The sequence below is a fragment of the Stenotrophomonas oahuensis genome (genome assembly GCF_031834595.1).
Taxonomy (GTDB): domain Bacteria; phylum Pseudomonadota; class Gammaproteobacteria; order Xanthomonadales; family Xanthomonadaceae; genus Stenotrophomonas; species Stenotrophomonas oahuensis.
Genome location: NZ_CP115541.1, coordinates 112753 through 169433 on the forward strand (window position 1 = coordinate 112753; position 56681 = coordinate 169433).

At 63.3% G+C, this 56681-nt stretch carries 56 protein-coding genes and 1 tRNA gene (2 of these 57 only partly in view); 12 read left to right on the forward strand and 45 right to left on the reverse strand.

The genetic code is table 11. From position 1 onward, the window contains the following. The 19 genes from PDM29_RS00535 to PDM29_RS00625 all read right to left on the reverse strand — a co-directional run. Positions 1–1803 carry the 5' portion of a hypothetical protein gene (locus tag PDM29_RS00535; protein WP_311191974.1) on the reverse strand. Its footprint begins 1803 nt before the window's first position, so the window shows 1803 of its 3606 coding nt (coding positions 1–1803); its start codon is at positions 1801–1803; the stop codon falls past the left edge of the window. A gap of 3 nt (positions 1804–1806) precedes the next feature. After that, positions 1807–2223, reverse strand: coding sequence for a hypothetical protein (locus PDM29_RS00540; protein ID WP_311191975.1), 417 nt, complete (start codon positions 2221–2223; stop codon positions 1807–1809). Beyond that, positions 2220–5987: a Laminin subunit alpha-2 gene (locus PDM29_RS00545; RefSeq protein ID WP_311191976.1), complete on the reverse strand. Its 3768-nt coding sequence runs from the start codon at positions 5985–5987 to the stop codon at positions 2220–2222. The genes PDM29_RS00540 and PDM29_RS00545 overlap by 4 nt, the downstream gene beginning before the upstream one ends. Then, entirely contained in the window at positions 5987–6592 is a 606-nt protein-coding gene (locus tag PDM29_RS00550; RefSeq protein ID WP_311191977.1) for a hypothetical protein, read from the reverse strand. Before PDM29_RS00550 ends, PDM29_RS00545 begins: the two co-directional genes overlap by 1 nt. Positions 6593–6674: 82 nt before the next feature. Then, positions 6675–7478, reverse strand: a complete 804-nt coding sequence (locus PDM29_RS00555; RefSeq protein WP_311191978.1) for a phage tail tube protein — start codon at positions 7476–7478, stop codon at positions 6675–6677. A gap of 10 nt (positions 7479–7488) precedes the next feature. Beyond that, positions 7489–7980: a hypothetical protein gene (locus tag PDM29_RS00560; protein ID WP_311191979.1), complete on the reverse strand. Its 492-nt coding sequence runs from the start codon at positions 7978–7980 to the stop codon at positions 7489–7491. After that, positions 7973–8296 (reverse strand): hypothetical protein, encoded by a 324-nt coding sequence (locus PDM29_RS00565; protein WP_311191980.1) that lies wholly within the window; start codon positions 8294–8296, stop codon positions 7973–7975. Before PDM29_RS00565 ends, PDM29_RS00560 begins: the two co-directional genes overlap by 8 nt. Before the next feature lie 88 nt (positions 8297–8384). Beyond that, positions 8385–8873 (reverse strand): lysis system spanin subunit, encoded by a 489-nt coding sequence (locus PDM29_RS00570; RefSeq protein WP_311191981.1) that lies wholly within the window; start codon positions 8871–8873, stop codon positions 8385–8387. Next, positions 8870–9208, reverse strand: a complete 339-nt coding sequence (locus PDM29_RS00575) for a hypothetical protein (protein WP_311191982.1) — start codon at positions 9206–9208, stop codon at positions 8870–8872. Before PDM29_RS00575 ends, PDM29_RS00570 begins: the two co-directional genes overlap by 4 nt. Then, positions 9208–9639, reverse strand: coding sequence for a structural protein P5 (locus tag PDM29_RS00580; protein WP_311191983.1), 432 nt, complete (start codon positions 9637–9639; stop codon positions 9208–9210). Before PDM29_RS00580 ends, PDM29_RS00575 begins: the two co-directional genes overlap by 1 nt. A 78-nt stretch (positions 9640–9717) precedes the next feature. Beyond that, positions 9718–10083 carry a DUF2190 family protein gene (locus tag PDM29_RS00585; protein WP_311191984.1) on the reverse strand — a complete coding sequence of 122 codons (366 nt, stop codon included), beginning with the start codon at positions 10081–10083 and terminating at the stop codon, positions 9718–9720. A gap of 70 nt (positions 10084–10153) precedes the next feature. Further along, a complete protein-coding gene (locus tag PDM29_RS00590; RefSeq protein ID WP_311191985.1) occupies positions 10154–12274 on the reverse strand; it encodes a ClpP-like prohead protease/major capsid protein fusion protein in 2121 nt (706 codons plus the stop codon). A gap of 122 nt (positions 12275–12396) precedes the next feature. Next, on the reverse strand, positions 12397–14010 hold the full coding sequence (locus PDM29_RS00595; RefSeq protein ID WP_311191986.1) for a phage portal protein: 1614 nt from the start codon (positions 14008–14010) through the stop codon (positions 12397–12399). Further along, positions 13929–14204, reverse strand: a complete 276-nt coding sequence (locus PDM29_RS00600; protein ID WP_311191987.1) for a DUF6148 family protein — start codon at positions 14202–14204, stop codon at positions 13929–13931. Before PDM29_RS00600 ends, PDM29_RS00595 begins: the two co-directional genes overlap by 82 nt. 364 nt (positions 14205–14568) lie before the next feature. Further along, complete coding sequence (locus PDM29_RS00605; RefSeq protein WP_311191988.1) at positions 14569–16536, reverse strand: phage terminase large subunit family protein; 1968 nt, start codon at positions 16534–16536, stop codon at positions 14569–14571. After that, positions 16533–17174 (reverse strand): hypothetical protein, encoded by a 642-nt coding sequence (locus PDM29_RS00610; RefSeq protein ID WP_311191989.1) that lies wholly within the window; start codon positions 17172–17174, stop codon positions 16533–16535. The genes PDM29_RS00605 and PDM29_RS00610 overlap by 4 nt, the downstream gene beginning before the upstream one ends. A gap of 339 nt (positions 17175–17513) precedes the next feature. Next, positions 17514–19925, reverse strand: coding sequence for a DUF5906 domain-containing protein (locus tag PDM29_RS00615; protein ID WP_311191990.1), 2412 nt, complete (start codon positions 19923–19925; stop codon positions 17514–17516). A 181-nt stretch (positions 19926–20106) separates the two neighbouring features. Further along, on the reverse strand, positions 20107–20337 hold the full coding sequence (locus PDM29_RS00620; RefSeq protein WP_311191991.1) for a hypothetical protein: 231 nt from the start codon (positions 20335–20337) through the stop codon (positions 20107–20109). Position 20338: 1 nt separating this feature from the next. After that, complete coding sequence (locus PDM29_RS00625) at positions 20339–20866, reverse strand: hypothetical protein (protein ID WP_311191992.1); 528 nt, start codon at positions 20864–20866, stop codon at positions 20339–20341. A 71-nt stretch (positions 20867–20937) separates the two neighbouring features. Here PDM29_RS00625 and PDM29_RS00630 point away from each other — a divergent pair, with 71 nt between their 5' ends. The 5 genes from PDM29_RS00630 (at position 20938) to PDM29_RS00650 (ending at position 23410) form a co-directional block, all read left to right on the forward strand. Continuing rightward, positions 20938–21138: a hypothetical protein gene (locus tag PDM29_RS00630; RefSeq protein ID WP_311191993.1), complete on the forward strand. Its 201-nt coding sequence runs from the start codon at positions 20938–20940 to the stop codon at positions 21136–21138. 32 nt (positions 21139–21170) lie between these two features. Continuing rightward, positions 21171–21407, forward strand: coding sequence for a hypothetical protein (locus PDM29_RS00635; RefSeq protein WP_311191994.1), 237 nt, complete (start codon positions 21171–21173; stop codon positions 21405–21407). A 246-nt stretch (positions 21408–21653) separates the two neighbouring features. Continuing rightward, the gene (locus PDM29_RS00640) at positions 21654–22640 is read left to right on the forward strand and encodes an XRE family transcriptional regulator (RefSeq protein WP_311191995.1); all 987 of its coding nucleotides are present in this window, start codon (positions 21654–21656) and stop codon (positions 22638–22640) included. 156 nt (positions 22641–22796) lie between these two features. Next, the gene (locus tag PDM29_RS00645) at positions 22797–23189 is read left to right on the forward strand and encodes a hypothetical protein (RefSeq protein WP_311191996.1); all 393 of its coding nucleotides are present in this window, start codon (positions 22797–22799) and stop codon (positions 23187–23189) included. After that, on the forward strand, positions 23186–23410 hold the full coding sequence (locus tag PDM29_RS00650) for a hypothetical protein (protein ID WP_311191997.1): 225 nt from the start codon (positions 23186–23188) through the stop codon (positions 23408–23410). The genes PDM29_RS00645 and PDM29_RS00650 overlap by 4 nt, the downstream gene beginning before the upstream one ends. Before the next feature lie 33 nt (positions 23411–23443). Here the strand turns inward: PDM29_RS00650 and PDM29_RS00655 are convergent, their stop codons facing one another. Beyond that, on the reverse strand, positions 23444–23737 hold the full coding sequence (locus tag PDM29_RS00655) for a hypothetical protein (RefSeq protein ID WP_311191998.1): 294 nt from the start codon (positions 23735–23737) through the stop codon (positions 23444–23446). 609 nt (positions 23738–24346) lie between these two features. On the opposite strand from PDM29_RS00655, the gene PDM29_RS00660 reads away from it, so the two are divergent. Beyond that, on the forward strand, positions 24347–24598 hold the full coding sequence (locus PDM29_RS00660) for a hypothetical protein (RefSeq protein ID WP_311191999.1): 252 nt from the start codon (positions 24347–24349) through the stop codon (positions 24596–24598). 316 nt (positions 24599–24914) lie between these two features. On the opposite strand, the gene PDM29_RS00665 is transcribed toward PDM29_RS00660, so the two are convergent. From PDM29_RS00665 to PDM29_RS00680, 4 genes are all read right to left on the reverse strand, one after another. Continuing rightward, positions 24915–25142: a hypothetical protein gene (locus PDM29_RS00665; RefSeq protein WP_311192000.1), complete on the reverse strand. Its 228-nt coding sequence runs from the start codon at positions 25140–25142 to the stop codon at positions 24915–24917. A gap of 837 nt (positions 25143–25979) precedes the next feature. Continuing rightward, positions 25980–26201, reverse strand: a complete 222-nt coding sequence (locus PDM29_RS00670) for a hypothetical protein (RefSeq protein ID WP_311192001.1) — start codon at positions 26199–26201, stop codon at positions 25980–25982. Positions 26202–26342: 141 nt separating this feature from the next. Continuing rightward, a complete protein-coding gene (locus PDM29_RS00675; RefSeq protein WP_311192002.1) occupies positions 26343–26564 on the reverse strand; it encodes a hypothetical protein in 222 nt (73 codons plus the stop codon). An 879-nt stretch (positions 26565–27443) separates the two neighbouring features. Next, a complete protein-coding gene (locus PDM29_RS00680; protein ID WP_311192003.1) occupies positions 27444–27683 on the reverse strand; it encodes a hypothetical protein in 240 nt (79 codons plus the stop codon). Between the two features lie 390 nt (positions 27684–28073). On the opposite strand from PDM29_RS00680, the gene PDM29_RS00685 reads away from it, so the two are divergent. Beyond that, a complete protein-coding gene (locus tag PDM29_RS00685; protein WP_311192004.1) occupies positions 28074–29171 on the forward strand; it encodes a tyrosine-type recombinase/integrase in 1098 nt (365 codons plus the stop codon). A 689-nt stretch (positions 29172–29860) separates the two neighbouring features. Here PDM29_RS00685 and PDM29_RS00690 read toward each other — a convergent pair. Both PDM29_RS00690 and PDM29_RS00695 read right to left on the reverse strand, forming a co-directional pair. After that, positions 29861–30373, reverse strand: a complete 513-nt coding sequence (locus PDM29_RS00690; RefSeq protein ID WP_311192005.1) for a hypothetical protein — start codon at positions 30371–30373, stop codon at positions 29861–29863. A 153-nt stretch (positions 30374–30526) separates the two neighbouring features. Continuing rightward, complete coding sequence (locus tag PDM29_RS00695) at positions 30527–31000, reverse strand: hypothetical protein (protein ID WP_311192006.1); 474 nt, start codon at positions 30998–31000, stop codon at positions 30527–30529. 316 nt (positions 31001–31316) lie between these two features. Here PDM29_RS00695 and PDM29_RS00700 point away from each other — a divergent pair, with 316 nt between their 5' ends. Then, positions 31317–32435 (forward strand): hypothetical protein, encoded by a 1119-nt coding sequence (locus tag PDM29_RS00700; RefSeq protein WP_311192007.1) that lies wholly within the window; start codon positions 31317–31319, stop codon positions 32433–32435. Further along, positions 32432–33481 carry a hypothetical protein gene (locus tag PDM29_RS00705; protein WP_311192008.1) on the forward strand — a complete coding sequence of 350 codons (1050 nt, stop codon included), beginning with the start codon at positions 32432–32434 and terminating at the stop codon, positions 33479–33481. The genes PDM29_RS00700 and PDM29_RS00705 overlap by 4 nt, the downstream gene beginning before the upstream one ends. A 1-nt stretch (position 33482) precedes the next feature. Here the strand turns inward: PDM29_RS00705 and PDM29_RS00710 are convergent, their stop codons facing one another. The 10 genes from PDM29_RS00710 to thrS all read right to left on the reverse strand — a co-directional run bounded on the left by PDM29_RS00710 (position 33483) and on the right by thrS (position 42238). Next, the gene (locus PDM29_RS00710; RefSeq protein ID WP_311192009.1) at positions 33483–34421 is read right to left on the reverse strand and encodes a DNA cytosine methyltransferase; all 939 of its coding nucleotides are present in this window, start codon (positions 34419–34421) and stop codon (positions 33483–33485) included. Between the two features lie 190 nt (positions 34422–34611). Continuing rightward, a tRNA-Pro gene (locus PDM29_RS00715) sits at positions 34612–34688 on the reverse strand. Between the two features lie 67 nt (positions 34689–34755). Beyond that, positions 34756–35112: a MerR family transcriptional regulator gene (locus PDM29_RS00720; RefSeq protein ID WP_125361692.1), complete on the reverse strand. Its 357-nt coding sequence runs from the start codon at positions 35110–35112 to the stop codon at positions 34756–34758. After that, positions 35093–35392, reverse strand: coding sequence for an integration host factor subunit alpha (locus tag PDM29_RS00725; RefSeq protein WP_005410432.1), 300 nt, complete (start codon positions 35390–35392; stop codon positions 35093–35095). Before PDM29_RS00725 ends, PDM29_RS00720 begins: the two co-directional genes overlap by 20 nt. Before the next feature lie 26 nt (positions 35393–35418). Continuing rightward, positions 35419–37800, reverse strand: coding sequence for a phenylalanine--tRNA ligase subunit beta (gene pheT / locus PDM29_RS00730; protein ID WP_311192010.1), 2382 nt, complete (start codon positions 37798–37800; stop codon positions 35419–35421). Between the two features lie 10 nt (positions 37801–37810). Continuing rightward, positions 37811–38806, reverse strand: a complete 996-nt coding sequence (gene pheS, locus PDM29_RS00735; protein WP_125362203.1) for a phenylalanine--tRNA ligase subunit alpha — start codon at positions 38804–38806, stop codon at positions 37811–37813. Positions 38807–38960: 154 nt separating this feature from the next. Further along, positions 38961–39320 (reverse strand): 50S ribosomal protein L20, encoded by a 360-nt coding sequence (rplT, locus tag PDM29_RS00740; RefSeq protein ID WP_003484828.1) that lies wholly within the window; start codon positions 39318–39320, stop codon positions 38961–38963. 10 nt (positions 39321–39330) lie between these two features. After that, entirely contained in the window at positions 39331–39528 is a 198-nt protein-coding gene (gene rpmI, locus PDM29_RS00745; protein WP_024868243.1) for a 50S ribosomal protein L35, read from the reverse strand. Positions 39529–39745: 217 nt separating this feature from the next. Further along, a complete protein-coding gene (gene infC / locus PDM29_RS00750) occupies positions 39746–40285 on the reverse strand; it encodes a translation initiation factor IF-3 (protein ID WP_311193857.1) in 540 nt (179 codons plus the stop codon). A gap of 48 nt (positions 40286–40333) precedes the next feature. Further along, positions 40334–42238: a threonine--tRNA ligase gene (gene thrS / locus PDM29_RS00755; protein WP_311192011.1), complete on the reverse strand. Its 1905-nt coding sequence runs from the start codon at positions 42236–42238 to the stop codon at positions 40334–40336. A gap of 303 nt (positions 42239–42541) precedes the next feature. Here thrS and PDM29_RS00760 point away from each other — a divergent pair, with 303 nt between their 5' ends. Genes PDM29_RS00760 through PDM29_RS00770 form a run of 3 tightly spaced genes read left to right on the forward strand, consistent with a single transcriptional unit; the run spans position 42542 to position 44677 of the window. Further along, on the forward strand, positions 42542–42838 hold the full coding sequence (locus PDM29_RS00760; protein ID WP_311192012.1) for a hypothetical protein: 297 nt from the start codon (positions 42542–42544) through the stop codon (positions 42836–42838). Continuing rightward, complete coding sequence (locus PDM29_RS00765) at positions 42838–43101, forward strand: hypothetical protein (protein WP_282295068.1); 264 nt, start codon at positions 42838–42840, stop codon at positions 43099–43101. The genes PDM29_RS00760 and PDM29_RS00765 overlap by 1 nt, the downstream gene beginning before the upstream one ends. A 10-nt stretch (positions 43102–43111) precedes the next feature. Next, entirely contained in the window at positions 43112–44677 is a 1566-nt protein-coding gene (locus tag PDM29_RS00770) for a PepSY-associated TM helix domain-containing protein (RefSeq protein WP_311192013.1), read from the forward strand. A gap of 348 nt (positions 44678–45025) precedes the next feature. Here PDM29_RS00770 and PDM29_RS00775 read toward each other — a convergent pair whose 3' ends face one another. The 9 genes from PDM29_RS00775 to PDM29_RS00815 form a co-directional block, all read right to left on the reverse strand. After that, positions 45026–46195 carry a glycoside hydrolase family 18 protein gene (locus PDM29_RS00775; RefSeq protein WP_311192014.1) on the reverse strand — a complete coding sequence of 390 codons (1170 nt, stop codon included), beginning with the start codon at positions 46193–46195 and terminating at the stop codon, positions 45026–45028. Positions 46196–46515: 320 nt separating this feature from the next. Beyond that, on the reverse strand, positions 46516–48624 hold the full coding sequence (gene pnp / locus PDM29_RS00780) for a polyribonucleotide nucleotidyltransferase (protein WP_311192015.1): 2109 nt from the start codon (positions 48622–48624) through the stop codon (positions 46516–46518). 151 nt (positions 48625–48775) lie between these two features. Next, positions 48776–49036, reverse strand: coding sequence for a 30S ribosomal protein S15 (rpsO, locus tag PDM29_RS00785; RefSeq protein WP_005417886.1), 261 nt, complete (start codon positions 49034–49036; stop codon positions 48776–48778). 161 nt (positions 49037–49197) lie between these two features. Then, positions 49198–50106, reverse strand: a complete 909-nt coding sequence (gene truB, locus PDM29_RS00790) for a tRNA pseudouridine(55) synthase TruB (RefSeq protein ID WP_311192016.1) — start codon at positions 50104–50106, stop codon at positions 49198–49200. A gap of 45 nt (positions 50107–50151) precedes the next feature. Continuing rightward, complete coding sequence (gene rbfA, locus PDM29_RS00795) at positions 50152–50547, reverse strand: 30S ribosome-binding factor RbfA (protein WP_311192017.1); 396 nt, start codon at positions 50545–50547, stop codon at positions 50152–50154. 121 nt (positions 50548–50668) lie between these two features. Next, positions 50669–53302, reverse strand: coding sequence for a translation initiation factor IF-2 (gene infB, locus PDM29_RS00800; protein ID WP_311192018.1), 2634 nt, complete (start codon positions 53300–53302; stop codon positions 50669–50671). Positions 53303–53397: 95 nt separating this feature from the next. Continuing rightward, entirely contained in the window at positions 53398–54909 is a 1512-nt protein-coding gene (gene nusA, locus PDM29_RS00805; RefSeq protein WP_125362312.1) for a transcription termination factor NusA, read from the reverse strand. A gap of 7 nt (positions 54910–54916) precedes the next feature. Beyond that, positions 54917–55507 carry a ribosome maturation factor RimP gene (gene rimP, locus PDM29_RS00810; RefSeq protein WP_125362313.1) on the reverse strand — a complete coding sequence of 197 codons (591 nt, stop codon included), beginning with the start codon at positions 55505–55507 and terminating at the stop codon, positions 54917–54919. A 309-nt stretch (positions 55508–55816) separates the two neighbouring features. Next, positions 55817–56681, reverse strand: partial view of an autotransporter family protein gene (locus PDM29_RS00815; protein ID WP_311192019.1) — the final stretch only. It continues 2033 nt past the right edge of the window; 865 of the gene's 2898 nt are visible here — the last part of the coding sequence; its start codon lies beyond the right edge, outside the window — the gene reads right to left on this strand; its stop codon occupies positions 55817–55819.

The following is a 56681-nucleotide window of genomic DNA, read 5'->3' on the forward strand; positions in this document are numbered from 1 at the left end:
CCCATCAGCGCCCTTGTTGACCGAAATCAACCAGTCCAACCGGAGGCTACCGGCCGACACCGGTCCCTCCGGAATCTGGATTGGAACGACGCCGGACGCATCGGGCACAGGCTGCACGGTCAGAGCCAGCGCCTGCCCATAGTCATACTCACATGCGAGCTGGCTGTCCGCGTCAGGCAGCGACACCGGACGGATCATCACCTCGCCGGTGGCGTAGGTGATCGACCCTCGCACGGATGCCCCGATCAACAACCGGCCCGCACCGTCATCCGTGACCAGCACATCGTTGCCACCCACGCGCAGGGTGAACCGCGCCGTGCCCGGCACCACGCCGTCGTTGCCAAGCAGGAAGTGCAGCGCCGGTGGTTCAATGGCCGCATCACCGGCCCGGGCCTCAGCCAGCACCGGCGTGCCCCAGCTGGTGAGCACGCTGCTGTCCAGATCCGGCAGCGCGCCGGCCGTGAGCACCACCGCACCGGTCGCGTAGTTGATCGAACCACTACCCTGGCCCGGCTTTCCCACCAACTGGCCCTGCCCGTTGTCCTGCAGGCGGTTCCACTTACCCAAGGCGCGGTAATCCACAACCACCGTTCCCGGGGCCGGCAGGGGGGCGATCTGGAACAGCCAGTTGTAGCCCTGGTTGTTGCGGGTGACCTCCACCTGGTCGGAGAAGCCCTGCGCCACGATGGCACCCGCTGGCCGCGCAGTCACGCTGATGGCCGTGGAACCCACGTTGTTGGCGCTTACCATCGTGATGGAGCCGGCCTGGTAATCCACAGATCCCGACCAGGGCGAGGAACCGGTGGAGGCCAGTGCCCCCTTGCCGTCATCGGTCAGCTCGACACTGCCGGCCACAACCCTGACCGAGCCGAGCACCATGGGCGTGCCCAGGAAACGCGTAACGCCGACACCGGCCGAGAAGCCCGAGGAGAAGTTCAGGGTCAGCGCACCAGCGGCACCGGCCGGCACGTAGCTGATCGTCCCCAGACCTGCCAGCACGTCACTGACCGGCGTCTCGGCCGTCGAGGTGGGCACGATGGTCACGTATGGGGTGTCGACTTGGACCATCAGATCGCCCGGCTTGGCCGCCGTGGTCAGGCGCTTGACGCTGTGATAACTGGTAGCGTCAACCACGTTGGTTTCATAAATGCGGGTCGGCGGCTTGATGCTGGTCTGCCGAATGGCCTCCTGCCCGGGGAAATCAAACAACAGTGCGGTGACGGTCTCGATGATGATCACGTCACGATCAAACGCGCCCTGATCGTCATGGAAGGTGCTGGTGGTACGCGAGAGGACGCTCTTGACGCGGATGTACTGCTCGTTGGCCGTGTAGCCTGGCGCGCTGACAAACAGGCACAGGTTGTCGTTGATATCCGGGCTGGGCGCGTCCTTCATGCAGTAGAACTGCACAGACATTTGCCCGGCGTAATGGTTGCTCAGCAGCACGTAACGGGATTCGACGTTGCGGGTGATGTATCCCTCTACCCGGTTACGCGCGTCGCTGCGCACGTCGCTGTAGCTGCCGGTGGCAAACATGCTCACCTGCACCTTCGGGTCCGCCGGCGGATCCAGCAGCACGCCAATTACATCCTTGAGCACATCGGTGCCCGGGGTGTCCACGTGCACGAACATCTTGCGCAGGGTTGCGCGGCCGGTGGTGCGCTCTTCGTCGCCGATGTCAGGAAACAGGTTGTTCATCTGCCCGTCCATCACCTCGGCCTGGACCATCCGACCACCGCCATCGGGGTTGTCGGTCAGGCGCTGGGACTGGCGCATCTTGATATCTGTTGCGGAAATCGTCATGAGTTACACCGTCATCAATCGCAGGGTGATGGAGAAGTAGTCGCCGTCCAGCGCGGGCACGGCATAGTTGATGGGGACGGCTTCGAGCGCAGCGCCCTCCAAGCGCCGCCAGCGCACCTGGAACGTCCGTTCCCCGGTGTTGTGATCGGGCATCACCAGCTGAAGGGAACCAACCCGGGGCTGTTCCTCGCTGGCCTGCAGCTGGCGCAGCACATCCAACGTGATCGGGGCGATGTAGGTGTTGCCCTCGGTCTGGGTCTGCAGCGTGATCGGCCTGCCGGCCTGAAGCGCCGACTCCTGGACGATCCGCGCACCGGTCAGGCTGGTCTTCACCTGCTGCCCCACCCGCCACGCGGTGAATTCATCCGTCCACTGCAAGTCCGCCGGCAGCACGATCCCGGCCAACAAAATGCGACTCATCGGCGGCCTCCCGCGCGTACCGACACGCTCTTGCTGCGCGCCAGCTTGTCCATGACCATGGGCACGACCAGACCCGCAATGCGTTCAGCCTGCTCACGATCCGCCGCAGAGGCACTCGCAGCCACGCTCCGGGTGGGCGCGGACCATTCGATCCTCAGGACATCGCCTCCAGCGCTGCCACCACTGCCTTTGCTGACGCGCTTGGCGTCCGCCTCTGCCTGCAGCGCCGCCTCTTCCTGGGCAGCATCCAGCCGTGCCCGGCGCTCTTCCGCAGCGGCGCGGCGGCGCTCGGCGTGCTTCGCTTCGATCTGCTGTTCGATCTGGAGCACTTCCTCCAGCTCCCCCTCGCCCACCAGGTCGAAGCGCTGCGCCAACTGGCGGCGCTGCTTGGACAGTTCGTCCATACCCTGCAGCACTTCCGCTTGTTCCTGCTTGTAGGCTTCCAGCTCACGGCGCTGAGCGGCCAGACCGTTCCAGATGTTGGCGAACTGCTGCAGGCCGCGAGGACCGCCGATCTGGCTGAGCAGTTCACGGGTCTTCGCGGAGATCGTGCCCATGTTCATGGAGAAGCCGCTGGCAGCTGCGGATGCCTTCGTCAACGTACCGCTGGCACCGCCTGCCGCCGCCCCTACCGAGGCCACGCTGCTGGCCGCGTCTGCGGCAGCGGTCTGTACCTGCTCCATTGCCTGAGTCGCCTGGGCACCGCCCTGGGCGACAGCCTGGCCTGCGGCAGCGCCCGCTTCGCCCTGCCGCGACAGCTCCTGGTTGGTGGCATAGGTGGCACCCTGCACCGCCAGCTGGGCATCGACCTGGTCGCGTTTCCATTTATCGCTGTTAGCAACCGCCGCCCTTGCGGTGTTGGAGTAAGCAACGAACGCGCGGCGCACGTCTTCAATCGCGGCCTGACCCCGCGCCGCGCCATTGCGGATGGCCTCAAATGCGTCTTTGGCCGCGTCACGCGCCGCGTCCAGCGAGGCCTGGGACTGGATGCCCAACCGGCCGAACTCATCGTTCAGCGGGTTCATCGCGTTGGTGATTTCTCGGATGCGGGCATTCAGGGCTGCTGCCGAACGCTCAGCCTGGTCGAAACCAAGCTTTCCCTGCTGCCCGGCCGCCTGCAGCTGTGCGCCCAGCGCCTTGGCTTCATCCAGTGTGGCGACATTGCCAAGCGCGGCCTTGAACGCCGTCTCGATCTGGGCGCTGGTGGCAAGCGCGTTTTCTACGACCGTTGCGAACGCGGCATTGGCGTTCCGCCCAGCGGCGGTGAAACTCATGCCCATCCGCTCTGCGGATACGCCCAGCTTCGTCATCGCCGCCAGCAGGGTCTGTTCCAGCACCACGGTGGTGTTGGTGGCCGCCGATGGCAGCGAGGCGAACGCAGCCTGCGCTGCGGCCTGGAAGCGGGACAGCTCTTCGCCGCTGAGCTGCTGCAATGTGGCCATCAGGCCGTCGCGGACATTGCGGGCCGCCCCGGCTCCCTCTTCTGCGATGGAAGCCAGCGCCAGCGCAACGTCACCCAGCGCATTGGAATCAGTGTAGTTCAGGCTCTGGAAGAGCTTGCCAATCTCAGTGACGGCCAGCTTCGAGTCACGGCCGATGCCCTGGAGCTGGTCCACCACCAGCTGCGCGCCAGCACCGATACCGGCCTTGAGCGCGTCCCCTGCGACTTTCGAGCCAGCCGCGAGCGCCTGGAACCCCGAAGCGACTTCAGCGAGCCTCGCACGCACCTGTTCCAGCTGAGCCAGCTGCTCCTGAGTGGCAAGTCCCATCTCCTGCTGGGTGTACAGGTAGCCGAACTGGGCGCTCAGGTACTGCTTCAGACCCTCCAGACGGGTCTGATAGGACTGGCGCTCCTGCTCGCCCAGGGCGGCCACCTCCGCCATGGACTTCACCGACACCTGTCCGAACGAGGCCACCTCAACGGCCAGGGATTTGTAGGCGATGCCCTGGAGATACATCTGCTCGCGCATCTGACGCATGAACTCGCCGGCCTCTTTACTGGCCTGGCTGTTCTTACCCAGCTCCTCGCCCAGAGCCTCGCCCATGCTCTGCAGGCCCTTGGTCACCAGCTCGACGCCCAGCAGCGCCACGGTGATCGGCACAGCCGTCGGCAACCGGCGCAGGATGTTGCCCAGGGTCAGTGCACCCTTACCGGTGGCATCCATGGCCGCCGCGCTTGCGAGCTGCGCCTTCGTAGACGCAATCAGCGCGATGCGCCATGTGTTCATCTGCACAATCGCGCGGACAATGGCGAAGGTGGCAAACGCCTTGCCCAGGGTGATCAGGGCACTGCTGTGCTCGACCACCCAGGTGGTCGCAGTGCGGGCAGCACTCGCCATCGCCACGATGGCATCGGCCGTCTGCCGTGCCCAGCGAGTGAGGGTGCCATCTTTCGCCAGCCGGTCTGCCAGCTCCAGCATCTCCTGCAGCTGGCTCTTGAAGTACGTCAGTACGCCCTGGTCGGCGACCTCCTGCTTCCAGTCCTTGAAGCGTTCGGTCGCCGCCTTCCACAGGCCAGCGATGGTGCCCACCTTCGCCGCTGCCGCCGCGCCACCGTAGGATTCTGTCAGCAGCTCCAGAATGATGGTCTGGGCTTCAGCCACGCGGCCGGTGGCCTCCAGCTGGGTGATCAGCTGCTTCTGGCTGGCGGTCAGCGTGAACCCCTGTTTGCTCAGGGACTCCATTGCCTTGGAGGGTGTCTGCAGTGCCTTGCCCACCACCTCGGCCGACTGCTCCAGGCTGATGCCCAGACGCTGCGCCTGGTCGATGGTGATCTGCATCGCCTGCGGGAACTGCTCACCGACGATGTTGGTGTAGGACAGCATGCGCACTTGCGCTTTGGATATCTCGCCATCATCGAACAGCCCGCCCTGCAGCTGCCGGCGCATCTGGGCCAGTTGGTCGGCGGTGAACTCGCCTTGGCGACCCGTGGCGGCCAGGGCCGCCTCCAGCTGGCCCAACTCCTGCTCCGCATCGCTACCCTCGGTAACGATGCTGCGGATGCCATCAACGATCTTGCTGAACCCGATGAAGCCCAGCGCAGCAGCCGCCACGCCCTTGAGCTTGTCCATCACCGAGCTGGTGGCACCGGCGGCCGCCCCGAGCTCCACTGTGTCCCGCGTGGCCTGGTTGGCACGGTCGCGATAAGCCTTCAGTGATTCTGCCGCGGCAGTGCTGGAACGCGCCTGCGCCCGGAACTGTTCATCGCTGTCCTGGATCTGCTGGTTGCGGCGACGCGTCTCTGTGGCGGCCTGGGCCGACGCCTTGGCCTGTTCGGTGAACGCCTGCGCAGTCCGGGTTGCCTCGGTACGCAGGCGCTGCTGGCCGGCGGCCAACTGGGCAGTATCTACGCCCAGCTCCCGCAGTTCGCTATCGGCCTTGGCGACCGCCTCCCATTGCTTGTTGAGGGATGCCTGCAGCTTGTCGCCTTCCGCCCGGAGCGACTTCTGCTCCTGCAGCAGTTCGCGCGACGGCTGCGCCATCTCGCCGATCTGAAGGCTGAGCGAATAGGCGGCGCGCTGATTAGCGTCGTAGCGCTGCTCCAGCTCGCTCAGTGACTGCATCATCCCGTCAAAGGCATTGGCCTTGCCGGCGGTGGTGTTCAGTTCGACCAACCTGTCAACCAGCTTGGCCGTGTCTGCGCCTGCATCCTCCGTTGCGATGCCCATCTGCTCGAGGGCGACCCGCAGCTGATCGACGCCCTCGGTGCCACTGGTCTCAAGGACCAGCCGCAGTGCTTCCTCGAATGCCGCCGTGCCTGCCATCAACGCTTCCTCTTTCGTGCCAGCTCCAGCTGACGGATCAACTCGCTACTGCGGTACTGGTTCATCTCGCGGGCCAACTTGCTGGCGACGATCTCGTTCTCACCCATCACCATCTGGAAGGCGCTCGCGCCGCCCAGAATCCGCAGCTTGCGACGGCCATCGCGGCCGGATGGAGCCGTGGCGTCGCGGGAGAACTGCCGCACCACGATGCGGCGCTGGCCGCCAATGCGCGCGATGAATGCCGAGGTGTAGACCTTGCGCTTTCCCACCTGGATGCCGGCGGTCGCGCCCGGGGTCTTCCGGCCGCCCCACCGACCGTTGAATGCGATCAGAGAAAGCTTCTGAGTGGATGCCCTGAGCGACAGATACTCCGAGCCTTCAACCTTCCCCGACCGCACGCTGAAGCGCCCCTTCAGGTCACCGGCACGGACCGTGTAGACCTCTCGGATGGCCTTCTTCGCCGCTGGCTCGAAGCGACGACGCACCGACGCGATCGAGCGTGAGTCCGCCTTGGAAATGGCCGCCTTCGAGAGGCCATCCACTCGGGCGGCCAGCCGGGCCAACGCGCCGATATCGGTCTGTCCGAAGCTGTTGAACTTCGCCACTATCGGCCCCCGCTCACGTCAAAGCAGGACGGCACCACCATGGGTGCCGCCCGGAGCAGACCGCTGTCGGCCTGCGCGCCCATCAACCTGCCGTCTGCTCGTACAGGTCGAAGGTGTAAAGCGCGGCCTCTTCCGAGCGGAAGATGACAGGGCCGGTGAGCGTCACCTGGAGCGGTTCGTCGCTGAACCAGTCCACGTCGCCATCCACCGTCAGATCCACCTGCGGGATTCGGAGCAGGCCGTTCTCGCCGCTGATGCGGTCCTGCACGTCGCCCAGAAGCATGAACGACTTGTTGGGCACCGCGCCGCCGTTAATGGCGGTGTGCAGGTAGCTGTCGAACGAGTAGCTGACGGTCAGCGGATCCCCGTGCGCGATCTCCCCGTCACCCAGCGGGATGAGGATGCCCTGACGGTTATCGATCACGTAGTCCGTGCCAGCTTCCAGCTCCACGTTGCCCTTCTTGACCACCGGAGCTGGCGTAGCCAACACGAAGCGGTGCGGCAGCTTCACTGGGGCATCCTTGCTGTAGACCGTGACGGGCTGGTCAACCACGGATCCGGCTTCCACGGAGGCGGTGACCGCGCTGCCGTACAGCACACGCGCCAGAATGGCGGCCGGGACTTCGAGCGCGACGATGCTCACGCTGGTGGCACCGGGATTGGCGTCGGTATGGATGATCTGGTTGTAGCGATCATCGCGACGCTTGCTCTTGATCTCGGTCGTATCACCCGCTTCGTAGCTGAACGTGAGCGAGCTTTGCTCCAGCGGCTTGTTCTTGAACTTGTCGTCGGTGTCGGGGATGACGGCGATCCGGTTGGGACCGGCACCGAACTCATACAGGCGCAGATCGCCGGCAAACTTGCGAACCTTGGGCTGGGTAGCCATAGGGAATCTCCTAGGGGTTGGTCACGGGCTGGAACACTTCGGTCAGACCGGCCCGCGCGGTGATCTGAGCGACAACACTGGAATGGCCGGTGTCGTCGGTGACCTCGGCCAGTTGGGAATCCACAACCTCGAACGAGGTGAAGCCTTTGGGCAGTTCGCGGACGTCGAGCATCAGGACGCGCATCAGGTCCTTACGCGCACGGTGTACCAAGCGGGTTGGGCGGGCTTCGTCCTGATTGCGCGGCACGCTGAACTCGATCACCACCCCCACATCCGACGTAGCTTGGACGCGACTGGCAGACGCGCCGCTGATGCGGTCAACGATGATCGCGGTCGCAGCCGTGTCGATGTTCGCCGGCGCATCTTCATCGTCCAGGATGATCAACCCTTCACCGAGTTTGGTGTGGAAGCCCTCGCCCTTGATCATCCTGACGCGCGAAGCCAGGAACTCGACCAGTCGCCAGGTCTCCGGCTCAGCCAATGCAGCCACCTGGTCAGCCATTGCGCACCGTCCAGCGGCTCAGCGAGCCATCGTCTGAGACGATCTTGGAATTGGTGTAGGCAATACCGTCGATCTTCACCTTGCCGCCTTGAACCAGCACGAGACCGTCCCTGCACACGTAGGCAATTTCGACCCGGTTGGCGACGAACTGCCGCAACCCGCCGATGGTTTCCACATCTCTATCGACATAGACCTCGCAGGGAACAGCCGTGGAACTACCGGGTGCGGTGTACTCACCCACTTCCGCCATACCCGCACTGGCAAAGCCCGCATGCAGGGCGGCGTCCAGATCAGCCAGAAACTCGCGCTGGCTCATCGGCCTACCTCATCCGCACGGCGACCAGCCACCGAGAACGCCAGCGCCACGGCGAGGACCACGAAAGCCAGGACCTGAAGGAATACGGTCACGGCTCACCTCCGCACTGGCGGGCGTAGGCCTGCAGCGCCCTTACCTGGGCGTCACACTGATCGGCGGCTCCAATAATTCGGCCCGCACTTTCGTACCGGTCGTCGACTCGACCATCAGACTGGCTGGCGCTGGCGACGGCCTGGGACAGTGCGGCGGTGTGGACGGCGGCCTGCCAGCGGACGTGCAGCCGGCTATTGCCAGCACGCAACTCAGCGACCAGGCGGTCGGATTCGGTCTGGGCATTCGTCTTCTCCTTCTCGTAGCGGGCGGCCAGCGCGTTGGCGGCCTTGGCGTCGGCCCGCTCCTTCGCGACCACGGTGGTGAGCTGGCCGATCTCGGACTGCGCTGCTGACAGCTCGTCCTCGGCCGACTTCTGGCCGGCAGCAGCGGATGTGGCGCTTGCCTGCGCCTTCCAGACGCTGCCGCGCTGCCAGGCGATGACGCCGAGCAGCAGGACCAGGGCGATGGCAAGGGCGCGGATCATGCTGAAACTCCCTCGGCATCCGGAATCACTGCCCCTAGCCCGCGCAGCACAGACTCCAACTGGAGGATCCGCATGCGCAGCTTGCTGGCTTCTTCCTGCGCCCGAAGCCGCATATCGACCTCCTGCTGAAGGCGCTGATCTTGCGTGGTGAGACGGTTTTCCAGTGCCTCGACACGCTTGGACAGCCCTTCCACCAACTGCACATTGGCGTCCGTCTCGGTCCTTTCCTTCCGGCGCGAGAGCATCGCACCCCAGGTCTCGCGCACAATCCAGAAGGCCAGGAAGCTGCCAGCCAGCCACCACGGCGCACCTTCACCCACGTCCGGGCCAGCCATCAGTTCAGCGCCTCGTTCACACCCTGCTCGATCACGGAATCGGCCCAGAACAGTCCACCGTTCTCGTGCCGGGCAATCGCGCGGACCATGCGGAACAGGGTCACCGGGCGCGACAGAGACACGATCTCGGTAGCACCGACGCCAACCTCGTTGGCAACCTGGCGTACATATGCCGAGGTGTTGTTCTCAACCGGCGGTGCCCAGCGGTTAATCATGTCCCGGACGGTGCGCAAGCCATGCTTGCTCTGATACGTGAGCAGGGTCTTTGCCAGGGCGCGGAAGCCGGCCTCGGGCGTGTTGAACACACAGAAGCGCCGCTCCTCCGCCAGGGCGGCGGCGGAGCGGTCTTCGCCCTGCCACACCACGGCGGTGCGGTCGATGTTGCCCGGGTTGTTGTTGCGCACGCCACGCGGCGTATCGGCGCTGTTCATTGTGATCCCCTTGACCGTAGTGGAGTGCCGGCATCGCCCACGCCATCCCGGCGCATGTGGGCGATGCCGGCCAAGCTGTTACGCCCCGCCGGCGTCGCCGGCTTCCGCCGTTCCGGGGGTCAGGCGAACGTGGACGTTCAGATCACCGGCGTCAGCGGCGTTGACGGCAAATCCAATGTTGGCGACCTCGTCCGCCCCAGCCGCTGCCGAAATCGCCTGCCGTGCGGCGGTATCCCAGTTCACCGATGCGCCGACGGCGAAAACTGCCGCAGGAAGCTTGGGCAGCAGGAACACGCCTTCAACGTGAACGGCGATGAGATCGCCGACCTTGCCGTCAGTGACGGCGACACCGACGAGCTTGCCCTCGACCACCAGTTCGCCGCTCTTGGCGTCGCTGGTCAGGGTCAGGTCCAGCACGCGGCCGTCCTGATATGCGTTCTTCATGGTTGGTTCCTCAAATCAACTTGGATGGCGGCCATGCGGACCAGGTAAGGCCGCATGGCTGTTCGCGAGATCAGGCTTCTACCGGTTCCGGCTTACCCGGGTTCTTGTAGATGCCCCGGTAATCGGCAATGGCAGGAGCGGCGTCGAGACGAACCTTCCATGCAACGCCATCCATGTCGAAGCCCTGCTGCTGTTCGAGGTACGGCGTCTGATTGCCTTCGAGGTAGCCCACCACGATGCCGTCGACGTATGCCGGATTGGCGATGCCATACCACGCCTCGGCGCTCTTCTCATCGAGGCGACCGTGGTCCCACACCTCGAACGTGTTGCGCACGGTGTTCGGGTCCCTCTCCTTGCCACTGCCAACGGCGTACTCGGCGGTGCGGACTGCACGCGCACGCTCGCCCAGAGCCACCGGAGTAAGCAGACCCTTCATCGGCACCTGGATGAGGTTGTCGTCCTTATCCTTCTGGCGACGCATCTTCGCCTGCATCGCACCAACGCTGGCGGTGCTGATCAATGCGGCCTGCAGGAGGTTGTTGTGGTCCGCGTGGAACAGCGTCTTGCCGTCAGCCAGGACGGGATTGCCGTTGATCAAATCGAAAACGGCCTTGGCGAGCGTGCGGCGGGCGGCCTGACCCAGCTTGCGCGGCACATCACTGAAGATGCCCAGGTCATCGTTGATGATCGCCTGACGGGTGATGGTGAACAGCTTGCCGTAGGTGACGATCTTCATCGCCTGCGACTGCTCGCTGAAGGTGCCCTGCTTGTACTTACCACCCTCCGGCACGACGTCCAGATCCGAGAACGCGCCCAGCCCGACCAGGTTGGTGGGCTTGAAGTCAGGGACGCTCACAGCGCGGGTGAATTGGTCGAAGTTCTCCTCTGCCTCTTCGTAGCCCTTCAGAACCGCGCTGCGCGCAGCATCGCCCAGCAGCGCCGGGAAATCCGAGGTACTGTGCGTGAACGCCATCCCTACGATCTGCATCCGATCCATGCCGGTAGCACGGGCACCCGTGGCCTCGACACAGGCGCGAGCAATCTCGCTCATCGTCATGCCACGGTAGGGGTTGCCGTCAGCGGCCTGCACCAGGCCAGCGCGGGCCTGAATGGCATTGGACATGGCAGCGCGGGTCAGATCGCGCTGATCAGTGCCGGCGGTGATCTGCGCGCCACCGTTGAGCGGACCAGCGCTGGTGGCCAGCAGCGCCAGGATGTGGCGACCCACTGCGTCGGCGGTCACGTTGGTGTCGGCCTGCGCCATCACCCCCTCGACGTACTCGCGCACCTGGGCGTTGCCCAAGTGCGGGGTCGCCATCGCCTGGATCTGAGTATTCCGCTCACGCAGCGCGGCCATTGCAGCCTGCACAGGGTCGGCAGCGGCACCTACCGGTGCCGGGCTCACCGCAACGGGGGCGACCGGCGGCGTGGTGGTGGTGACGCCTGCCGGTGCCGGAGTCGAGCGGCCGGCATTGGCGAGGATGTGGCGGTACTGCTGGTTCATGGTGGGATCCTCGATATGGCCGATCACGGCCGACTGGCTGACCTCAGAAAGAGAGGCGAATACGGTGGGAGAAAGGGACGCGGCGATGTGGTGGCGCAGCTGGGCGACGACCGGCGATGCCGCGCCGTCGATGGACTGGAGGTAGCCACTGATGGCCACCGCCGATGCACCGGCGAGGCGAGCGCTGGCCCCGCCGTCGGCATCGATCACCACATCGGCCAATCCGGCATCGACCGCTTGCGGGCCGGAGTACCAGTGATCCACATCGTCGGTGAGCAGGCGCTCCATCTCTTCGCGCCGGCCGGAACGGGCTGCGTACGCCTCCAACATCGCGGTGGCGTGAGCATCGAGCGCATCAGCGTTCTGGCGGAAGGCGGTGGCACTTCCTGCGGCCATGGTGCGGGGCGCATGAACCATAACCAGGGAGCTGGCATACACCCGGCGCTCATCGCCCGCCTGCAAGATCAGAGACGCGATGGAAGCGGCCTGGCCTTCTACGGTCACGATTTTTCGGGCCGCATGAGACTTCAACGCATTGTGGATAGCCAGCCCATCGGCGACCACACCACCCACGCTGTTCAGCCTGACGTGAATGGTGGACGCGGTGATCTGCCCGATCTGTTCCACAAGCTCACTGGCCGATACCGATTCCTCGAACAGGAATCCGCCGATAGCGCCGTAGATCATTACGTCCGCCGTATCAGCCTCGGCCCGGACCTGATAAAGCGCCGGCCCCAGCTCAGCGTTGTTTCCTGCGTCAGCTCGGACGCAGCGTGCAATGGCAGCAGCCAACAGGCATGCGTGCATGGTTATTCGCTCCTGGAAAGATCGTGCTGCAGCGAGGCCACTACTCGGGCACGGGCTTCAGCGCTGGTGGTGGATGCCGGCGGCATCAGGTCGCGGTTCTGCTCCTGCCAGTCTTCGCGCTGGCGCAGGACCTCTACGGGATTGTTCCCGTACTGCAGGGTGTTCTGCTGCGGCGAGACCCAACCGCGATCTTCTGCCTCGCCTCGGGCGTAGGCTTCCTTCAGTGGGTCGATCCACGGCATGACCGGTCGCACGTAGGTTGATGCTGCCAGGTTGCGCAACGTCCAGCCGCGAGGCAGCTTCACACGGCCGGCCAGAACGCAGGCCTGGACGAAGCGCACGCGCTGGGGACGCACACTGAGCGCGATGAAGCGCTCAGCTAGCATCAAGTAGCTGCCCCATTTCTCCACCAGCTCCTGGCGCTGCGCCGAGTAGGTGCCGTTGTAGTCCAGCGAAAGGCTGGAGTAGCTGACGCCAATGCCGCCGGCGGCGGCCCGCAGCTGCTCCTTTCGCCACGTCGCGGCATTGGGGTTCGGCCGGTCGGTCCCAAGACTCTCAATCGACTCCCCGGGCAGCAGGTCATCATAAATTGCACCGGGAGCCAAGCGCAGCTCGCGCACCGGAACTCCGTCCTGAATCAGGGCGTTTCCACCCAAGTCACCGGAGTAGGCCTCACCCGATCCCTTCTTGATCTGGAAGGTCATGGAGGCGGCGACCTTGGCCGCGATGCGCTCGGACTCTTCGTAGTCCTTCACGTCCTCAAAGCGCGACATCGCGCTGGCGAAGACGCTCAACCCTCGCACCTGGTGCAGTCGTTTGACCAGGGCAATTCGGTGCATGAACTCGGCTGAAACACGCTTTGTCTCGGTGCGACTCCCAGTCGGGTCGCCCGGATGCCGCTTAAATACGTGGTAGGCAATCGGCTTGCCCCATCCATTACATTCGACCCCCTGGCTGATGTTCCGCGCCGGATCGTTGAAGTCCAACGGGACAAGATCAGCCTCCAGCATCTCAATGCTGTACGGCACGCCAGTGCCGTGCTCCAGATACTGCACCGGACCGATCAAGTCCTGGTAGAAGGCGTCTCCGTCGCGGAACCAGCTACGCGCCAGCAGCTGCTGGCACATGCCGTAGTCGTGAGTACCCGTGACTTCAGGGGCATCCCACCATTCGTCCCAAAGCTCATCCAGCTGCAGAGCAAGCTCGCGATTGATGGCTTGACCTGGCAGGCGAGGCGCGGACAAGACGTCGATACCGGAGCCGACAGTGTTCTGCACCAACACATTCAAGGCGTTATCGGCCAGATCCAGATCGCGCTCAAGGTGACGTGCCTGGTCGCGCAGCTGGCGAGCATCCATGCCCGCGATGGCATTACCGCTGCCCCAGTCGCGAGCAAGCTTGCGATTGCGCGACGGGCGGGTGACCTCATGTGCACGCGCCAGAACAGGCGCGAGCTGTGCACGTGCAGTTGCGAATGCGCGGTCGGCACCTAGTGCAGCCGCCAATCGCGTCTTCGCGGTAAGTGCGGACGACATCAGGTCGTACCGCCGAAATCGGCGTTCGCCCAGCGAGCACGCCGACCGCCGCTCGCCGCCCGCGTGACTGCCGCCTGCCACTCTTTTCGACCTACGCGAATCTCAGCCAGGTCTGCCCGCGTCAGCTGTCGCTCACCAAAACGATAGGTCTGTCCGAGCAGGACAGCCTTTTCGGCGGCAATGTAAGCATCCAGCATTTCTTGAGCAGTCTTCATGACTGCATAGGCTAGAGGGTGGCCTGTCCAACAATTCAACAAAGTCGAGGACAGGCACATCTCTAAGTTGCTGATTTCTCAACGCGCGGAAACTAATTTGTCTCCACATTCATTGAGTCGGCGGACACGTTCGCACCTTCCGGCTTTGGGAGGCCTCCTGGGAATAGTGCATGGAGCTTGGAACGCGACACGTCGAACTGTCTCATAACGTGTTTCACGGGAATCCCCTTCCTCAGTTCCGCGCGAATCAAGTCCACCGGATAGGTCTTCTGCACCGCAGGAAAGTACGGTTGTTCGCCCGCGAAGCACTGCATAACTGAGTCTACAAAGGGCTGGGCCATACGCTCACTGATGCCGATGTCCGCGAGCATCGCCGCCAGAATTCGCTCCCGAAGTTCGTCACGCGTTTCTCGCCGTTTTGCCATTACAGACCCCATCCGTCACGCCCGAAACCTGCGCTGCGCGGCCGCGCACCGGAGCCACCATGCGCCGGCCGCTGACCGCCTGTTCCACGGGAATCCATAGTGCCCTGTCCTTGCGCATCGCCATGACTGTTCTTGGCACCCGCGTGTGTTCCACGGGAATCCGCACCCGCGCTTGCAACTGCTGCTGCCAACTTTGCTTCCAATGCGTCCCAGTCGGACTTCGTAAATCGGTGCAGACGCACCTCCGCGTGATGCGCGGCGGCATAGGCGTACACCCATGTGTCGAGCGGTTCATTGCGCGTGACCCGCTTCTCGAACCGGTTCTTGACCGGGTTGTAGACCTCCGACACCAGCCCAGGGAAGAACTCTTGCGGCAACTCATCACTGAAGCGCACCAGTCGCGCCTCGGCCTGCCGCTCGGCGTCGGCGGCCAACCGGCTATAGAGGTAGTGCTTGGCCGCCACGGTGCCAACATGATGAATCGTAATGCCGCGCTTGTCGGTGCGCTCCTTCCACGTCACGTCCGCCAGCTTGCCCTTGGAGAGGATGGGTGCGTTGTTGGGCACCGCACCGAAGATGCACATCACGCGGGTGATCTTGCGCTGGCGCACATAGTTCTTAACCGCCTCGGTGCGGTGGCCACCGGCGTCGACAGCCGTAGCCGATGGGCGCAGCTGCACCCCATCCTCCCGTTCGATGGGACGGTTCAGCAGGTCCGTCAACGCCACCCACACATCTTCCTCGGCCGGGTCGCCAGCCAGCTCGACATAGTCCAGCGTCCAGGCGGTCATCCCCCGCCCCCAGCCCACCACGTGAACCGCAAGGCGATTGTCCTGGGTATCCACGCCCACAGTGATGGCCAGGACGCCGCGCGGCGCGTGGCGCAGCCGGTAGCCTTCGGCCCGGTCGGCGATCACGTTGTGCTTGACCGCCCGCATCTTGGGGTCTTCCCACGTCTCGGCCAGACGGTCGTTGACGAAGGTCTTCAGGGAGGCCGGATCGTTCTGCGCGTCCAGCCACTCGCGCACCAGGTCGATCCAGCGCGGCCCCAGGCCGAACTGGTAGTACAGGCAGTTGATGTGATAACCGCGAATGGGTGAGTCCGGGTTGGCAGGCACCCAGCGGCCAGCGGCGATCATGTCGGCCTTGTGGTGCTCTTCGATACATGCCCCGCACTCGCTACAGGCGTACCAGGCATGTTTGGCGTCGGGCGACCAGTGCAGCCCGCTCCACTGCAGGTGCTGGAAGTGGCCACAGTGCGGGCACGGCAGGTGGTAACGGCGTTGATCCGACTTTTCGTACAGCTTCGAGATCCGGCTCAGCCCGGTGATGCCGGGGGTGCTGATGTAGAGCCGCTTGTAGGTGGTCGGGAAGGACGAGGTGCGCCCGTCGAGCATCTTCACCGGGTCATCGCCGGTGAGCAGCACCTGCGGGGCTTCATCAATCTCATCCACCACCAGGTTCTTGACCGTGGTGGATTTGAGGCGCTGCGGACTGCCCATGTGCTCTACGTAGAGCTGGCCACCTGCGAAGTCCTTGAAGGTGCGCTGGTTGGAGCTGTCGCGGCTGGCGGTACTGCTGAGGGCTTTGCGCACCGCCTTGCACACCTCGATCATCGGGTTGAGCTTCTGGTTCACCCACTTGTTCATGGACGCCTCGCCCGGCAGCGCATACATGATCGGGGCCGGGGCGTAGTCCATCCAGTAGGCGATGGAATTGGTGGCGATCTGGCTCTTGCCGAACTGGATGGGGAACATGCAGGCCTGGTCGTGCACCGGACTGCGCGCAGACATGTTGTCCATCGGCTCGCGCAGCGGCGGATTGCGGTCGGTCACCCAGCGGCCGGCCTTGCTGCTGCCCTTGGTGGACAGGCGCATATGCTCATCGCACCACTGCGACACGGTCAGCGGGCGGCGCGGCTGCAGCGAGCGGGCGAGCACGGTGTGGATGCGGGCTTGGGCGGTCATTCGGCCACCGCCGATGCTGCGACGCGGAAGCCCCGGCTCATCTCTTCCAGGGCGTGACTGACCTCATTCCAGATCAGCTCCCGGCAGCGGGCCTCATCGCTGGTGGCGGCCAGCTGCGGTGCCAGCGTGTCGGCCATGCGCTCCAGTTCCACGCGAATCGCCGTGGCCGCCTCGGCCAGTTCGTGCTCGACCTGGGCGGCGTCGAGCAGTTTGCCCATGCTGACCTCGTAATCGCGGGCAGCGGCCTTGGCATCGATCTCGGCCTTGTCCGCCAGCGCCTTGGCCTTGCGCTTGGCATCGGGCGTTGCCGGAGCGGCGGGACCCTCCCCGCCCTCCCCGCTGTCGGCGCTGTCGGCGCTGTCGCCATCGGCATCCAGGTCATCGCCCTCTGCGTCAGCCCCTTCCCCCGCCCCCGCCAGCGAAGAACCCCGCGCCTGCGCATGGCGGGCGGCGACGGCGCTGTACGCTGGATCCTGGGTCTGGGCGTACAGCGCCAGGGAGGCGTCGCGCAGATAGCCCTTGCCGTCTTCGGCGCTGACCAGGCGGCCCTTCTTCTTCAGCTCCACGATGTAGGACGGCCGACAGCCAATCAGCACCGCCAGCTCCTTGCCCGTGACCTGTACGTCCTCAGAAGCCATCTACAGCCTCCCCTTCCATTTTTTTCAAAAGAGCAGTGACAGAAGAAAACGCGCGCGCGAGCGTGGGTGCGGGACGTGCGGGAAGGCGTGCGGTCATGAGAATCCGCGAATCGCTTGCGCCGCCTGCGTTGTGCGGGACGTGCGGGACGTGCGGGCACCTATACGCGCGGGCGCATGCATGAAGGCAGGCGGTCGTCGGGGCATCGCTACGCGCACGCCCGCGCAGGTGCGTTAGGGCAGTCCCGCACGTCCCGCACAGCCCTACTGCCACTAGGCCAAATGCCCGCACAGATGCCCGCACACCCTCCCGCACGTCCCGCACGTCACTAGGCGAGCGACTCATGCGCGCCCCCGGTAGTCGTTGAAGGCGTTGCGGAAGGCCACCAGTTCATCGCCCAGGAAGGCCTGCTCGCTGCGGTCGTCCTCCGGCTTGGTCGGGCCGAGCATCAAGAACCCGTGCGGGCCCAGGGTGTTCTGGCCCACGATGTAGCGCTTGCGTGCCCGGTCCGGGTGGAGGATCTGCCGCTTGCGCACCAGGGCGTTGACGAACTTGGGGTTGGGCGCGGGGCGCACGCCCTCCTTGTTGCACCAGACCTTGTAGAGCTCATACCACTCTTTGGACAGCGCCGGCCGGGGCTTCACGCCCGGGATGTCGTTGCCATAGAGCTCATCCAGGAACCGCTGCGGGCTGTCCTGGCTCAGACCGATCAGCTCGCGCTTGGCATCGGTCATCGGCGGATTGGTGCCGTTGGTGAACCCGGTCAGGTCCAGCCGCAACAGGTAGTCGTGCAAGGCGGCGGTGCCGCCGTTGCGGATCTCCTCCAACGCCTCTTCGTAGAACGCCTGTGTCAGCTTGTCCGGCGTCCAGATCACCGCGTGCCGGCGGTCGTCTTCTTCCAGCACGACCGGCATGGCCTCGTTGGACAGGAACACCAGGTTGGCGTGGTTGTCCTCTTCATAGGCCTGGATGTTCTTGGGGTTGATGCGGATCCGGTCGCCGGTGATCAGCGCCTTGAGCTTGTTCTTGAGGTGGTAGACCTCGGTGCGGGCGACCACTTCGTCGGCCAGCAGGAACAGCTTGCGGCTGGCCCAGTCGTTGAACTTGTCTTCCAGCGCGGCCTGATCCAGCACCCGCCCATAGTCCCCGAACAGTTTCATGTACTCATCGAAGAACATGTTCTTGCCGGTGCCCTGCGGGCCGTGGATGACGATGGTGCTCTTCATCTTGGCCCCGGGGTGCTGCAACGGGTACGCCAGCCATTTCAGGACCCAGTCGTAGAGGGCCTTCTGGTTGGATTCGTTGCCGCACATGTGCCAGAGCAGGTGCAGCAGCTTGGAGCACTCACCGGCCCTGGGTGTCGTCGGCCAGCCGGCGAACAGGTTGCAGGTCACCCCTTCCTTGGTGCCGGAGGGATCGAAGTCGACCTCGCGCACGCGCACGATGGATCGGCCCGGGTGCTCCATCCAGGCCCGGTGCAGCTCGCGGCGCACGCAGGCATGGCCCATGTCGGCTAGGGCCATGAGCATGTGTTCTTTGTGATCGAACACCGTGCCGCCCTGCCCGTACACCAGCGCGAACCGCTCCAGCAGTTCGTCCAGAGAATCAATGGGCTTGAGCTTGGCTTTGCCCCCGTCCCCGGTGGTGGTGAGCAAAGGCGCGTAGTTTTCGCTACGGGGACGCCACGAAAGCTCCGTGATGCGGGCCTCGACCTGGCTGCGCACGACGTGCAGGCCTTCGAGCACGTGCAGGTCGTTGAAGTCGCTGATCTTGCGACCGGTGTCGATGAAGCGCTCGCGCCGGTCTTCTTCGTCGGCGAAGCTGGGCAACAGCACCGCCCCGCCCACGTCCATCGCCGCCGCTTCCGCGCCGAGCAGGCCGGCGTTGGACGCACCGTGCGATTCGCCGCAGGTCGGACAGATCTCCGGGGCGTCGGCCAGCACCAGGCGCGACTTGCAGCGTCGGCACTTCTGCAGCACGTCATCATCACCGCAGACCAGCACCTTGGCGCTGCGATACCGCTTTGCCAAGGACGCAGCGACCGGCATCAGGTTGCCGGCATCGAACGCCACGGCTACCGGGTAGCCGGTTGCCATGTGCAGCGTCGAGGCCGTGGCATATCCTTCGGCTACCAGCAGGATCCACTGCGGTGTGCCACCGATCAGGTGGAAGTGGCCCTTCTTGGCCAGGCCCGGCGGCCAGAATTCTTTGGCCGGTTTGTTGCTGGCCTTGGCCTGCTTGGCACTGCGCAGCACCTGCAGGCCGTGCACGGAGCCGTTCGGGTCCAGCAGCGGCACCAGCGCAACACTGCTTCGACCGTACCGCAGCCCAAATGCCTGCACCGCCTTGTCGACCAGGTAGTCGGCCTCGCCCTCGGGCAGTGCCCTGTTCCAGGCCGCCGTCGCCCGCGCCGCCGCGCGCCGGTTCTGCTCCAGGCGCGCCGCTTCGGCCCTGCGGCGGTCCTCGGCCAGCCGGCGCTTGAGCGCCTCACGCTGCTCCTGGCTGAAAGCGCTGTCACGCTTGTGCAGTTCGACCTTCTGCGCGCCGTTGTCGTTGCCGTGCCAAACGCCGAAGGTGCCGACGATCAGCGTGTCGCCGCTGCTGGTGTTGAGTTCATGCAGCACGTACCAGCCCCGACGCTCGCGTGACCCTTCAATCCGGCAGCGCACCATGCGTCCGCTGGTGTCCAAGGTGTCGAGAATCAGGCCAGCTGCAGTGAGCTGACCGAGCACATCAGTGTAATTGGCAGACATTCAGTAAGTTCCAGACCCGCTGTGTACCCGAGCAGTGCGCGCTTGATCACCCGCAAAACGCATGACCCAGGAGGACCCATCGACCGGCGCTCGTTCAGGTTCGACGTTCAGCTTCGAAGGCGCGACCGAACTGAATCGACGCGACCGCGTTTCCATTGCTCCCCGGGGGGAAGGGGCGCGATCAGGGCTCGCCATCGCGCAAGACCTCCAGCTGCAGGGAAGGTTGCCTCTGCTCCACAGATTGCAGCGCCGCCCAGGTGCGCTCGCGTTCGGCCAGCGCGGCATCACCGACTGGACCAGGCTCAGACCCGGACAGCAGCTGCTCGATCCGTTCAATCTCACGGCGCGCTGCCGCACTGACGATGCGCTTGCCGTGTGCACGTGGTGCCCGGGGTGCGCGGTAGGTGACCATGTCATGCCCGCGCCCTGCTCTTCTTCAAAGCCTTGCGCAAGTTGCGCTCGATCCGGTGGCACATGGAACGCAGATCCTGCAATGCGTCGAGCATGCGGTCGGCTTCTTCCAGGGTGACCTTTTCGTCCTGCAGCACGTCAAGGGCCACGGCGGACAGCTGCCCGCAGAACTTGGACACATGCAGCAGCTTGTCGCGGATCGCGGCGATCTCATCGGCCACGGCATCCGGGGCCACCGGCACGTGGTCGATGGTCAGGTTGAACTGGGCGGCCAGGGACAGGATCCAGTCGGTGGCCACGGACGTACCCGCCGCCTGCTCCACCATCCAGTCGGTGAGCATCTCCATCATTTCCATCGAGAGCGATTCGCCCTCCAGGCCGCGCAGCTTCTTGCGCAGGGACTCACCCTTGATGGCGGCACCGCGTCGCTTGGTCAGGTAGGCGGCAGCAGCGTTGACGCTGCCGGGCATGCGCGAGACGGCGTTGTAGGCCGCGTCGCGCCAGTAGATGTCAGAACGGGCACAGGTCATGCGGCTATCCCCTGAGAGGTAAGGCGTTTCATCGTTCCCCTTGCACACCGCACTACCCCACGATGGCGGCTATGAGCGAACTCATTGGATTCGACCGCCAGATGCGCTTTACCGCGCTGCACGCCTACTCGATAGCCAATGGTGTGGGCGGGGTCGTTGCTGTTTTCTTCTGCCCGGCTAAGCCGGAAAAGGACACTAGCCATCGGTCGGTTGATGAAGGCCATTCGAATAGATTCCGGGGCGATCGAAGCCAACGCGCTCCGAAGTTGTAGTCTCATGGATGTGTGTCAGTTCCATGAGGACGATGAAAGTGATGAAGCTGTCCGACGATGTGACATGGTTCCCTCTCGACGGATTCGAGGTTGGAATCGAGTCAGGTGCCGGGGTCGTTGCACTCGGGCTCTACCAGGTGCAACTGGACGAGCAGCAGATACGGCTATGCGGATCCACGATGTCGCCGGAGCAGGCGCAGCGGATTGCCAATGCCCTACTGAACGCAGTCGCCGCGCTTCGCGAGCCTGTTGCCCCGTCCAAACATTAAGGTTTCTGATTCCCGCCAAGCGGCGCTGGACATCCACGTCAGGCCACCTCGACGTTAGTGACCCGTCCCGAGTCAGGATCTTCGTTGGAGTAATCTGGCTCCTGTACCTCAAGCAAGCGAAGCACCTGAGGCGTTTGAGGGATAGTTGCTTCCTCTGGCCATCCCTCAACTTCTTGTGCGGGCAGCCCCAACACAGTGGCCAAATGCGCGTCGCTGCTCAGGCCCAGGCGAGCACGCAGTGCTCGCTTGCTCATCCGGCTGTCGATCAACGCCCTGTTGGCTCGGCAAGCTTGCTGCCGGCCAGCAGCGAACTGCTCAGGCTTCATCGCCGCCAGCCTGAAGGCCGCGTCAGCACGGGGAGACTTTGTCCGTCCGGCCCGGATTTCTCTGACAGCATTTGGTGTGACGCCCATTCCGACCGCCAACAGATCAACTGTCGCGCCGGCGCGTAGTAACCCTTCGATGTGGGATTTCCAGTCCATGGACAGGCAAGCTACAGAATTCTGCAATTACCGTCAACAGCATTCTGTTACAGGGTTCTGTGACCATTCGTCCATGGAGACTATTGGCACCCGCGTTCGCCGAGAGCGCGAATCTCAAAATATGGATCGGCGTGAGCTGGCCGCCAAGAGCGGGGTCGGCTATAGCACCCTCTCGGAGCTGGAGCGCGGAGGCATGCAGACGACCACGAAGCTGCGGGTCATAGCAGACGCCTTGGGGGTCTCTCAGCAATGGCTGGAAACCGGGAAAGGGCAAAAAAATCCTACGGAACCAGCGTCAGTCTCAACAGTCTTAGAGACTGAGACCCCCGCCGGATATGTTCGCTTCGACTTGTTCGAAGGGGGTGCCGGGATGGGGGTGGGGTTGGTGAATCAGGACTTCCCTGAGGTCGTGCGCACCATCGAGATTGCAGAGTGGGAGGTCCGTAAGAAGCTCGGCTACCTGCCAGCACCTGGGCGCATCCAAATCATCACCGGACGCGGCCCATCCATGCGGCCCAAACTGGAAGATGGTGACATCGTATGGATCGACACGACATGTGATTACTTCGATGGCGACGACTACTATCTGATCAACATCGGCGGCGAAACGCAGATCAAAATGCTGCAACGGCGCGGCGATGGGATGTATGTCGTCAGCATCAACCCGGACTTCCCAACCTATCGCGCAGACGAAGGTGAGGTGTCCATTCTGGGTAAAGCCCTAATGCACGCGGGCCTCAGACGCTTCTAGGGCCGCATCTCCTCATCGTTCAGAAGCTGAACAGAGGACCGTGGGTTCATCAGCGAGAAACAAGTTACAGAATGCTGTTGACATCTGATTACAGGATTCTGTAGCTTACGCCCGTCGCCCCACTAACCGCCCATCCGGGCCGGGGCACGGAGACTCATGGCTTACCTCACCATCAGCGCTGTCGGCGTTCCGGTGGCAGACGCCCGCCCGAGCAACGGCACCGTCGTAGTTCGACTCGGCACGCCTGGCGAAGGCCTGCTGTCCCTTTCCGCGCAGGAAGCCTTCGCGCTGGCGCGCGGACTTATCTCTGCAGCCGTCTCGGTCAACTCCCCGGAAGGCGCGACCGTCGCCGCGGCGGCTGACATCAACGGAGGCGCGGTTGTCCTGTCCGTCGCCGGGGAACCAATCCTCAAGCTGCCCGTTGAGACGTGGACCCAGCTCTCCATTGAGGGCTCCGACGCAGCAATGGCATTGCAGGGCGACAGACTCAGGGCGCATTTGCGCTCACCGATCCTGCAGCTGGGCAACGCCGACTTGGTGGGGGCATGAACATGGCGAAGGCATTCGATCACAGCAGCCAGACGCATCTGCCGTACCCCAACACTTTCTGTCCGAACGTGGACGAGCTCGAGCGCCACATCATCGTGGTGTGGGGCGAACTCTGCGCGGCCTCCATCGCCAAGAGCTCGTGGATGCAGGAGCTGCTAACGGCACAGCTGCACGACCTCGGGGTGCTCAGGTATCGAACACAGAAGCGAGGTGCGGCATGAGCATCCGCGTGAGAGCCGGAAGCAACCCTGCTATCAAGGAGTGGCTCGCGGCAGCGTCCATCCGTGCATCTCTTCGCTCAACGCAAATCTCAGATCCTCATACGACATCGCACGGATCTGCCCGGGCATCCAGTGGTGCTTCTGCATCAAGTAGTAATAGATGGCTTCCATGCCTTCCAGCCCGTTCTTCCATCCCTGAGTCTGTCCAAGCTCGTCTCCGAACATCTCCAGGCAATAGTTCAAATCGCTCAGAGCCTGATGAAGCTGCCGACGCGCGGTATTGCGCTTGGCTCGATATGAATCAGGCTGGGAATTGTCTGTGCTCATGCTGCCCTCCCTACGGGCTTCCGTTTTCATGCCGTCAGCTTATCGCAAGGAGTGCGGGGGCAACGCCGTCTAGACCCACTACCCAAGCCAGAGCTCCGACTCCGCTCCCTCGGAGCTGGGGGGCAGCCAGAAGCACTTGGCATCGAATTGCCTGGCTAGCGCTTGCAGCCGTGGCGGCGTTTGTCGTCCCCCTGCGCCTGATGGAAATCGTCGCGGCGAACCAAGTGCGTCAGGCCGTCGAGACCAACGTCCTCATCCCTACTGCCAGGAAGTAACTCCATGCAAGCTTCCCGCCCTACTCCGGATGACATCCCCCTCTGTGGGCCCGGTCACCGACCGCAGATCGTCACCACCACGGGTGCACCACTGGGACACCAGCTGGGTGCCCCGTGTCCACCGCTGGTCCACTTTGAGTGCCATCAGTGCCAGCTGGCGACAGTCCCCAGCACCTCCCTGGCAATTGCCGAGCTGCGCTGGACCGATCCGGGCCTGCGCGACCGACTGATTTCGATTTCCCACCTTGCTCGGGCTCGCGCGAACGTCCTCGCCGGCATGCCTTCGCAGCACGCTGCCTGATTGGAGACCGTAATGGCAGCAGCATTAAAGCCCATGGAGCGCGCCGCCCTCATCGTGGCGCGGGGATCCAGCGACAGCAGCTTGAAGCGCACGCGCGGCGGCTTCTGCTCGACAAAGCAACCGTCGCGAGTCTTCAGCCGCAGGGTGATGAACTGGCTCTACGAGCGTGCGCTTCTCGATTTCGACGACCCAGACTGCCCTGGAAAAGCCACCCTCACTGCTCGTGGCGAAGCTGAGGCGGATGCGTTGGTCGCAAAAGGACTGAGCAAGGCGGGCCTGGCATGAATCCGTCTGCACTGCCAGTGGAAAAGACATTCGCCACCGGCTCCCACGGAACCACTCTGGTTCTGATGATCTGTGCAGGCTGGCTGTGGGCAGGACTGTACGCAAGCCCGCATAGCAGTTCACCAGTGGACGTTGCGGCATCGGCCCGGCTCTCTGCAAGGGTCGGCCGCAGAACGCTGACCGTGGGTGGCCACAACTTCGCCGTCTCTGACGCATCATTGCACACCATCCGCCGCTGGCTGGATCGGAACGGTGTGCGCGTGCGTGTAACAGCAGACGCAGCAGCGAGGAAAGCAGCATGACACGCTGCAAGTCGTCAGGGCTTACGCGGAAGTCCCTCAATGTGTCGCTCGGCTGCAGTCACGCCGAGCTGAAAGCCATCGCCCTTGCTGGTGATCATGCGTGCCTTGGGGATGGAAACAGCATGCCCATCCACTCGGAGGCTGTAGTCAAAGAGCCCGTCGCCGATTTCGATGACGGTAACGACGAACGTATGCCCGTTGATGAGGCCACGGACAGTTTTACGCGAAGAATTTGCAGGCATCGGACTAGCTGTCTGAATGGGCAGCCACACTTTACAGCTGAACCTGTTAAGCGAGAAGTTAAATCTCAGCAGGATTGTTTCTTAGGCATGAGTGGGCTGATGACGCAGGGCCGCTCCTCAGTGGCCGAGGGCCCGGCGTGCGAGGCAATCATTGGGGTCCAGCCGGCTAGCAATCTCTCTCGCTGCGTCCAGGGCCGCGCATCGAGCAGCCTGCTGGCTCGGGAAATCACCTTCGAGATGAATCCTTTCGAGAGCGCGTCGTTCACTCTGACAGTGGACCACGGCTGCTGCATACCACCGCCCTGGGCGATCCGGGCATTCGCCGACAAACGTTACCAACCGAAAAGAGCCTTCCCAATCTTCCATTCCACTTCTTCCAAGAAACGTATGGAAGAAGCTATAGAAGCGCTGTTTGCGACTACGTCAACGCTGTCTGCCACCACCACCACCTTCCCTAACGCGTTCAGCATCCGAAGGTGGGGCTGCTGCGTGCTAGCGAAAGCGGAGCACTCGTCCGGGCCGTACTTCTGCCAGAGCAGCCCTGCTTTCTATCAAATCCCGCGCCAACTGCTCTGCCGACTCCAATGCAGCTTGGCAGGAAGTCTCATCGGGCATAGGTCGCTCAGATCTTCCGATCCCCTCTACATCAACAGACAGCACGCGCCACTGATGAGCACCTCCGCGCCACAAGTGAACCGTGTACCCCCTCCCATCTACAGACAAGTCGACGCTGTGAAACGATTCTGGAGCAACAGCTACTGCCATCTTTCGCACTCCGACTGCACTCAATTCGATTCTGCTATGAGCGCATTGTGGCCGCAAGGCCGCAAGACCGCGTCAAGGCGCGATGCCCGAATCCAGCAACGTGTCAGCCCAGGCACGCGCCTCGCGTGCGCCGTCAGTAATCGCCTGGATGATGCTTTCGAAAGGTCCGAACTCTTTAGCTTGCGTTTTGCGTTCAGTTCCACTTGGCCACTTCAGAACGACGGTGGCGAGAAAGCCGCTAGCCACCGGATCCACGACCAGGTGCAATTCAACGTCCCTATGAATCATGCGCATTTTGCGCATCCTCGGCTCAGCACGCAGTCAAAAAAGTGCAGTTGTGCAGTTGCTTGGTTGCCGCTGCACAGCGCTAGGAAAACCGCCACCTCGCCAACAGCATCTGCAACGCCCTTTCACGAATTGCAGCGTCCGCGCCTACTAGCTGTCGATCTGCTCTACCGCGAAACCCACGCCGATATCCAGGGCCTGCTGCAGGGTAGACGCATCCGGCAGGTTCAAGACTTCGATAGCTGGTCGCCCGTCGATCTTGACGGCGTGCACGAATGCACGCCCTCCATTCGGCTGCCACGCTTCCACCGAGAAAGCGATGCCGAACAACGAGCAATCTATGTATTCCTTAAGTATGAAATGACCGCTCATCCCACTAATCCCGTGTGGCGCATATGCGGGATCGTGTTCCTGGCGCAGCGGACTGTCAATGCGGTGAACCGGTGTCAGGATCGCCACAGCCCCCGTCTAATGTTAACGATTCAGCTTTGGATCGGGCGGCTTCGCCCCGGCAGACGCAATGATCTCATTGGCAACAATCTCCCCTTGTTGAAGGGCCGCAAGGCAAGAGCCGGCATGGAAACCTATATGCCCGACAACTCCTACATTGTGGACCTGGACCTTCTGAAGCTTCCAACTCGTGTCGCTCTCTCGTACAAGCTCACACGTGTAGGAGTACCGACCAATGGAAAGCGTGACTCTTCGCAGACCCATATGTCGCTCCGCCGCTGCCTACAGGCCGAGTCTGCTCCCGTAAGCGAAACTGCTCAAGGGGGTGTTCTTCCGATCCCCATCCACTCGAGCGCGGTGCATGGGTCAAATGGAGCTAAGGGCTCCTACAGGCCGCCCCTGCAGAATCGCTGCGACGATACGCCAGCGGCCTCAAGGGTCACCTTTGATCCCGACACAGATGGCATCCATACGCTTGGCGCGCCGCACGGCCAACTGTCAGGCGCTGGCCGCGCCAGCGTTGAGGGAGCTGACGTAAGAGCCTCCAAGCCGCTCAGCTTCCCCTTCGGCCTCAACCATGCTCTTGCTCCGCGCGGCCACTTCAAGGGTTCGCAGGTGCGTGCTGTCCGACCGGAAAATATGCACGACGCCCCGCCAATACCAGCCGTAATGGACTGCGGATACAACTATTCCGTAGGAATTCAATTCTGTTCTGGAAGGCACTTAACTGACCCAGCGTCTTTGTCTTCGATAGTGCCAATACGTCGTCGCAACGTCACTCACGCATTCTCACGCCACCTGTTAGCTGGCCTCGCGGGCTCGCAGCTCGGTGAGGCGAGCAATAGCCCAACGCAGACCAGCATCGAGCGCATCCACCAAACTCTCGTGCTGCCCACACTGGGGTTGATCAACCACGGGAAGTTCCCCAACTTCCACGTAGCACACGACGGCCTTTCCACCCTCCGGCTGACAGGCCTCAACAAAAATGTCGTGGCCGTAGCAGGTTGTTCCCAGCGAATCGAACTTCAATTCTTGAGCCATATCACCTTCCCCCTTTCGCCTAGGATCGTCAAGGCAAACCACCCCACCGTCAACAGGGAGGGCAGCCCGGCCAGATACCACCGTTGGGATGGCCTCGCCCGGCACCGGATGTTCCGCACTTTCGTCAAAAATTCAGCCGAAAGCAGCAAACAGTTGCACGTCCGTAGGACGTTCGGAGAACTGTCACCATGCATCTGATGACGCCGCAGCGTTGGCTTGAGACCTACTTTGATCAGACCAGCCAGCCAAGCATCCAACAGCTGCACAGGTGGTTGAGAGACGGGAAGATCCCAGGAAAGAAGGTGGGCGGAACGTGGTTCATTGACGCTCATGCATGGCTGGCCGATGGCGACGACCTGGTCGAACGAGTATTGAAGGCAGGATAGAAATATGACGCCACGGAAGCGCAGCCCTGGACGCCAGGGCTGGCCGGACAACCTTTACCCAAACCGGGACGGGTTCAAGTATCGGCACCCCGTCACCCGCCGGGAGACCTTCATGGGCCGCGACAAGACCAAGGCCTTCGCTGCGGCGAAGAAGCTCAACGCGATGTTGATGCCGGGCAACGACCTGGTAGGACGGGTCGTTGGCTCACGCGAGACCGTCGCCGATGCTATCGCCGTCTTCCGTCGCGACGACATCCCTGCCCGTGGTTGGGCCCCCAAGACGACGGAGGTTTACGAAAGCGTCATACGGCGCATTGAGACTGGTCTGGGGAGCCGTCCGGTAGAGGAGATCACGGTGAAGGATTGCGCGGAATTCATTCGTGCGGTGACACCATCCGACCGTTCCAGGCAGCAATTCCGCTTGGTGCTGGGCTGGATCATGGCCTGCGCAGTACAGGAGGGCTGGATCGACACCAATCCTGTGCTGACCACCCGCAGGTTCCAGCATGAGCGAAAGCGCGCCCGTCTCACTAGAGAGATGTACGCCGCCATCTGGGAAAAGGCCGATCCTTGGCTGCGTTTGGCTATGGACATTTCGCTGGTCACCCTGCTCCGCCGTGACGACGTAGTGTCATTGAAGTTCAACGACGTGCGGGATGGTTCGTTGTGGGTCATCCCGCACAAGACCGAGGGAACCACCCAAGTAAAGCTGAAGATTCGCATCGGCCAACAGTTGGGCGACCTGCTCGCACAAGCGCGCGACGCTGTGCTCTCGCCGTACGTCATCCACCGCCTCCCGGAGAAAGCCCGACCTTCGAACATGCGTGCATCTGCTCGACAGCACCATACCCAAGTGATGCCGGAACAGCTGACCAGGGCATTCCAAGATGCCCGCGATGCAGCTGGAGTCGCTGGGCCGAACCCGCCGAGCTTCCATGAGATCCGAAGCCTCGGCGGAGCTCTTCTCAGCGAGTCTGGCTGGCAGATCGAGCAGGTTCAAAGTCTCATGGGCCACTCGTCTGCCAGCATGACTGAGCACTACCTGGAAGGGCACGAAACCCCTTGGCAAGAAGTCCATCCAGGCAACACCTTGGTGCGCTAGATGCAGTATCAGTTACCTTGCTCGGAAAGCAACTACGCATGTACTAGCGCTGCTGCTTCAGCCTCGGGGTGCTGACGAACACTCAACCAGACGGCAACGTTCTGCCGCACTTAGGCGGTTCAATTGTGCCACTTACGCTGCGTACTCACGGCGTGCCTGATGTGATCTCCAATCGTATCCATGGCCTGGCGCACCGCCATATGGTGAAGCCGCGACTCACCCGGCGCATCGCTCTCGGAGTATGCCTTGCAGACACCCTCCCAAAGCTTCAGCAGCCCTGCAGGTTCGGGGGAGAACAAGACTACAGCGTGAAGCCCTGACTCCAGCGCCTTAGTGTAACCACGCAACGCCTGCAGTTCTCTCTCACAGCGCTCTATGCGTTCCAAGACGTCGTTTGTGTGTCCGCTCACGGGCCATTCCTTGTGTTGATGGCACTACATTGTAGATCTGCTATTGCCCCAAGTTCTGGGAGGGGAGCTTGGCCACGATTGCTCAGGTGGAATCGGAGCCTTCTCCCCCTGAGGAACGGTGACTCGCCCACGTTGGGAAATTGCCAAGTTCCATATCACCTACGATTTGCCATAAACGGAAATTTAAGCGCCCTCTTGATTGTCCAAAACCCCTGTGCGATTCACGACCCACTAGGGATAGCATGACACTCGTCGCTCACCGTCTACCCAGAGCCAACCCTAGGGAGCAGCATCAAGCAGCAGAACTTCAGCGATCGTTTCAATGCTTCCAATACAGATAGTCAACGGAGACAGGGTGCAATCGTCTGGGGGTGATGCGGTCAGTCGATACTCGCATTGAGAAGCGTACGCCGTAGGCTTGGAGTACGCCACGCCAAGCCCATGTGGCAAGCCATAGCTCACAGGAGCGTCCACGGTGATGCAACCAGGTAGAGCCCGCTCAACCTCAGCATGGATCCGCTCAAGCAAGGCATCAGGATCATGAACAATGAGACAGGCATCTGTACCGCTGAATCCGCTTGAAATTTCAGTAGTCAAACGAGAAGAAAAGCAAATCATCAGGTAATCTCTCAGCAAGCGCTTGGTGAAATTCAACTCGCTTATGGGATGTATGATCTCGCCATACTCATTGCTGATGCTCACATCGTCCGGGTCAACGCTTCGACTGCGACAAAGCTCGTCGTCTTGCCGGGCAGCGTCGTTCTCGAGTGCCGTGTAGTAAGAAGCTGGCATAAGCCTGAACTCGCCCAAGCGGAGGGACCTGTCAAGCCAGCGCTGCTCTGAGTACCGGTAGAGTTTCCCCGGCCTAGTGACGTCAACTTCCACGAGAAATCTCTTCTCTGATTGCGCGTTGGTAATAGAATCAGCAAGCGTTTGAGTAACCGGCTACGTGAGAATCTTTCCTTCAGCGCTCACGTTCACGACCCGAGCCAGGCCTCGGCGCGCCACCTCAACCGCCTCCTTTGCTGTTTGGTAGTGGCGTCCTACCAAGGTTACAAGGAGAGCGTCGGTCACAAAGCCGTCGCCGTCCACTGCCTCAATGTAACCTTCAAAGTTCCCAGCGCCTGCTGCCGTCTCTTTCGGAACAGCGCGAAGCACGCTACCACCACCCTCTGGCCCTCGATGCAACACGTCCGCTATCTGCGCAAGCGCAACCTCAGTTCCAAAACTCCGGGCCTCTGCTAAAGGACCAGGAACACCGAAGGCGCGATTAAGGTGCACGATACTCGTGTCTGGAAGCTGTACTTGGAATACGGTTATCGACCACCCTCCATCTCGCTCGTCGACGTAGACCGTTGCTACCACACTATCCTGACAAACCAGAAAAGCTTCGTGATACGCCTCGTGCTCTTCGTTCATCGAGCGCCCCCGTGGAGAAATTTCACCCAGCTTAGCATCGCCGCGAGTTCGGATCCGATAGGCGGAGGCACTCCCGGCATTTTAGATTGCGAAGGGCACGGAAGCCCCTAGCGATAGGTCTCGGCTGGGGGAGTCCTCCTAAGGCGGGAATTGCGGTTGGCACCCAGTCCGCACCGAGGGCGCATACCCCTGGCTCAGGGGAGACGGAACACTTTAAGTAGCCTCCTCCGCCCGTGTAGGGGCGAACCTTACTACTATGCGCCCCGCGATTTGGCTATGCTCTTCCAAGGCGACTCAGCCTTAGGAAGGGCTTAGCATGAACAATATTGTGAGTCAAGTGGATCGAATCGAGGATGTTCCCCTAGAGCATCTGATCTTCGACCCGTTGAATCCTCGTTTCGCCGGTCTTGACTACGACGGCGATTTTAACCTCGTTGATCGGATGACTGAGGATGAGAATGTTCAAGAGTTGATGGGCTCCATCGGTGCCCAGGGGTATTTCGCGGGCGAACCTCTTCTCGTGGCGCGAACTAACATGGATGCACCCGTATCCCAGGAGAACCCACTGATTGTCGTAGAGGGCAATCGGAGACTCGCTGCGCTGAAACTGCTCGCCGGCCTTATTAGCTCTAACAAGGCTTCAGTGGCAGCGCTTCGCGAAAGCGCTATCGTCAAACCAGTTTCGGTAGCTTGCATCCTTTTTAATGAGCGGAAGGAGATCCTCCGCTACCTAGGCTACCGGCACATCACAGGAGCTAAGCGCTGGGAACCACTTCCCAAGGCACGCTACTTGAAGCAACTGAGAGACGAGTTCTTTGGGGATCTTACTGCAGACGAGCAGCATCGCCGCCTAGCAAAAGAGATCGGAAGCCGAGCGGACTACGTTGCCCAGATGCTCACAGGCCTGAACGTATACGAGCGATCCGCAAACCAACGCTTCTTCGATCTAGCTGGCGTAACAGCGGAGTCTGTTGAATTCAGCCTCCTAACCACAGCATTGTCCTATTCTGCAATTGCCGAGTACATCGGCCTTAGGTCGCGAACAGATGTTGAGGGAAGCGATCTGCAGGACTCAAAATGTCGTGATCTCTTTTTTTGGATGTACTCCCCCAAAGAAGATGGCTTCACCATTCTTGGCGAGTCACGAAAACTGAAATATCTGGCCGCGGTGGTGACTAATAGCGTTGCGATTGAAGACCTGCGCGCCACAAAGGATCTCGACCGCGCATTCCTCATGAGCGAGGGCCCAGCGAAAGCGCTAATGGCCGTGCTGAATGCAGCGCATAGGCAGATGAAAAATGCCTATGACCTGATCCCACAAGTCTCTGAGCTCGACCATAGTCACGAGGCAATGGTGGAAAAGCTCTACAGCCTGTCTGAGGATCTAAGCACCATCATCCGCCGCCGAGCACGTCGAAAGGAATCATTCGAATGAACACTACCGTCTCGGCAATGACGACACCGAACCCCCCAGCCCTTTTTACGGACTTGGGACCGTTGCCCAGCTCTGCACCGACCCACCTGTGGGCGGATTATGTCGAGCTCCGAGCAATGACCAGTCAAGACAAGCTTTTCTCGCACGGATTTTTGCAGGACTGCATAGATCTGGCCGAAGATGTCAACGTCGATGCCGATTCTTCACTAGAAGAAGACGGCCTTCTCGCCGCCATGGATCATGGCGATTTTCCGGAAGATGGCGACGGCGTATCAACGGAAGATGAGCGAGCTGAGCGACTATCGAAGAAATGGGGAGATATCAAAATAGCACTGTCGTCTCGCGAGATCCGCATGGGCGCAGCTCGACCGTTTCACTTGGAAGGTGACGTACTGAAATTTGAGCTGGATGAGACTAACGGCCTCCACGCACTTTACGTGTCGCTACTCGTCTCTTCCTGTCTCCGCTACGTCAACAAGAAGAGGTATGCGGAGATTACCGACTACGTCGAAGTGCTCGGAGCCCTAGTCTTTACAGCGATCATGCCAAAAATGTGGAATGTCACAATATTTGGCGCGAAAGCTCCCGCATTTACAGGCACCACTTCTCAGAAGCTGCGACAGCTAGCGGAACTCATTCGAGCGAACGTCATGTTCGAAGACGCTGAAATAAACGCAGGCAGTTCAGGTGACGCCGGGCTTGACGTTGTCGCTTGGCATGACTTTGGGGACGGCCTCGGACAGATCCCCGTCGCGTTCGCGCAATGTGGGTGCTCGCCGAAGGACATTGATCACAAGCAGCTTGAGGCCTCTCCTGCTTCCTTCAATCGATGGATCAAGCCACATCACCCAGCCGTAAATTACTACATCGCCCCTCTGGACTTCAGGTCAAACACCGGGCATTGGGTAAGGAAACCAGGTGAGGTTGTGCTGATTGATCGGTCTCGCATCGTCAATATTCTCAAGAACTACAATCAGACCGTGACCTACTCTGCCCCAGCTTTCGTTACCGAAGCTGTGGCCTATCAAGTGAGCACAGGAGCGTAGGCTAGAAGATTGGTAACAACCCGCTCACGACGGCATGGAACAGCGGCGGCGGAACGGCATTTCCTACAACTGTGTATCGCATATCCAGACTGCCTCGCTTAGCGTCTGGAAAGACTAGATCACCAAATCCCTGAAGCCTTGCGGCCTCGCGGTATGAGAAGCGTCGAGCTGGGGAGTCATCGACGAATCTCCATACATTGTGCTCCAGCTTTACGAGTGCTGGACTGGACGGATGCAGGGGCATGTGACGGGCATTTGCAACAATGGTTTTGGAAAGCTCGTCCCATCCCCTCCGACGATCTCGGGACAAGTAGTACCAATGGAAGTCTCGTCCGTAGAACTCCCCCTCGGGCCATACCGGCATATCGCCAATTGCGTCACGAATGGTCACATACGGGAGTGGAGCATCAAGTCCGTGTGTCGGTTGAGGAAACTCATATTTGAAGTCCAGATCCTTGCGCGTGCCCACGATGAAGATTCGTCGCCTCTCCTGCGCCACTCCATGATCTGCAGCACTTAGCACATTGCAACTCACGTTGTAGCCCGCCCGCCGGAATGCAGCCAGCTGATTCTTTAGCAGATGCTTGTAGTTGGCCCGAACCATGCCAGAGACGTTCTCTACGACGAACGCTTTTGGTTTGATGGTCCGGAGCGCCCTCGCAAACTCAAGGTAGAGCCGATTGATGCCCCGTCCAGGCTCCCGCACGCCTCCCTGGCTGAATCCCTGGCAGGGATAGCATCCCACCAGGAGATCAGCAGCCGGAAACGAGCGAATTTGCGCTACATCGCAGAGCTGATAGTCAGTCAGGTCGTGGTTAGCTAGATAGACGTCCCTTGCGTAAGGGAGTACGTCATTTGCCATAAGGACGGAAAAGCCGGCCTTAATCAACCCGGCGTCGGAGCCGCCGCACCCGGAGAACAGAGAGACTGCAGTAGGCATTCTTAGGATGGGTCCGTGCGTGAACGGGAGGAGTGTAAAGCAACGGCGCAAACGTGGCCACAATTTCGAAAGCGATCTTGATTCCGCCCCAAGCGAAAGCTGCGGATAGGGTGGGAATAGGGTGGGAATAGGGTGTGAAAGAAAAAAGGCCCACGCATCCCTGCGCAAGCCTTTGATTTCTAACCAGCTTTGGTCGGGACGGCCGGATTTGAACCGACGACCCTCTGCCCCCCAGGCAGATGCGCTACCAGGCTGCGCTACGCCCCGATGATGCTGGTGTTGTCCCCGCCTTGCAGCGGGCCGACGAGTATACCCGTTTTGTGAAGAAATTGGATCAGCGGCGCAGCAGCTGCAGCACTTCTTCCAGTTCCATGCGGGTCTGCTTGATGATCTGGTTGCTCAGTGCCGACTCTTCGCGGGCACCCGCCCCTTCCAGACGCAGGCGCGCACCGCCGATGGTGTAGCCCTGCTCGTACAGCAGGCCCCGGATCTGCCGCACCATCAGCACGTCGTGGCGCTGGTAGTAGCGACGGTTGCCGCGGCGCTTGGCCGGCTCCAGGCTGGGAAACTCGGTTTCCCAGTAGCGCAGCACGTGCGGCTTGACGTCGCACAGCTCGCTGACTTCACCAATGGTGAAGTAGCGCTTGGCCGGTATCGGCGGAAGTTCGCGGTTACTGCCCGGATCCAGCATATGCCTCCACCCGCTCCTTGAGCTTCTGGCCCGGACGGAAGGTGACCACCGTACGGGCGGAAATCGGAATCTCCTCCCCGGTTTTCGGATTGCGACCCGGGCGCTGGTTCTTGCGCCGCAGGTCGAAATTGCCGAAGCCGGAAAGCTTCACCTGACGTCCCTGTTCCAATGCTTCACGCAGCACATCGAAAAACGCGTCGACAAATTCCTTGGCCTCGCGCTTGTTCAGACCGACTTCGTCGAACAGCTTTTCGGCCATCTCCGCCTTGGTCAATGCCATTGCCTGCTACCCCCCATGCTTCCCGCTCATCCGCGGATCCGGGCGTGGTGTTCACGCTCCATGGCAGCCACCGCCTCGGTGACCACCGCGTCCACGTCGCGGTCCGTCAGAGTGCGCGACTTGTCCTGCAAAATCAAGCCCATAGCGAGACTCTTGAAACCGGGCTCGACGCCCTGCCCCACATACCGGTCAAACAGGGTCACCTGACGCAGCATCGGGCCGGCGGCCCGGCGCAGGGTGGCTTCCAGGTCGGCCCAAGCGGCACCCTCCGGGACCAGGAAGGCCAGGTCGCGACGCACCGAGGGGAAGCGGGACAGCTCGCTGGCACGCGGCAGCTCACGGGCGGCCAGCGGGGCGAGGTCCAGCTCGAAGGCATACACGTCCACGTCGATGTCCATGGCCTGGGCCAGGCGCGGGTGGATCTGACCGATCCAGCCGATGGTCTGGCCGTCGCGCAGCACCTCGGCCGAGCGGGCCGGATGGCCGTACGGACGGGTCGAGGGCACGAAGGTCAGCACGGCACCGGAGGCGGCGGCCAGCGACTCCAGGTCGCCCTTGAGGTCATGGAAGTCGACCTTGCGGGTGGCCAGGCCCCACTGCTGGGGATCAGCCTCGCCGCACACGGCCACGGCCACGCGGGTGGTTTCCATGGGAGCCGGACGGTCGTCGCCAGCCTGAGGGTGGAACACCCGGCCCAGCTCGAACAGGCGCACGCGACCCTGCTGGCGGGCGGCATTGCGGCCCAGGGTGGCCACCAGGCCCGGCAGCAGCGCCGGACGCATCACCGCCAGCTCGGCCGAGAGCGGGTTGGCCAGGGCCACCACGTTCTGATCCAGCTGCCAGCTGCCCAGCAGGGCGGCGTCGACGAAGGCGTAGTTGATGGTTTCCTGCAGGTCGCGGGCGACCAGCTGGCGGCGCGTGCTGAGCTCGTCCAGACGGGTTTCGCTGGGCATGGCCACGCGCGCGGCACCGCCGGGCAGCGTGGTCGGAATCTGCTCGTAGCCGTGAATGCGGGCCAGCTCTTCGATCAGGTCTTCTTCGATGGCGATGTCGAAGCGACGGCTCGGCGCGGTGACCTGCCAGCCTTCGCCGGCAGCGGCCACATCCATGCCCAGCGCGCGCAGGATGCGCTCGACGTCGGCATCGGCAATCTGGATGCCGAGCACGCGCTGGATACGGGCGCGACGCAGGCTGATGACGGCGGCGACCGGAAGGTCGGCGGCGTTCACCGCTTCGGTCACCGGGGCCGGGGTACCGCCGGCCAGGTCCAGCACCAGGCGGGTGGCGTACTCGATGGCGGTGCGCGGCAACGCCGGGTCGACGCCACGCTCGAAGCGGTGGCCGGCGTCGGTGTGCAGGCCGAGCTTGCGGCCACGGCCCATGATGGCGGCCGGGGCGAAGTGCGCGGCCTCCAGGAACACGGCAGTGGTGTCGTCGGTGACGCGGGTGTCCCAGCCGCCCATCAGGCCGGCCAGACCGACCGGGCGGTCGGCGTCGGTGATGATCAGGAAGCTGTCATCCAGCGCGGCGTCGCGGCCGTCCAGCAGCTTGAGCTGTTCGCCAGCGCGCGAGCGGCGCACACCGATGCTGCCCTGCAGGGTGCCCAGGTCATAGGCGTGCATCGGCTGGCCCAGTTCCAGCATGACGTACTGGGTGATGTCGACCAGCAGCGACACCGGACGCACGCCGCTGCGGCGCAGGCGCTCGGCCATCCACAGCGGGGTGGCGGCGCGCGGATTGACGCCCTCGATCACGCGGCCCAGGTAGCGCGGTGCTTCGGCACCGGCGTTGAGCGCGATCTGCAGTTCACGGTTGCCCACTGCGGCGACCGGTGCGGCGTTGAACGGCACCACTTCGCTGGCGCAAGCAGCAGCCACGTCGAAGGCAATGCCGCGCACGCTGAAGCAGTCGGCGCGGTTCGGGGTGAGCTTGATCTCGATGCTGGCGTCGGGCAGACCGAGGTACTCGACCAGCGACTGGCCGACCGGGGCGTCATCGGGCAGTTCGAACAGGCCGGAGGCGTCGCTGTCCAGGCCCAGTTCCTTGGCCGAGCACAGCATGCCGTTGGAGTCCACGCCGCGCAGCTTGGCCGCCTTGATCAGGAAGTCACCGAACTTCGCACCGATCATCGCCAGCGGCGCAACCAGTCCGGCGCGGGCATTGGGAGCACCACAGACGATCTGCAGGTGCTCGCCCTGCCCGGCATCGACCTGGCAGATCTGCAGGCGGTCGGCTTCGGGGTGGCGTTCGGCCGAGACGATGCGTGCCACCACGACGTGGTCGAGCTTTGCCCCGAGGTCGGTGACCTCTTCGACTTCCAGGCCGATGGCGGTCAGCACCGCGCTCAGTTCATCGCGCGAAACCGTGGTGGGGACGTGGCTGCGCAGCCAGTTTTCAGAGAATTTCATGGATCACCGCTTACGCGAATTGCTTCAGGAAACGCACGTCGTTCTCGAAGAACGCGCGCAGGTCATTCACGCCGTAGCGCAGCATGGCAAAACGCTCCACGCCCAGGCCGAAGGCGAAGCCGGTGTAGCGCTCCGGATCGATGCCAACGTTGCGCAGCACGTTCGGGTGGACCATGCCGCAGCCGAGCACTTCCAGCCAGCGGGTGCTGCCATCGGGCTGCTGCCAGGCGATGTCCACTTCCGCGCCGGGTTCCACGAACGGGAAGTAGCTGGGGCGGAAACGCATTTCGAAATCGCGCTCGAAGAAGGCACGCACGAACTCGGACAACGTGCCCTTGAGGTCGGCGAAGGTGGAATGTTCGTCCACCAGCAGGCCTTCCACCTGATGGAACATCGGCGAATGGGTCTGGTCGCTGTCGCTGCGGTAGACCTTGCCGGCGGCGATCATGCGCAGCGGCGGCGCGTGGTCGCCCATGTAGCGCACCTGCACACCGGAGGTATGCGTGCGCAGCAGGCGGCCGTCGCCGAAATAGAAGGTGTCGTGCATCGCACGCGCCGGGTGGTGCGGCGGGAAGTTCAGCGCTTCGAAGTTGTGCCAGTCGTCTTCGATTTCCGGGCCTTCGCTCAGCTCATAGCCGAGGCGGCCGAAGATTTCGGTGATGCGCTCCAGGGTGCGGGTAACCGGGTGCAGGCCACCACGATCCGCGCGACGGCCCGGCAGGGTGATGTCGATCGCTTCAGCGGCCAGACGCGCGTCAAGCGCAGCGTTGTCCAGCACGGCCTTGCGCTCGCCCAGCGCGGCGCTGACGGCGTCACGGGCGAGGTTGATGGCTTCGCCAGCGGCTTTGCGCTGGTCCGCCGGCAGGCCACCGAGCTGCTTGAGCTGCGAGGTGATGCTGCCATTCTTGCCCAGCAGCGCCACGCGCAGGCCTTCCAGCGCGTCGGGACTCTGCGCGGCGGCCACGTCGGCCAGCGCCTGGGTGGTGAGGGATTGGATGTCACTCATGGATAAACGGGACCTCGCGTCGGTCGATCTTCGCGATGGACGCCGGGCCGACTCCCGTCGCCACAAAAAAGAATGGGGAAGGACTTGCGCCCTTCCCCATGCATTGCCTTACCCACAGCCGTTGCGCGTGAACGGCAACGGCAGGGGAATGGACTTATGCCGCCAGTGCGCCCTTGGCCTTTTCAGCCAGTGCCGCAAAACCGGCAGCGTCGTGCACGGCGATGTCAGCCAGAACCTTACGGTCCAGGGTGATGCCAGCCTTCAGCAGGCCGTTCATGAAGCGGCTGTAGCTCAGGCCGTTGATGCGGGCAGCCGCATTGATACGGGTGATCCACAGCGAACGGAAGTTGCGCTTCTTCTGCTTACGGCCGATGTAGGCGTACTGCTGTGCCTTGATGACGGCCTGCTTGGCAACGCGGAAGACCTTGCGGCGTGCGTTGTAGTAACCCTTGGCAAGGGTCAGGATTTTCTTGTGGCGGCGACGTGCCTGTACACCACGCTTTACTCGAGCCATGGTTCAGTCCTCAGAGGTAGGGAAGCATACGGGTCAAACGGCCTGCGTCTTCTGCGCGGACGTGGTTCGTCTGACGCAGGTTACGCTTCCGCTTGGTCGCTTTCTTCGTGAGGATGTGGCTGCGGTTGGCGTGGCCAGCCTTGAACTTGCCGGAGGCGGTCTTGCGGAAACGCTTGGCCGCCGCCCGGTTGGTCTTGATCTTGGGCATTGCTATGTCCTTGATGATGTTTTTTTACTGACCAGGGCGGTGGCTGTGCCACGCTTTCCGTCCGTGCCCTTGCCTGCTTTTAAGCCAGATTCCCCGATGGGAACCCGGCGGGTCCTTCACCCCGAAATACGGGGCCGCCCATTATGCACGACCCTTGGGAGGGATGCAAATGGTTGATTTGGGTGGGATTGGGGGCGTGCCGCCCCCGTTCATCCGGTTATTTCTTCTTCGGCGCGATCATCATGACCATCTGACGCCCTTCCAGACGCGGACGGGACTCGATCACGATGTCCTCGCCCAGATCGGCTTCGATCCGGTTGGCCATTTCGCGACCCAGTTCCTGATGGCTCATTTCACGGCCACGGAAGCGGATGTTGACCTTGATCTTGTCACCTTCTTCCAGGAACCCGCGCATCTTGCGCAGCTTGATCTGGTAGTCGCCTTCGTCGGTGACCGGTCGGAACTTCACTTCCTTGATTTCGACCTGCTTGGTCTTCTTCTTGGCCTCGTTGGCCTTCTTCTGCGCTTCGAACTTGAACTTGCCGAAATCCATGATCTTGCAGACCGGCGGATCGGCCTGCGGCTGGATTTCGACCAGGTCCAGGCCTTCATCTTCGGCCATGGACAGCGCTTCGTCGCGCGACAACACGCCAATCATTTCACCGTCACTGCCGATCACGCGGACGCGCGGCACACGGATTTCCTGATTCTTGCGGTTCTGTTTGTTGTCAGGGGTACTGATATTGCAATCTCCCAGAGGAATCAAACCGGCCCCGGACATAGCGTCCATAGGGCCGGGACTTGTTTATACAGACTGTTCTGCCTGCAACCGCTCGATGAAGGCCTGGACGGACATGCTGCCCAGATCCTCGCCGGAGCGCGTACGCACGGCAACGGCGCCGTTTTCCTTCTCCCGGTCGCCCACCACCAGCAGGTACGGGACCCGCTGCAGCGTATGCTCGCGAATCTTATAGCCGATCTTCTCGTTGCGCAAATCGGCGTTCACGCGGAAGCCTTGATCCGCAAGGGTTTTGCGGACCTCACTTACGTATTCAGCCTGGGCGTCGGTGATATTGGCCACCACCACCTGGGTCGGGGCCAGCCAGGCCGGGAACTGGCCGGCATGGTGCTCGATCAGGATGCCGATGAAGCGCTCCATCGAGCCGACGATGGCCCGGTGCAGCATGACCGGGTGCTTTTTCTGGCTGTTTTCGTCCACGTACTCCGCGCCCAGGCGGCCCGGCATCATGAAGTCGACCTGCATGGTGCCCAGCTGCCAGGTACGGCCGATGGCGTCCTTCAGGTGGTACTCGATCTTCGGGCCGTAGAAGGCACCCTCGCCCGGCAGCTCCTGCCATTCCACGCCGCAGCTCGCCAGGGCCGAGCGCAGCGCGCCTTCAGCCTTGTCCCAGGTGGCGTCGTCGCCCAGGCGCGACTCCGGGCGCAGCGCGATCTTGATCTGGATCTCGTCGAAGCCGAAGTGCTTGTAAACCGCCAGCGCCTGCTGGTGGAACGCAGTCACTTCCGATTCGATCTGCGACTCGGTGCAGAACACGTGGCCGTCGTCCTGGGTGAAGCCACGCACGCGCAGGATGCCGTGCAGCGCGCCGGACGGCTCGTTGCGGTGGCAGGAACCAAATTCACCGTAGCGGATCGGCAGGTCGCGATAGCTGTGCAGGCCCTGGTTGAACACCTGGACGTGGCCCGGGCAGTTCATCGGCTTGACCGCGTAGGTGCGCTTCTCCGATTCGGTGAAGAACATGTTCTCCTTGTAGTTGTCCCAGTGGCCGGACTTCTGCCACAGCGACACGTCCAGGATCTGCGGGCAGCGCACTTCGCCGTAGCCGCTGTTGCGGTACACCTTGCGCATGTACTGCTCGACCACCTGCCACAGCGCCCAGCCCTTCGGGTGCCAGAACACCAGACCCGGGGCTTCTTCCTGCAGGTGGAACAGGTCCTGCTGCTTGCCGATGCGGCGGTGGTCGCGCATTTCTGCTTCTTCGATGCGCTTGATGTACGCCTCAAGCTGCTTCTTGTCGGCCCAGGCGGTGCCGTAGATGCGCTGCAGCTGCTCGTTCTGCGCGTCGCCACGCCAGTACGCACCGGAAATGCGGGTCAGCTTGAAGGCCTTCAGGAAGCGCGTGTTGGGCACGTGCGGACCGCGGCACATGTCCACGTATTCCTGGTGGTAGTACATGCCCATGGCCTGGATGTCGTCGGACATGTCCTCGATCAGGCGCAGCTTGTAGTCCTCGCCACGGGCCTTGAAGATTTCGATCACTTCCGCGCGCGGCGTCATCTTCTTGATGACGTCGTAATCCTGCGCGATCAGCTCGCCCATGCGCTTTTCAATGGCGGCCATGTCATCCGGGGTGAACGGACGCTCGGAGTAGATGTCGTAGTAGAAGCCTTCGGCAATGACCGGGCCGATGACCATCTTCACGTCCGGGTACAGCTGCTTGACCGCATGGCCGACCAGGTGGGCGCAGGAGTGGCGGATGATCTCCACGCCCTCCTCGTCCTTGGCGGTGATGATGCGCAGGCTGGCATCGCGGTCGATGACGTCGCTGGCGTCCACCAGCACGCCATCAACGGAACCGGCGATGGTGGCCTTGGCCAGGCCGGCACCGATGGACTGGGCCACGTCCATGACGCTGACGGGGTGTTCGAATTCACGGCGGCTGCCGTCGGGGAGCGTGATCGCGATCATGTCTTTGGGATACGTAGATAAAAGAAAAGCGCCACGAAGGCGCCTGGGCAAGGGGCCGTCGGGGGACGTCAGCAGTGGGCGGTGGTAGTGCTCATGTCGCACGCTGGGCCGGCGCGTTGGCGCGGGCCACCTTGTTGCCTTGAATGGGATGGGGTGATCTTAAACCAAACCGGGACTTGGCAGGTAGAGCCGGGCTTGCCCGGCTGAATACGCGCCTGTGGCAGATGAAAACAGCAATGATTACCATGCGCAGCTTATGCCCCGCCGCGCTTCCCACGAGTTACCCCGCATGAGCCTGCCCGAATGAGCGCCGATACCCTGGCCACGCTGTACTGCGTGCTGGCCGGCGGCGCGTCCGCGTTCTCCGCGCTGGCCTTCTACGCCGCCTCCCCGCACTGCCGCTGGCCGCGCCTGCGTCGTGCTGGCCGAATGGGCCGGCAGATCGGCCTGGTCGCCTTTGCAACCGCGCTGTGGCTGTGGATGGGCCAGCTCGGGCTGGCCACGGGGCTGTGCGTGACACTGGGTGGCTGGATGCTGACCGCGCTGGTGCTGCCCTATCTGGCGGCCCGGACGCGCCCGGACGCGGAGGCACGCCGCTGATGTGGGCACGTGCACTGGCCGGCCTGTTGGCCGGCTTCTTCGTCGCCGCGGCTGCGGCCGGCCTGGTTGCCTGGCTGCCGCCGGGCCCCTGGCAGAGCGCCATCGTGGCCAGCATGATCGCCTTCATTCCGTTCTGGATGCTGGCGGCGCTGTGGGCGTTCGCGTTCCGCAACGGGTTGCGTGCGTGGGCGGGGCTCAGCGCCGCTGCCGCGCTGGGCTTTGGACTCCTGTGGCTGCTGCGCGGCCTCCAATGGGTGCAGTGAGGCCCGACCAATGAAATTCAGCTCGCTCACCCTGCGCACCTTCACCACCCTGCATACCTGGGTCGGCCTTGTAGCCGGCTTCGCCCTGTTCGTGGCGTTCTATGCCGGGGCCATCACCGTGTTCCACCACGACCTGCCGTTATGGCAGTCGCCGCAGGGCATGTCGCAACCGGCACAGACGCTGGATGACGCGCAGCGCCTGCTGGATGGCGTGCTGGAAAAACATCCGGATGCACGCAAGCACATCGGCATGACCTTCCCCGGCGCGGAAACGCCGCAGTCGGTGGCGTACTGGCAGAACGCACAGGGCACCTGGCTGTTCGCGTGGGCCGATCACGTCGATGGCAGCCCTACCCCGCCGCAGGCCGGGCTGGCCGAGCTGGTGAACGAACTGCACTACACCCTGGGCCTGCCGGTGGCCGGCATCTATCTGATGGGCGTGGTGAGCCTGCTGTACGGCCTGGCGCTGTTCTCGGGTCTGGTGATCCACCTGCCCAAGCTGCTGGGCGACCTGTTTGCGTTGCGCCCCAGCCGCAACTTCAAACAGATGTGGCAGGACGCGCACAACGTGATCGGCGTGCTCAGCCTGCCGTTCCACCTGCTGTTCGCGGTGACCGGTGCCCTGCTCTGTCTGGTGTTCCTGCAGCTGGCCGCACTGAACCCGCTGATCTATGACGGCAAGCTGATGCACGCGTTGCCGGCGGCGATGGACACTGCACCGATCCGCGCGCCGGCCAACGAGGCGGTACGCCCCGGCAGCCTGGCGATGCTGCATGCACGTTCGATTGCGGTCGCCAATGAAATGGGCCAGGCCGAGTTCGAGCCCGCTTACCTGAAGCTGGCCAACGCTGGCGATGCCAACGCCACCATCGAGATCACCGGTGACGGCGGCAAGGCGCTGGGCCCGTTGGGTGCGGTAGCGATGGACGCCAACACCGGCGAGGTGCTGCACACGCAGTTGCCGGGCCAGCGCGATGCCAACCACGCGACCCTGGCGGCCGCCTATGCGCTGCACTTCGGCGAGTTCGGCAACGGACTGGTGCCGTGGCTGTACTTTGCGCTTGGGCTGGGCGGTGCGTTCCTGTTCTACTCCGGCAACCTTTTGTGGATCGAGTCGCGGCGCAAGCGGCGCCAGCAGGTCCAAGGCCGGGCGCAGATCAACATGGCGCGGGCCACCGTTGGCGTGTGCATCGGCCTGTGCGTGGCGGTGTCGGCGGCGTTTGTGAGCGTGCAGGTGCTGGAGCATCTGGCTCCGGCCCACGCCGAGACCGGCATGCGCTGGACCTGCTTCGTGGTCTGGGGTGGTTGCGCGCTGTGGGCGGCGCTGCGTGCGCCGGCCAAGGCAGCAGTGGAGCTGCTGTGGGCGGCGGCCATCGTGACCGCACTGGTGCCGGTGGCGCATGGTGCAATGAGCGGGCTATGGCTGTGGACCAGCGCGCAGCACGGGTACTGGCCACTGTTCTGGGTGGATGGCGTCGCCCTGGCGATGGCGGTCGGGTTTGCGGCGATGGCACGGGCCACGCGTAAGCGCGCCCTGCATGGCGATCCGAACAGCGTGTGGGCCATCGCGCGGTGACAGGCGACGACACGCATGGCGTGTCGCTACGCGGATGCCGGGCCCATGCGCGGATGATCGATCGCGCGTGATGCCGGGCCATGCGCGGATGATCGATCGCGCGTGATGCCGGGGCGGTAGAGTCGGTCGATAGACGACTGCCGACAGGAATCCAACGCCCGGGAACGCATGACCGGGGATCGGAGAGGTTTGCCCGACAGGGTCCATGCGTCAATGCGCCGATCACCGTTATCGGCAGTCGTCTATCGACCGACTCTACCGCCACCCATCCCGTGCGTTCCGTCCATCCCCGCCCATTCGCACGCTGGTTCACCCGCCCGCACAGACAGCGAACAGCGCCCCCTTCCCTCAGCGGTACGGAGCTGCCATCGCCTTCAGCAGGCTGCCCTGATCATCATCGCCAGTCAGCTCCCAGGTAAACACGCCGCGCAGGTTCTGCGCCTTCGCGTAATCGGCGCGGATGCCAATCGAAGTTTCATCCTCATAGCTGACGAACACCTTTTCGACCGGGTTGTACAGCCACGGGGCCTGCGCCACCGGATGCCAGTGCCGCTGCCAGCCAGGCTTGCCCAGCAGTTCGGCGCGGATGCGCCGCCAGTCGCCGGCGTCGGCCGGGGCGCTGTACGACTGGTACAGGCCGTTGTTGGCATCGGTACTTACCTTGAATCCACGTCCGTAGAACGGCACACCCAGTACCAGCTTGTCGTCCGGTACGCCTTGCTCGCGGTAGTAGCGCACCGCGCCTTCCACGCTGTTCCAGCGGCGCTGGGTGGGCACCAGCGGGTCTTCCGGTACCTCCCGCAGCGGCGCGTTGAAGGTGGAAACCTTGGAGAACCCGGTGCCCATGTCGTAGGTCATCAGGTTGATGAAATCGAGCGCCTGGCCGAGCGCTTTCAGTTCATAGCTCAGCGCCGGATCGTAGGGACCATCGGTCTGCACACGACCGGCCGGCAGTGCCGCAGTGAGCAGACGATGCGGACCGCCGAGCGCATCCAGCTGGCGACGGAATTCCTGCACCAGCAGGGTCATGTTGCGGCGATCTTCGGGACGGTCGGTGATCTCAAGCGGGCCGCCGTAGACCGGGAACTCCCAGTCGATGTCGACGCCGTCGAAGCTGCCGGCGTGTTGCTTGAAGAACATCGCTACGCAGGAGGCGACGAAGCGCTGGCGGCTCTCCTCGGTCAGCGCGGCGTCCGAGAAGCCGCCCGCGTTCCAGCCGCCGATGGAGATCATGCTGGTGAGCTTGGGATGCTCGCGTTTGAGCGCAGCGAGGGACTTGAAGTGCTCTGGTGCGTTGGCGTCCACCACGCACTCCCCGTTCTCAATGCGGGCGAAAGCGTAGAACAGGTGGGTGAGCGTGTCTGCCGGGATGTTGGCGATCGGGTAGCGCTCGGCGGAGCCGCCGGGGTAGTAGGCACCGATGACCTTGGCTGCCGGCGTATCGGCTGCGTGCAGTGGGGTCGATGACAGCGAGAGAGTGAAGAACAGCAGAGCTGAAAGCGGCGATGCACGGAACATGGCGGGCTCCACGGGACGCAGGATCACGAAAGGCGAGGTAGGGTCGGTCGATAGACGACCGCCGTGAAGTGTTCAACGCTCGGTAACGCATGACCTTTGGACGGAATAGCGTCGCTCCGTTCCGTGGTCATGCGTTAAAGAACGGATCACCGTTATCGGCGGTCGTCTATCGACCGACCCTACCAGTTCCCGGCCGTCTGTCCAACGTCTCCCACACGCCGGCCGTCCAGCCATTCGCCCAACCGGCGATCCCGTGATCCATCCAAAAAGAAAAAACGGGCCGAAGCCCGTTTTTTCATTGCAACGATGACGCCAGCCGATTATTCGGCCGAAGCGCCTTCGCCTTCTTCCACGGCCTTCATGGACAGGCGGATACGGCCCTGCTTGTCCACTTCCAGCACCTTGACCTTGACCACGTCGCCTTCCTTCAGCTTGTCGCCGACCTTCTCGACGCGCTCGCTGGAGATCTGCGAGACGTGGACCAGACCGTCCTTGCCCGGCAGGATGGTGACGAACGCACCGAAGTCCATGATCTTGGCGACCTTGCCTTCGTAGATGCGGCCCGGCTCGACGTCCGAGGTGATCTGCTCGATGCGCGACTTGGCAGCCTGCGCAGCGATGGCATTGACCGAAGCGATGACGATGGTGCCGTCGTCCTGGATGTCGATCTGGGTGCCGGTTTCCTTGGTGATGGCCTGGATGGTGGAACCACCCTTGCCGATCACTTCGCGGATCTTGTCCGGGTGGATCTTGATGGTCAGCAGGCGCGGCGCGTAGTCCGACAGCTCGGCACGCGGGGCGGTCAGGCCGTGGGCCATTTCACCCAGGATGTGCAGACGGCCAGCCTTGGCCTGCTGCAGTGCCTGCTTCATGATTTCTTCGGTGATGCCTTCGATCTTGATGTCCATCTGCAGGGCGGAGATGCCCTCAGCGGTACCAGCGACCTTGAAGTCCATGTCGCCCAGGTGATCTTCGTCACCCAGGATGTCGGACAGGACGACGAAGCGGTCGCCTTCCTTGACCAGACCCATGGCGATACCGGCAACCGGCGACTTCACCGGCACGCCGGCGTCCATCAGAGCCAGCGACGAGCCGCAGACCGAGGCCATCGACGAGGAGCCGTTGGATTCGGTGATTTCCGAGACCACGCGGATGGTGTACGGGAAGGCTTCCAGCGACGGCATCACAGCCAGCACGCCGCGCTTGGCCAGACGGCCGTGACCGATTTCGCGACGCTTCGGCGCGCCGAAACGGCCGCACTCACCCACCGAGAACGGAGGGAAGTTGTAGTGGAACAGGAAGTTTTCCTTGTACTCACCGGCAACGGCGTCGATGACCTGGCCGTCACGCGCAGTGCCCAGGGTGATGGCGACGATGGCCTGGGTTTCACCGCGGGTGAACAGCGAGGAACCGTGGGTACGCGGCAGCACGCCGGTCTTCACGGTGATCGGGCGGACGGTGTCCAGTGCGCGGCCGTCGATGCGGACCTTGGTGTCCAGCACCGAGTTGCGCATGGTGCTGTATTCCAGCTCGCCGAACTCCTTGGCCAGCTCGGCACCGTTCCAGCCTTCAGCGGCGACGCGGCCGGCCAGCGATTCGGTGACGTCCTTCTTGATGGCGGCGATGGCGTCGCGGCGCTGCAGCTTGTCGCGAACCTGGAAGGCTTCGCCCAGACGCGGGCCGATGGCTTCCTTCAGCGCGCTGATCAGCACGTCGTTCTTCACCGGGGCAACCCAGGTCGACGGCTTGGTGCCGGCTTCCACGGTCAGCTCGTTGATGGCGTTGATGACCTTCTGCATTTCGCGGTGACCGAAGGTCACGGCACCCAGCATCACGTCTTCAGACAGCAGCGCGGCTTCGGATTCGACCATCAGCACGGCGTTGGAGGTACCGGCCACGACCAGTTCCAGTTCCGAATCCTTCAGTTCGGTCACGGACGGGTTGAGAATGTACTCACCGTTCTTGTAACCGACCTTGGCAGCACCGATCGGACCCTTGAACGGGGTACCGGCCAGCGACAGGGCGGCCGAAGCACCGATCAGGGCGGCGATGTCACCGTCCACGTCCGGGTTCAGCGACATCACCGTGGCGATGATCTGCACTTCGTTGCGGTAGTCTTCCGGGAACAGCGGACGGATCGGGCGGTCGATCAGACGCGAGATCAGGGTTTCCTTCTCGGTCGCGCGGCCTTCGCGCTTGAAGAAGCCACCCGGGATGCGGCCACCGGCGTAGAACTTTTCCTGATAATCAACGGTCAGCGGGAAGAAGTCCTGGCCTTCGCGCGCGCTCTTGGCGGCGACGGCAGTGACCAGCAGCACGGTGTCGTCCATCTTGACGATGACGGCACCACTGGCCTGACGGGCGATTTCGCCGGTTTCAAGCGTGACGGTGTGCTTGCCGTACTGGAAGGTTTTGGTGATTTTTGCCACGGGGGATTTCCTTGGATGATGCTGTCTGCGAATGGACCGCCGGCGACCCTTGCCGCCTGCGGGTGACCGGCTGTTCCGGTCCAGGCAATGTGATGCGGTACTACCAAAACAAAACCGCGGCGCATTCCTGCGCCGCGGTCGGGGTTCTTGCTTAGCGACGCAGGCCGAGCTTTTCGATCAGGGCCTTGTAACGCTCGACGTCCTTCTTCTTCAGGTAGTCGAGCAGGCTGCGGCGGCGGTTGACCATCTGCAGCAGGCCGCGACGGCTGTGGTGATCCTTCTTGTGGGTCTTGAAGTGGCCGGTCAGCAGTTCAATGCGGGCGGTCAGCAGGGCGACCTGGACTTCCGGGGAACCGGTGTCGGCGGCGCTGCGCTTGTTGTCTTCAATGACCTTCTGGGTGTCGATCGACATGTCTTTTTCTCTTTAGATGCGTGGCCCGCAGAGACGCCCCAGTGGCGTACCGCGTGACTCGCCGTGAACGGAAAGATGAACCCGCAGATGCGGGCTGCCTTGAAAAGGCCGCGAAATTGTAACGGTCGGGGGGCTTGGGGACAAGCGCCGGGTGCGTCAGGTCACAGGTTGAAGCGCCGCTGCGGAGCCAGCAGACCGGTCTCATCGACCTGTCCAAGGCCCTGTATCTGGCCCTCCGGCCCATACACGGCCACTCCGCCCTGCGCCCAGTCTGCGTTGCGCAGGCGCTGGCCCATGCAGAAGCGCCGCGCCTGTTCAGCATCCAGTTCAACGCGGGGGTAATGCGCCAGACCTTCCGCCAGCGGCAGCAGCAGTGCGTCCAAGGCGGCCTCGTCGCCCTGCTCCACCAGCTGGCGCAGGGTGTCGAGGGTGACCATGGGCGCGTCGCGGAACGGGTCCACCCACAGCCGCCGGAGGCCGGCGATATGCGCGCCGCAGCCCAGGGTTTCGCCCAGGTCACGGGCAATGCTGCGGATGTAGGTACCTGAACCGCAGGTCACGCGCAGGCTCAACCGCGTCGGCTGCTGGTCCAGCACCTCAATCGCGTGTACCTCGACCTCGCGCTCCGGGGCCTCGATGGCCTCCCCGCGGCGGGCCTTCACATACAGCGGCTCGCCGCCTTGCTTGAGCGCGGAATAGATCGGTGCGCGCTGTCGTATACGGCCCTTCAAGGGAGCCAGGGCGGCCTCCAGCTGTGCGGGGCTGATCGTCGGCACCGGGCGTTCACGCAGCACGGTGCCGTCGGAATCATCGGTGTCGGTGGTCTGGCCCAGCACCACTTCGGCGTCATAAGCCTTGGCCGAGCCCAGCAGCAGGCCGGCGATCTTGGTCGCCTCGCCAAAACACAGCGGCAGCAGGCCGGTGGCCAGCGGGTCGAGGCTGCCGGTATGGCCGCCCTTCTCGGCGCGGAACAGGCGGCGGGCCACCTGCAGCGCGGCGTTGGAGCTCATGCCGGTCGACTTGTCGAGCAGCAGAATGCCGTCCAGGCGGCGGAACGTGATTCGATTCATAGAATAGGTGCAATACAAAAACGCCGGGCGGTGCCCGGCGTGGTATCAGTTGGCGTCGTCTTCGCCGTCGGCCTTGCGGGATTTCTCAGCCGCCAGCGTATCGGGCAGATCACGCAGCAGGTTGTCGATATGCTCGCCGCGATCCACCGAATCGTCGTAGTGGAAGTGCAGCTCCGGCACGTGACGCAGCTTCATCGCACGCGCCAGATTCATACGCAGGTCCCACGCGATTTCTTTAAGACCCTTGACCGCTTCCGCCGAACGCTCCGGCATCAGCGCGGTGACGAAGACCTTGGCATGCGCCATGTCACGGGTGATTTCCACGTCCGAAACACTTACCGACGGCAGCCCGTGTTCGCGCACCGCGTTGTGCACGAGGGTTCCCAGTTCACGGCGGAGCTGGGCGGAAACACGGTCAGTTCGATGGAAGGTTTTGGGCACAGGAAGCTCTTGATTCTGGGGCCGCCCGACCAACGGTCGGGCGCTACCGGGGATACATGTCCGACCCAACCACGGGCCGGTATTCGCGGTAGGGCCCGACCGTTGGTCGGGCCCCGGGGCATTACAGGGTACGCGGCACTTCGATACGCTCGAAGCATTCGATCTGGTCGCCGGCCTTGACGTCGTTGTAGGCCTTCACGCCGATACCGCATTCGGTACCGTTGCGGACTTCCTCGACGTTCTCCTTGAAGCGACGCAGCGATTCCAGCTCGCCTTCGAACACCACCACGCTGTCGCGCAGGACGCGGATCGGCTTGCTGCGCTTGACCACGCCTTCGATGACCATACAACCGGCCACCGCACCGAACTTGGAGCTGCGGAACACGTCGCGGACCTGGGCAATACCGATGATCTCTTCGCGGATCTCCACGCCGAGCAGACCGGAGGCCACCTGCTTCACCTGATCGATCACGTCATAGATGATCGAGAAGTAACGCAGGTCCACGCCATTGGCTTCGATGATGCGACGCGCGGAGGCGTCGGCACGCACGTTGAAGCCGATCACGGTGGCCTTGGAAGCCACGGCGGAGTTGGCGTCCGACTCGGTGATGCCGCCCACGCCGGAGTGGATCACGTTGATGCGGATGTCGTCGTTGGACAGCGCGACCAGTGCCTGGCTCAGCGCCTGCACCGAACCCTGCACGTCGGCCTTGATCACCAGGTTCAGCACCTGCTGGCCATTGCCCTTGCCCAGGGTCGCCATGATGTCTTCCATGCGGCTGCCGGCGGACTGGACCATGCGCGATTCACGGCGCTTGGTATCGCGCTGCTGCGCGACGTCCTTGGCCAGACGCTCGTCGTCGACAACCACGAAGTCATCGCCGGCATCCGGCACGCCGGACAGACCCAGCACCTGCACCGGAATCGACGGGCCGGCGCTGTCAGGCTGCTTGCCGGTTTCGTCGAACAGCGCACGCACGCGGCCGTACTGGATGCCGCACACCAGGTAGTCGCCCTTCTTGAGCTGACCCTGCTGCACCAGCACGGTGGCGATCGGGCCACGGCCCTTGTCCAGCGAGGACTCGATGACCACGCCGCTGGCGCGGCCTTCGGATACGGCCTTCAGTTCCAGCAGTTCGGCCTGGATCGAAATCGCGTCAAGCAGATTGTCGATGCCGGTACCGGCCTTGGCGGAGATTTCCACCATCTGGATGTCACCACCGAAGTCTTCGGCCACGACCTGCTCACCGAGCAGTTCGTTCTTGACCCGCATCGGGTCGGCACCGGACTTGTCGATCTTGTTGATCGCCACGATCAGCGGCACACCGGCCGAACGCGCGTGCTGGATGGCTTCCTTGGTCTGCGGCATGACGCCGTCGTCGGCTGCCACCACCAGCACCACGATATCGGTCAGCTTGGCACCACGGGCACGCATCGAGGTGAACGCGGCGTGGCCCGGGGTATCCAGGAAGCTGATCACACCCTTCGGCGTTTCAACGTGGTACGCACCGATGTGCTGGGTGATGCCACCGGCTTCGCCACCGGCAACCTTGGTGCGGCGGATGTAATCCAGCAGCGAGGTCTTGCCGTGGTCGACGTGACCCATGATGGTCACCACCGGCGGACGCTGCACGGCATCGCCCTGCGCGCTGTCGGTCGCTGCCAGCAGTGCGTCTTCGGCATCGTTGCTGTCGGCACGCACGGCCTTGTGGCCGAGTTCTTCGGTCACCAGGGCAGCGGTGTCGTGGTCGATGGTCTGGGTGATGGTGGCCATCACGCCCATCTTGAACAGCGCCTTCACCACTTCGCCGCCCTTCAGGGCCAGCTTCTGGGCCAGATCGGCCACGGTGATGGTTTCGCCGATGGCGACTTCACGCACGACCGGTGCGGTCGGACGCTCGAAGCCATGGCTGCCCGAGCCGCCACGCGACTGCTCGTTGCCACGACGGCCCTGCTGGCCACGCGCCGCCGGACGGCCACGCGAGTTGCTGTTGTTGCCACGGCGGGCGCGATCGGCGGCCGACAGGTGCAGCTGGCCGGCGAAACGGTTACCACCGTCGTCGTCGCGCTTGTTGCCACCACGGTCGTTGCCGCGGTTGCCACGGTCGTCACTGCGCGGGGCCGGACGCGCCGGCGCAGCAGCGGCCGGAGCCGGGCGTGCGGCACGTGCAGGTGCTTCGGCAGCCGGTGCCGGCGCAGCCTTTTCCACCGGCGCGTTGCGCGCGGCATCAGCGGCGGCTTCGGCAGCCTTGCGCTCAGCTTCGATGCGGTCTTTTTCAGCCTGCTCTTCCTGGCGCTTGCGGGCGATTTCCTCGTCGCGCAGGCGGTCCTTCTCGGCCAGGGCACGCTGTTCGTCCAGATTGCGCTGGCGGGATTCCTCCAGCTTGCGCAGGATGTCGGCACGCTCCTCATCCGGCGTCATCGCCTTGCCACTGGCGTCCTTGGTGTAGGTGCGCTTCTGGCGGACTTCGACGTTGACGGTGGTCTTGCTGCGACCGGCGCTGACCGTCACTTCCTGCAGCTTGCGACGGTTCAGGGTGATCTTCTTGGCTGCTTCGTCAGCGCTTTCGGCCGGCGTTTCCGCCTTGCCATGCGAACGACGGAGGAAGCCCAGGAGCTTCACCTTCTCGGTGCTGGTCACGACCTGGTCGGGACCGCTGAACTTCATGCCGGCGTCGGCAAGCTGTTCAAGCAGTTTCTCGACCGGCGTGTTGACCAGTTCGGCGAGCTTGCGGATGGTGGTTTGCTGCGACATTCGGATCCTATGATCTGGTTGGCGCGCCTCCGAAACGGACGAAGGCAGCGCGGAGTCTAAGCCCTGAGCGGGTCAGGGCACTGTTCATCGCTGGCTCATTCGCCGCGCTCCAGGCGGGCGATCTCCTCGGCTCGGGCGGCCATCACCAGGGCGGCGGCGCGCTCCTGGTCCATGCCTTCGATGCCGAACTCGAGGATCTCGTCGGTCGCCAGGTCCGACAGGTCCTCACTGGTGCGCACGCCGTGGCCGGCCAGGGCGTAGGCGGTTGCCTCGTCCATGCCTTCCAGGGCGAGCAGGTCGGCGGCCGGCAGGCCGTCTTCCAGTCCCTCTTCCACCGCCAGCGCTTCATTGAGCAGCGCGTCGCGGGCGCGGGCACGCAGTTCTTCCACGATGTCTTCGTCGAAGCCTTCCACGGCCAGCAGTTCGCCGACCGGCACGTAGGCGATTTCTTCCACCGTGTTGAAGCCTTCGGTGACCAGGATGGCGGCGATTTCCTCGTCCACTTCCAGCTTGTCCATGAACAGCTGGCGGGCCACGCCCTGCTCGGCTTCCGACTTGGCGGTCACCTGGTCCTGGGTCATCACGTTGAGCTGCCAGCCGGTCAGGCGGCTGGCCAGACGCACGTTCTGGCCGCCCTTGCCGATCGCCTGGGCCAGACGCTCTTCAGCGACAGCCAGATCCATCGAGTGCTTTTCCTCATCGACGATGATGGACTGCACTTCGGCCGGAGCCATGGCATTGATGACGAAGTTGGCCGGGTTGTCGTTCCACAGCACGATGTCCACGCGCTCGCCATTGAGCTCGTTGGACACGGCCTGCACGCGCGAACCGCGCATGCCGATGCAGGCACCGATGGGATCGGTACGGGCGTCGTGGGCGAGCACGGCGATCTTGGCGCGGTCGCCCGGATCGCGGGCGCAGGCCTTGATTTCCACCAGGCCCTGGCCGACTTCCGGCACTTCCAGCTTGAACAGCTCGATCATGAATTCCGGGGCGGCGCGGCTGATGAACAGCTGCGGGCCACGCGGTTCCGAACGCACTTCGGCCAGGTAACCGCGCACGCGGTCGCCGGCGCGCAGCACGTCGCGCGGAATGCCCTTGTCCTTCGGAATGAAGGCCTCGGCGTTGCCGCCCAGGTCCACATAGATGTTGCCGCGCTCGGCGCGCTTGACCACACCAGTGACCAGTTCGCCGACGCGGTCCTTCCAGGCGTCCACGACCTGCTGGCGCTCGGCTTCGCGCACGCGCTGGACGATGACCTGCTTGGCGGCCTGCGCCGCGATGCGGCCGAAGTCCGGGTTTTCGATCTGCTCTTCGATGTAGTCGCCCACTTCCACGCCGTCGGCTTCGTCCACGGCATCCATCAGACGGATCTGACGGTCCGGCGATTCCATCACGACGTCATCGGCCACCACTTCCCAGCGGCGGAAGGTTTCGTAGGTACCGTCCTTGTGGTCGATCGACACGCGGGCCAGCACTTCCTGGTCCGGGTAACGCTTCTTCGCGGCCGAAGCCAGTGCGGCTTCGATGGCCTCGAAGATCACTTCACGCGGCACGCCCTTTTCATTGGCGACCGCATCCACTACCAGCAAAAGTTCCTTGCTCATCGGCTGCTTACTCCGCGCGCGGCTTCTTGGCCGCCGGCTTGTTGGTTGGTTTCTTGCTCGCCTTGTCACCCTGCTTGGGTGCCGGGCCAGTCGGCTTGCTCGGAGCCAGGCCAAGGGCGGCCCAGTCCGGCATGATGCGTGCCTTGTCGATGTTCTCGACATCAGCGGTGAACTGGAAATTGTCGACCTGGAAGGTGACGGTGCCCTGCTCCGCGTCCACGGCGAGAATCTCGCCCTGCAGACGACGGCGGCCGTCCTGCGGCAGTTTCAGGGTGACCTTGGCCGATTCGCCGATGGCACGCTCGAACTGTTCAAGGGTGAACAGCGGACGGTCCACGCCCGGCGAGGACACTTCCAGCGTGTAGTTGGCGCTGATCGGATCTTCCACGTCGAGCTGCGCGGAGACTTCACGGCTCACGCGTTCGCAGTCGTCGATGTTGACGATGCGGTCGGGCTGTTCGGCCACCGGCACGTCGATGTACAGGCGCAGGGTGGCACCACCGGGCGCGGTGAGATACTCAACGCCCAGCAGCTCCAGACCCAGCGACTCAACGGTGGGGCCGAGCAGGTTCGCGATTTCAGTTGCCTTGTCGCTCACGTTCTGCCTTGATTCGTAAAAAAGGGGCTGGCAAACCAGCTTCCGGAAACAACAAAGGGCCCGCTGGGCCCCTGTCCGGTACAACTCCGGTCATGCTGGATTCCGGCAGCAGCCACGCGTGTACGCGATGCTGCGAGCCCAGCTGCCCGGGGGGTCACGACTACCTGGTTGGAAGTCGCACGGCCCGGAAGCCGGTCGCGGGACAAAGCACCATTCACAGAATGGGGCCAATCAGGTAGTCCGCTAAGCCACTGATGATAGCCGTTGCACCGCACTGGTGCAACGGGTCCCACCCGCCGGCAGACAGGTTCACCAGCGCACCCGGGCCCCGACCACGGCATTCCACGCCTCCCAGCCCTCGTTGTTGAAGCGCCCCTGCCAGTAGCCCTCGCCATACAGGTCCCAGCCCTTGCCGAGCCGGGCGCTCAGCCCCGCGCCGGCGCGCCAGGCGCGCCCGTAGTGGTCGGTACGGAAGGTGACGCCGCTGATGTCCAGCTGGCCGCCGTCGTCGAAGCCCTCCAGATAGTCCAGCCGCAGCCAGGGTTCCCAGCGCCGTTCGGCCAGCCCCTCATCGGGATTGCGGTACAGCCGCACGCCCAGCCGCCCCAGCCCGGCCGACTCTGATCGACCGGCCACGCGCAGCCCCTCGCTGTCGCTGAACGGGTCCACGGTGATGTCCTGCCAGGCCAGCTGCAGCTGCGGCTCGAGGCCCCAGGCTGAGCCACCCAAGCTGAACGGCCAGCCGGTTTCCACTGACGCCAGCCAGCGACTGCCGCGCGGTCGCGCGACCTCCACCTCACCCTCCATGTCCACCCGTTTGCGGCCCTTGGCCACGCCGTAGCCGCCCTGCAGGTCCACGTACATGCCGCCGGCCGACATCCAGGTGCCGATCAGCATCCAGGTCCGGGTGTCGACGCGCAGGTCCGCCTCGGCATCGCGCAGCTCCGGTTCCTGTCCGGCCCGTCCCAGCGTGACGGCAGCCCCGATACGCCACACGCCACTGCCCTCGGACGGGACCAGCGCCGACCCGCCCAACTGCAGGGCCCGATAATCCTGGCGCATCGCGTAGCCGTACTCGGCGAATGACAGATGTGGCGCAAAGCGCGCACGGCCGCCGTGGGCACGCAGGAACATCTCGCTGTCCTGCCGGGTGTCCTGCCCGTCATCCGCACGG

Coding starts and splice junctions, on each gene's coding strand:
- PDM29_RS00710 (WP_311192009.1), bottom strand. CDS start 34,421: ATGCCTACTGCAGTCTCTCTGTTCTCCGGGTGCGGCGGCTCCGACGCC.
- PDM29_RS00760 (WP_311192012.1), top strand. CDS start 42,542: ATGAGCGCCGATACCCTGGCCACGCTGTACTGCGTGCTGGCCGGCGGC.
- PDM29_RS00705 (WP_311192008.1), top strand. CDS start 32,432: ATGAACACTACCGTCTCGGCAATGACGACACCGAACCCCCCAGCCCTT.
- PDM29_RS00765 (WP_282295068.1), top strand. CDS start 42,838: ATGTGGGCACGTGCACTGGCCGGCCTGTTGGCCGGCTTCTTCGTCGCC.
- PDM29_RS00695 (WP_311192006.1), bottom strand. CDS start 31,000: ATGAACGAAGAGCACGAGGCGTATCACGAAGCTTTTCTGGTTTGTCAG.
- PDM29_RS00725 (WP_005410432.1), bottom strand. CDS start 35,392: ATGGCATTGACCAAGGCGGAGATGGCCGAAAAGCTGTTCGACGAAGTC.
- PDM29_RS00605 (WP_311191988.1), bottom strand. CDS start 16,536: ATGACCGCCCAAGCCCGCATCCACACCGTGCTCGCCCGCTCGCTGCAG.
- rplT (WP_003484828.1), bottom strand. CDS start 39,320: ATGGCTCGAGTAAAGCGTGGTGTACAGGCACGTCGCCGCCACAAGAAA.
- PDM29_RS00775 (WP_311192014.1), bottom strand. CDS start 46,195: ATGTTCCGTGCATCGCCGCTTTCAGCTCTGCTGTTCTTCACTCTCTCG.
- PDM29_RS00665 (WP_311192000.1), bottom strand. CDS start 25,142: ATGCCTGCAAATTCTTCGCGTAAAACTGTCCGTGGCCTCATCAACGGG.
- infB (WP_311192018.1), bottom strand. CDS start 53,302: ATGTCGCAGCAAACCACCATCCGCAAGCTCGCCGAACTGGTCAACACG.
- PDM29_RS00655 (WP_311191998.1), bottom strand. CDS start 23,737: ATGAGCACAGACAATTCCCAGCCTGATTCATATCGAGCCAAGCGCAAT.
- PDM29_RS00700 (WP_311192007.1), top strand. CDS start 31,317: ATGAACAATATTGTGAGTCAAGTGGATCGAATCGAGGATGTTCCCCTA.
- PDM29_RS00635 (WP_311191994.1), top strand. CDS start 21,171: ATGAAAGTGATGAAGCTGTCCGACGATGTGACATGGTTCCCTCTCGAC.
- PDM29_RS00555 (WP_311191978.1), bottom strand. CDS start 7,478: ATGGCTACCCAGCCCAAGGTTCGCAAGTTTGCCGGCGATCTGCGCCTG.
- PDM29_RS00545 (WP_311191976.1), bottom strand. CDS start 5,987: ATGGCAGGCACGGCGGCATTCGAGGAAGCACTGCGGCTGGTCCTTGAG.
- PDM29_RS00650 (WP_311191997.1), top strand. CDS start 23,186: ATGAACATGGCGAAGGCATTCGATCACAGCAGCCAGACGCATCTGCCG.
- PDM29_RS00600 (WP_311191987.1), bottom strand. CDS start 14,204: ATGTGCCTGTCCTCGACTTTGTTGAATTGTTGGACAGGCCACCCTCTA.
- PDM29_RS00660 (WP_311191999.1), top strand. CDS start 24,347: ATGGAGCGCGCCGCCCTCATCGTGGCGCGGGGATCCAGCGACAGCAGC.
- PDM29_RS00685 (WP_311192004.1), top strand. CDS start 28,074: ATGACGCCACGGAAGCGCAGCCCTGGACGCCAGGGCTGGCCGGACAAC.
- rpmI (WP_024868243.1), bottom strand. CDS start 39,528: ATGCCCAAGATCAAGACCAACCGGGCGGCGGCCAAGCGTTTCCGCAAG.
- nusA (WP_125362312.1), bottom strand. CDS start 54,909: ATGAGCAAGGAACTTTTGCTGGTAGTGGATGCGGTCGCCAATGAAAAG.
- PDM29_RS00645 (WP_311191996.1), top strand. CDS start 22,797: ATGGCTTACCTCACCATCAGCGCTGTCGGCGTTCCGGTGGCAGACGCC.
- PDM29_RS00565 (WP_311191980.1), bottom strand. CDS start 8,296: ATGAGCCAGCGCGAGTTTCTGGCTGATCTGGACGCCGCCCTGCATGCG.
- thrS (WP_311192011.1), bottom strand. CDS start 42,238: ATGATCGCGATCACGCTCCCCGACGGCAGCCGCCGTGAATTCGAACAC.
- PDM29_RS00630 (WP_311191993.1), top strand. CDS start 20,938: ATGAGCGAACTCATTGGATTCGACCGCCAGATGCGCTTTACCGCGCTG.
- PDM29_RS00625 (WP_311191992.1), bottom strand. CDS start 20,866: ATGACCTGTGCCCGTTCTGACATCTACTGGCGCGACGCGGCCTACAAC.
- truB (WP_311192016.1), bottom strand. CDS start 50,106: ATGAATCGAATCACGTTCCGCCGCCTGGACGGCATTCTGCTGCTCGAC.
- PDM29_RS00670 (WP_311192001.1), bottom strand. CDS start 26,201: ATGCGCATGATTCATAGGGACGTTGAATTGCACCTGGTCGTGGATCCG.
- PDM29_RS00720 (WP_125361692.1), bottom strand. CDS start 35,112: ATGCTGGATCCGGGCAGTAACCGCGAACTTCCGCCGATACCGGCCAAG.
- PDM29_RS00575 (WP_311191982.1), bottom strand. CDS start 9,208: ATGGCTGGCCCGGACGTGGGTGAAGGTGCGCCGTGGTGGCTGGCTGGC.
- PDM29_RS00610 (WP_311191989.1), bottom strand. CDS start 17,174: ATGGCTTCTGAGGACGTACAGGTCACGGGCAAGGAGCTGGCGGTGCTG.
- PDM29_RS00540 (WP_311191975.1), bottom strand. CDS start 2,223: ATGAGTCGCATTTTGTTGGCCGGGATCGTGCTGCCGGCGGACTTGCAG.
- PDM29_RS00590 (WP_311191985.1), bottom strand. CDS start 12,274: ATGATCTACGGCGCTATCGGCGGATTCCTGTTCGAGGAATCGGTATCG.
- pheT (WP_311192010.1), bottom strand. CDS start 37,800: ATGAAATTCTCTGAAAACTGGCTGCGCAGCCACGTCCCCACCACGGTT.
- PDM29_RS00675 (WP_311192002.1), bottom strand. CDS start 26,564: ATGAGCGGTCATTTCATACTTAAGGAATACATAGATTGCTCGTTGTTC.
- PDM29_RS00570 (WP_311191981.1), bottom strand. CDS start 8,873: ATGATCCGCGCCCTTGCCATCGCCCTGGTCCTGCTGCTCGGCGTCATC.
- PDM29_RS00770 (WP_311192013.1), top strand. CDS start 43,112: ATGAAATTCAGCTCGCTCACCCTGCGCACCTTCACCACCCTGCATACC.
- PDM29_RS00620 (WP_311191991.1), bottom strand. CDS start 20,337: ATGGTCACCTACCGCGCACCCCGGGCACCACGTGCACACGGCAAGCGC.
- PDM29_RS00580 (WP_311191983.1), bottom strand. CDS start 9,639: ATGAACAGCGCCGATACGCCGCGTGGCGTGCGCAACAACAACCCGGGC.
- rpsO (WP_005417886.1), bottom strand. CDS start 49,036: ATGTCGATCGACACCCAGAAGGTCATTGAAGACAACAAGCGCAGCGCC.
- pheS (WP_125362203.1), bottom strand. CDS start 38,806: ATGAGTGACATCCAATCCCTCACCACCCAGGCGCTGGCCGACGTGGCC.
- PDM29_RS00585 (WP_311191984.1), bottom strand. CDS start 10,083: ATGAAGAACGCATATCAGGACGGCCGCGTGCTGGACCTGACCCTGACC.
- PDM29_RS00615 (WP_311191990.1), bottom strand. CDS start 19,925: ATGTCTGCCAATTACACTGATGTGCTCGGTCAGCTCACTGCAGCTGGC.
- PDM29_RS00690 (WP_311192005.1), bottom strand. CDS start 30,373: ATGCCAGCTTCTTACTACACGGCACTCGAGAACGACGCTGCCCGGCAA.
- PDM29_RS00680 (WP_311192003.1), bottom strand. CDS start 27,683: ATGGCTCAAGAATTGAAGTTCGATTCGCTGGGAACAACCTGCTACGGC.
- PDM29_RS00560 (WP_311191979.1), bottom strand. CDS start 7,980: ATGGCTGACCAGGTGGCTGCATTGGCTGAGCCGGAGACCTGGCGACTG.